The sequence below is a fragment of the Algoriphagus litoralis genome, from assembly GCF_003259255.1.
GTDB lineage: Bacteria > Bacteroidota > Bacteroidia > Cytophagales > Cyclobacteriaceae > Algoriphagus > Algoriphagus litoralis.
Window position 1 is genome coordinate 403,700 of the sequence record NZ_QGOL01000002.1, and the last position, 57,671, is coordinate 461,370.

A 57,671-nucleotide genomic window follows, 5' to 3' on the forward strand; every position below is an offset into this window, starting at 1 on the left:
TAGATTGGTGGCGTTTCGCTCAACATTTCGTCCGGCTAACGGATCATAGCCAATGATCACGGTCAGAAGCGTGTAACCAGGAATGTAGCTTGCAAATCGGGAAAGTCCCTCCCGTATGGCATAGCCTAAGCGCTGTACTTTTGGCTGGGTTTGGGAAACTTCCTCACTAGGAGATCTTTTCACCGCTGCTCCCTGCTGCACTGTATGAGTTAGCTCATGGGCAATCAGGTGTTTTCCTTGTGAGGATTCGGGTTGATATTTTCCTTCATTGAAGTAGATGTCATTCCCATGAGTGAAGGCCTGAGCACCTAGTGCCGAACTCATGGATGCAGCTTGCGGTCCGGTATGGACTCTCACTCCTGAGAAATCTGCCCCAAACTTTTGTCCCATGTCCTGCTGAATGGCTGGAGGTAAGGCAGCCCCCGAACCTGCACTTTGCTGGATTTGGGAAGTGAGCTGAGGAGAAACAGTCGCACCATCCCCTCCTAAGCATTGGATGTTCTCTTCTTCTCCACCTTTTAATTGTACTTCTTCCTCCTCCTCAGACAGTCTGATTAGGGATTTTTGCTCCGCAAAAAGTTGAACTTCCTCTTCCTCTGGATTCAATTGTACTTCTTCTTCCTCGCTTCTGCGGATCATTGATATCCCTGCTGACAGCGGTGCCATTTGAAGTTCTTCTTCTTCGGTAGCTTTCATTTGAAATCCACCCGGACTGGCCGACATCAATGGAGCAGCAGGTGCAGCAGGCATCATCATGACTTTGTCCGCCATCGATTCTGCCTCGTGCTCGTATTTGTCGTTTGGCTTGCCGACTTTCAAGGCAGGCTGAATCACACCCTTCCCAGCCCCGAGTGGTCGGGACTTTGGAAAAGGAATTTTTTCAGCGGCTGCTCCCATTTCTTTGAATTAAGATTTGATCGGATTCATCACTTCGCCGGGCTCCAAGGCTTTCATTCCATGGCGCTCCTGTTCTACTGGACTCATTTTTTCTGCCTTTTCGGGCTCCTTTGACTCCTTTTCTTTGTTTACCACCACCACGACAGGTTCTTTTTCATCTTCCTGTTCTGGCTTTTTTCTGACTTTTTTTCGCATCGCCTCAGGGATTAGATTGTTCTGCCAACTTTTTGGTATTCTCTTCTGATTCCTTCTTTGATATCCTCCAAGCGGATGATTTTGTCATCGTTTTCGAGCGCCATCAGCAGACTGTGTTGAATTACATTGATAATCCCCCCGCCACTGAGCTCAAAAGAATTGGATAGGGATTCCAGATCGACTTTGGATTCCAGTTTTGCCTGTTCCGGAAATCCTTTTTTCCAGAGCATCAACCGTTCCTCTGCATGAGGAATAGGGAAGAAGATGCTGGACTGAAACCGACGCATAAATGCATCATCCAGATTGTTCTTCAAGTTGGTGGCCAAAATCACCAAGCCATCGTAGTCCTCAATCCGCTGCAGCAAATAGGAAACCTCCTGATTGGCATAGCGGTCATGTGCATCGTTGACTGAAGTTCGCTTGCCAAAAAGCGCATCCGCTTCGTCGAAAAACAGAATCCAACCCTGCTTTTCTGCTCGGTCAAAAACTTTGGAAAGGTTCTTTTCGGTCTCTCCGATGTATTTCGATACCAATCTGGATAAATCAATACGATAGACATCGAGTCCCATTTTCTTTCCCAGCAAAGCTGCAGTAAGCGTCTTGCCTGTTCCAGGTGGTCCAAAAAACAAAGCCTTGTAGCCAGGTTTCAGAATACGGGACATGTTCCATTCCTGCATCAAAAAGTCCTTGTGCTTTAGCCAGACTTCCAATTCTCGAAGTTGGATCCAAGTCTCCTCAGGTAGGACCAGATCGCTCCAGTCCAAGGGAGTATGCAGCCGCTGAGCGGGAAAATCAGAACTGAAACCCGGTTTTTGAACTTTCCCGGTGGTGATCAGGTCAAGAATATCACGCGAAATGATCAAAGCTCCGTTCAGGAAGGATTCCTCTGTTTCGACTTCGCTCAGTCTCAGGATATTCTCTTTGAACAATACGCCACTTGAATCCAGCAGATTTTGGTATTGAAAGCGCTTTTTCAGCTCAATACCGGCGAGGATAAACATGACAGTTTCCCCAGTGGGAATGAAGCCATTGTGTGTCTTTCCTTTTCTTCCTCCAAACTCGGTGTAAATCTGCTGCGTAAGCTGGTTGCGGCTCATAAACATGTCCAAAAGTTGCGGGCGGATGTGGGGGACTGCTGCTAAAATGAGTAAGAATCGCTCTTCAGGACCCAAGTGAAATTTCCTGACCAGATCTGCATAGGAGGAGTCCATTCCCGCTAAATCTGGGGCAGGAATCTGGAGCAGGTCCGAGGGAGCGGATGAGGAATTGGAATTGATGGCAGACCGGGCTTTCAGGATCTGCTGCAGCCAATCCAGCTCAAGCTGAATCGTTTGGGCGTTATCGTGTGCTTTGCTTACCATTCGGTGTAAAGAGTTTCTTCCATCCAGGGGAGTTTGATGATGCTGATGGTCCAGGGAAGTCTGTTTAATAAAATATCGATCGAGATTCTCGGGATCTGGAGTTGGAAACCTTTGTCTACTCTGCGGAGGCTTCCTTCTCTGGGGAAAAATCCCTTAGCCATTGAGGCGCCAGAGGTACTTTTCAGCGCAGTCCAGCGAGTGACCATGGCATCGAGTAGGTTTTTGATTTCTTCTTTTTCGAGTTCGGAAGGAGAAAAATTCACTTGGATAGGTTCTGACGGACTCATCCCACAAAGGATTTTATTTAGTAACAAATCTGACTCTTGGTAGGAATAGGATTCATCCAAAAGTGCCTGAATCAGCAAAACTCCCCGGTTCTGAGCTTCCAACGAAACAAAAGCTTTATTCTCCACCAATCCCAAGCCTTTGAAAAAGTAGGGTAAAAAGGGTGCTGCGAGTACCAGACCCGAATTGGAAATCGGGAAAGTTTCGTCCAGTTCTAATTTTTCGGTAATACTCGTTTTTTCTTTTCGTGTTTTAGCCAATTTGGAAGCGGATAGGCTAGCTGCCGAGATATCTCCTAGGGAAGACTTAGGAAAGTTTGCTCTTGCTGTCTTCAAGAATTTTAGAAAAAGATCTTTTCCCGTTTCTTGGCCATTTTTTAGGATTTGGGGTCGGGGAGATGAATATTTGAAAATTGGAGTTTTAGTCCATTTTGACCAGATTTTTTCTAAGACTCCAATCCGAGATTTCTGAAAGAAATCAGCAGGAATTAATTCTATCAAAAGCTCCGCTAAGGCCTCCTGAGTAGGACGAAAAGCAGTTTTTGAATGGATCAGCCAAGTCTTTAGCCATTGTGTGACTGGATTTTCCAGTTGTTTTTCAGCCAGTAGAAAAGCTTCAGCCGTTCGAGCTTCCAAACCTCTCTCCAATTCATCTTTTAGATATAGTTCTGGAGAAAAGGTTGCTAGTAAGGACTTGATGAGAATTTGACTTTCTTTTCTTTTTTCCGGAAAAGCAAGGGATAGCATCTTTTGAATTTCATCTGTTTCGAGGTGATTTCTTAATCTTTCAAGCATCACTGGCGAAAAAGCCTCAGACTGCATCCAAGTCAAAAAACGTTTGTTTTTCTCCGAAACAAACATCTTAATCAAGTCCTTTATTCCCTCTTTTTTGGACTTGGATGCCCACCAGGGTTTCCTTCCATATTGGAGCAGGTAGATCAGGAGTTCGAGTGGCTTGGACTCATCTTGGGGCTGTCTATAATCCTGCGTTTTTTGCGGTTTATTTGCTTCGCTTAATTCTGGAATCTGTCTTAAAAGCTGAGTTTTGAGCATTTCTTTCAGCTTTTTATGGAAGATTTCAGGAGATTGATTTTCAAGGATTCTTCCCAAATCCAGCTCTACTTGTTCCAGTCTGAACCATTTTCCCTCTTGATCCAATTCGTCCAGTACTTCCTCGATCACAGGAAGCCAGTCTTTCTCATATCGCTCTCCCCATTGATCCATAGCAGCTTTTGCCCTGCGCTCGTCTGTATAGCGCAGATCCAAAATTTGCCGATGAATCAAGTGCCTGCTCATTGTCTCCCTAAGAGTTTATTGACTAGGACAGCTTTTGTATCTGTACTTCGGATTTCGATATTTTTGGATTCAGCGATTAGCTTTAGCGTATCGTTTTTCAGACTGGAGAGCTCTTCCGGTCTTAGGGTGATTTCTTCTTTTTCTTCTGTTGCGAGTTTGAGAAGTTCTTCTCTAGTAGGCGTAGTGTCGGCGGCAATAGTTTTCCCCTGAGCAGAAACAATTTCTGCCAAAACCGCCTCATTCAACCCAGAGGGTCGGACTCCCACTACGACAACTTCTTCAACTACCGCGGGAGTAAGGAAAATGTCTATCGTACTCTCAGAGCAAATAAATCGGGTCGCCTGCTGGAATCGCTCAGCCTGAATAAGCAAATTCGCTCCAGGCTTGGTCAATTTGAGTGAAAATTCACCCTTTTCATTAGTGCTCGTGCCATTATTTGTGCCCTGCTCTAAAATGAATGCTCCTACTACCGACCCTCCTGTAGGGCCCATCACTCTTCCTATAATTTCAGTAGTGGTACATTGATTAGTTGGTGGTTGCTGAGCACCACAGTTTGATTTTTGATAGTCCAGAATGAGTTGACCCAGCTGCTCATAGGATGCATTATCGAAGTTGATACCCAAGCAACTTAGGAGTTGTTTTCTTGCCTCTTCATCTTCTAGGAAAGAGGAGAAGATCTCATCTTCGGTGAAGCCCTTGGATTGTTGAAGACTAGAAAGTAAAGCCTCAACTCGCTGCTCAAAAGTCAATTCTCTATTAGGAATCTGCCTTTCTGCCAAAGCTGCGAGGATATTTTTCTCTCCCCAGCAGGATATAATTTCTGTGGTATAGCATGAATTTGCCTTAGGAGCTTTGACCCATATCGTAACTCTGCCTTCGTCTTGAAGTCCGGATTTCTCATCTTGAAGAATGTAAGTGAAGGCATCGTCTCCTGTGAAATCCTCTGCAGGAGTGTAAAAAAATGCTGGGCTGTTTCCGTCTTGGTTGACTTTTCCTCCTTTTTCGGATTTGTCTGTAGTCTGTTTGATCACATAGTTCCTTTCGATCGGAAGGCGATCATTCACCATCACCTCGATCCGGATCGGCGTGTTGATATTTGTGATTGCATAATCAGGTCGGGCAAAAGGAGGCAGAAGGTCCCATCTCTCTTCTCCGCAAGCATCGATGCAGTCACAGCAATCCGCTTTACCAGCCAGACTGAAGTCCCCAATCACCCTGCCCGTAGACTGGAGATAAAGCAGGTAAAATGTATCTCCTCGGTAAACACCAGCCTCGTGAGTCAGGCCAGGATTTTTTTTCAGGTATTCTGAAAATTTCCTTGAGTTTTGAAGCTGTGCGACTCTGTTGACATAGCTGAGGTAAAGCCGCTGGATTTTGGTGAAGTAAAACAGATCAAGAATCCGGTAGAGAATAGGCGAGACTCTTGCCAAAAGCCCGTTGTAGAGCTCCAGATTCTTTTCGGATTCTTTTTCGGGAAGGTCAATTTTGTCCAAAAACTTAAACTGGATCAAAAGCAAATCGAGCAAAGTCTGTAGGATTTTTTTGTAAGCCTCCTGAAACTTTTGCCAGTCCATATTTTCCAGACATTCCTCCAATGCTCCAGTCCAGCCTTCAAAAAGCTCGAAGTACTTCATGACTTGTTCTTCGACATCCTTGTCAAAAAGCTCGTCCTTTTCGCCATACTTCTTGTTCATGTCCCGGAGGAAGCTGAGAATGTCTTTCAGGTCACGCATCATGCCTACGAGCTGAAAGCGGTGCTGGGAATATTCTTCCTGCAGATCATGCCAGCCGCAGTTTTTATCCTCCAAAGCACCTCCTGCATCCAAATGCAGTGTTTCAAGATGAATGGGAAGATTGAACTGCTGAATCAATTTCTGGATAGTTTCTTTGGCTTTATCCAGTTCCTGATCCAAGTGACCTTCGATTCTCAGAAAAGGAAAATCCTCCAAATCATAATGCAATGGCGATTCCAAGAATGTCCCTTCCGGCTTTGGCGTGTCAGGTTGATTGTCATAGCTGAGTACCTCCTCACGATCTGCAGACCACAGATTTTTATTGCCTGGATCTGTCCAGCTTTTTTCAAGAGAAAACCAGCTTCCGAGTGAACCCTTGCTCTTCAAATTGAAATAGTATGGGATACTGCGCTGGCCCAAGAGCCCCATTTTTTCCTTGCTTGGGGTGATTTTGATGGGGAATTTTTCCGGAGACAGCTTTTGAATAAGCTCTAATTCGAATGTTTGGATCATCAGCAGAAGCCGTCTGTAGCGCTGAGCGACAGTTTCTTTGAGCAATTTTTGCTCATTGAAAATCGGCGGCTGGACAAAGCCATGGCGATAGGTATAGAATTCTTCGGCAGTGGCTGTTTTGGCTTTACCCAGCAAAAGATGTAGTGGAAAAAGCGAGGGATCTGTTGGGCAGGAGTACCAAAGCGAATGACCTGCTTCGAGGAATTCTTCCCAAGCCAATGCAAGTTCTTTGAAAAAATCCCAGAGATATTGGACGCCTTTAATTGAAGCCGGACCAGCTGTCAGACTGGTTTCCAGCTGGGAGATTTTGGTGGAAATGGCAGCCTGATCAAAGGGATTGGCAAAGCCAAAACTTTTGCCCAGAACGGGTTCAAAGACGGAATAGCCTTTTTTCAGCTGCTCCCAAAAGTCAGCCTTGGTCAATTCTATGATCACGGACTGATACTGTTTTACAAATTCCGGAAGTGAATTGGATTCTGGCTTACTGGGATCAAAAAGCGGCTTTTTCAACCGAAATGCCTTCAATCCGGATGCTCCTGAAAATGATCCCGAAACATTTGCCGATCGGGTCAAGATCAGATCCAGGTCGGTTTTTGATACGAGCAGTCTCCGCAAGGAAAAGATCCGGTCCTTTCCTTTGTCATCACAGGCATTTCCCAGGCAGGACTTGAGATCCCGATCAAAAATCTCAAGGAAAAGCAGGACAAATTTATCGTTCAGAAAATTTGCCGGGCTGTTGAGTTTTTTGACTTCTGTGTCATCCTCCGGCTTTTCGCTGAGCATTTCCCAGAGTTTCACGTCCTGTGCGGGAAAGCCAAATGGCTTGTAGGTCACCGTCTCGGGCAGGGTATAGGGGCGATAGTGTGTGCCTAAAAAGTCTGTTCCAATCTGTATCAGGAACCCCTCCGAGGTGATTCCAAGGCCTTTCGAGATTTTCACCTCTCCGGGAAGCGGCTGAACCTGAAGGCCACAGACTATCCCGATGCCAATCAACTTGGACCGGGTCAGCCTATTTTGCTGATCCAGATAGGCGCTGAGCTGGTTGAGCTGATCGCTGGTGAGGACTTGGCTGCCTTCGAAAATCGGATAAGTAGGAATGATCTGGCTCATAGAAATGTGGTTTTAAAATTCTCCCAATGATGAAAAATTGAGAATAATGGCATCGTCCAATGTGTCGTCTTCTGCACAGTCGTGAAGTGTGCCGGATGGGTAGACATTTCGGACTTTTTCCAAAATCTCAATCAGTTGGGAAAGTGCTGTTGAAAGTTTCTTGGGATGTTGTGGGTTTTTGAGCGATTCGAGCAGCCAGATTTTCCAGGCTTGCTCCAGCTCCTCCATGTGCTCCGGGCTGATCCAGCAAACTGTCAAAAAGACGTGAGCTGGCGCCTCAGTTTTTAATTTGTTTTCCAGAAATCTCCTGAAGTCCCTGCTGGTAAATCTTCCCGCCCAGAAAGGAAGCAAGACGTGCGCAATGCAGGTATAGGGATCGTCAAGTGTGCATTCGCACTCTTCCTGAAAATGTGGGTCAAGCAATCGATCCTGGATCAGTTCAGTGACTACGACATCGGAATCATTGACAAACTTGTATTTCTGGTTGTGGCGGGGTCTTAGAAGAATATGCTCGACTAGATGTGTCCCTTCGTGGCTGAAGAATTCTTTTTGGAAAAAGGATTGCAACTTTTCCAAAGTCTTGATCTCTTCACCTCCCGGTACCAAAAACTCTGCTCCATTCACAGATAGCACTTCAAAGCTTCGCGAAATCAGGATTTCGGCGCCCTCCAAATCCTGTCTTGGCCTGACTGAAGTGGTGATTACTGTGTTTCCGTCAACTAGTTCGAGCTTGAAAATGGGGTAATCGATGAACAAATCTTCCTCGTCCAGTACTTTTCGGATGGTAATTTCAGCTAGGCGAGAAAGCAGGGATACTTGACCACCCGCAACTGTGAGTTCCTGCTTTTCTACATCGACCGAAAGAATTTCCAAGGTTTTTTGAAAAACGATCAAGTCTCCTTTCGTAGGGGTTGGATCAGCAGTAAGCTTTATTTTCGATCCTTCTGCAACAGCAGTCGACAAAGTGATCGCAATAGGTTCAAAGCCAGTTTGAATCAACCAACTTTCTCCCCAAGATCCGTCCAAAAGTTGAGCGGCAAGCGGGGCATTGAAGTTGTTTGCGATACTTTTTGCCAATACTCCTCCTCGAATCGGATCGATGATAGAAAAATGGTAGGGAGAATCAGAATCTTCATCAAGCTGATAGCCACTTGGTCTGTATCCGGCAGCCAGCATATCCCAAATGTGTTCTTTGATTCTGCTTTCGGCCAGATTCTGAAGTTCTTCTTCATCAACTGCATCAGCCACTTCTTGGGTTATTTTGCCTGAAAGGATGGCTGTACCTGCACCAAAAGGGGCATCGAAAAACTCAAACTCAATGATATATTTTGGCGGTGCAGGAGCCATCGAAGTGGTAATGGTGAATTCATACCAATCCTCCAGACCCAAACTCAGATTCTTTCGATTGGCTCTTGGGTTTTGGATGAATTCGGAGAAAAACATCTCCTGAATTCCAGCTAAAGCCAGTTCTGCCTCAGCGGATGAAAAATCTTTTTTGACGCTTTCACCGAGGATTTCGTCTTTGAGGAACAATTCCAGAACAAGATTGCCATCCGTTCCAGCAATTCCCCAATTGCCCGGGTCAGCCGCGACCAAGAGAATCTTTTCCAAGCTCAGTTTGGCATTTTCCAAAGAGCTGAATGCTTCCAAAAGCTCAAAAAGTGGCTGATCCGTAGCGTCCAAGACCATGATAGTCCATGCACCGTTCATTTTTGAAAACTCAAATTTCGGACTGAAGATCAACCAATCTGCTGTTTTTTCTCGAATACCATAGAGACCAGCCACTCTGTTTTCCAGACCTGATAGATTGTCGATATGGTAATACTCCTCTGGAATCGCATAGTCAAAACCCTGAGCCCGTTCGGCACTGATTTGAGGATACTTATTGAGAAATTGAAGTTTATCCTCGATCAATCGTTCTTTGCCTTTTTCAGGGCTAAGCCTCACTGTCAGCAAACCATAATCTGTCAATTGCTCTGCAAAACGTCCCAAAAGGTGGTTCAAGAACTTGTTTCTGCGCTCTAGGTATTTTTCTTTTGGCTCGGTGAGGGTGTTTAATATATCCTGAAGTCCTGCCAAATCCTTCCAGAGGTCGGCAGTATCGGGCACTAGGTTTTCCAGATTTTGGGAGAAATAAGTCTGTGTGATTGCCGGATTTCCAAAAGCATCCTTATCCAAAGAAATGGAAAAAAGATCTTGGACATGAGCCAATTGGGCTAAGTAATTGGCTAGAATCTGGTCGAATACCAGCAAAAAGGCTTTAAGTTGCTTCACCTGATAGGCCTCTGGTCTACCCTCGCCTTGCGGCATCATTCCCTCTTCACCGACTCCATAGACTAGGGGGAAATCATTTTGGATCGAAAAGTAATCTCCTGAATCAGCGAATTCCCCGCGGATTTCATCAAAATCCATCTGCGGATAGCGGATCTTTTGAGGACGTTTGGCTCTCTGTATTTCATCCAAATGGTCTTCAACCTCCTCCCTATTTGCCTTGAAAGGGAGACCTTCTTTGTAATAAATCAACTTGCTGAGCTCTGAATTGAGCCTTGGCACATAATTCTGAGCTACGGCCAAATCCAGACACCATTTCACGCTTTTGGATGCTATTTTGCCATCCGGATCATCCTGAGGGATGTTCGCGATTTGGATACTTTTCACTGCCAAAACCCCCTCAATATCCATGATCAGGTGGATCAAATCCGAGATATGGATTTTCGATTTTCGGTCTGCCTTGACCAATTCATTGCTGTCAATAAATCCATGTTTTAGTAGCGGACCTTCAAAGATTTCTTCTGTAGGCATGCATTGACTTGCCTCCCAATCTCCAAAGTAAATGCGGTCATCTTCACGGATGAGTGGGCTCGAAAAATTAGGCGAAACGAGGATTTCAGCCAGTCCGGGTTCCTTTGGAGCTACCTTGACTTCAAGGATTTGATAGGTTCCTGCATTATTGCCTGAGCCAATAATGCTGAGAGTCGAGCCTGCTTTTGGAAAACTATCAGGATCAAGTTTCATCCAGATTTTTGCAGGATTTTGCAGGATTCTGGTGACGGGAAGTGTGCCCGATTTGCAGCGATGAAGCATCTCTTCCAGTCCATAGAAATTGATCTGAGGGGAAAGAAAATCTCCGATGGCAGAGAAAATTCTGGCTTCTGTCAGCGCCACATCTGCCTCGGGACTGAGTTCGATATCAGCACAAACCAATATTTCTTCCACCCGCAGTGCGTGAAAAGCCACAAAATCCTCACACAGGTTTCGATTGGCATTCAGTGTTTTTTGAACTTCAGCGAGTACTTCCCTGATTTTTTCAATTTTGATCAGGTAAAAAGCGAGGATTCCCTTCGGATCAGTGAATACAAAATTGTTCACCAAAGTATTGATCGCATCGATTCCTTCTACTTCCTCCAGTCCGCTTGGGGTTAATTCTGTGCCGCTGAGCTGGATATAGTTGGTTGGAGAAAGTTTGTAGCTCAGCTCGAAGCCGGATGGTACATTTTGAAATTGAATGAAAATGCCCTGAATGGCTTTTCTGATGGCTGTTTTGTCTTCCCAGTCAATGTCCTCGTCCCAGCGGGGAAACTCCACCTGAATATCGATTACCACTCCAGCCAAATCCGGATGAGCATCGATGGCGATCTCCATGCTGAGCTTGTTTTCATTCAGATCACCCAGTTCATCCGTGGTGTCAAACTCAAGCAAGACATCGTAAAGAATACCAAGTTGAAGTGCTTTTTCTGAAGCTGGGAAGGGTTTATAGGCCAGTTTTTTAGCCTTTCGATCCGGGAAAATTTTGATCTCATTGCTTTCTCTCAGCGTGAGCCATGCATTTTTTACACCTGCAAATCTTTTTTCTGGAATACCATCAATCTCAATCTCTTCAACTACCTCCACATCCATAATAAGCTTTCGGAAGTCTTCGATGGTGATTGCTTTTCCCGGAAGAATCTGAGATCCTTTGAAAAACTGGTCTGCCAGAGAGCCAGACTCATCAGCCAGCAGATCCTGAATCGGTTTATTTGCCCGGTAACTCAGGTCGGTGATGGCATAGCAAAGTACTTCCAGAATCGTGACACCAGGGTCATGGGTGTTGTAATCTGTCCAGATTTTGCCGGAAAGCCGTTGAATGTAAGCAATCGCCTCTTTGCGAAGCAGCTCAAAATCCATGGCCGGACTTGCCGGTTTTGCCTTCGATATCGTGATTGATTCCTGCATATCCTTAGGTGTCAAAAGCTTCTTCCATGTCCGAACTTTCCGTGGAGGTGATGTCAATGATCGCTGGTACTACATTATCTGCGCATTCGCAATCCTCCGTTTCCAAAATTGTGATCAAATGATCTCCATAGGTATCGATAGATCCTACAGACCCTAAGAGAGAAACCCCTGTGCTTCCTTTGGCTTCCTCGACTTGCTTCCGTGAAATGATCTCTCCGTTCACAGGATTCTTGATGATGTGGTACAGTTCAAAACAGGTCAAATAGTCCACATAGGGTAGTTTTTCTACAAAATGTAAGACCACTGAGCTGTGAATTTCTCCAGCGAAAGTGAATGCTTCCGGACTTTGGAAGGCCCATGGCGAAAGGAATGCTTTCAGATCGTCTTCGAGCTTTTTTGCAAAAAGGGAACGGTCCACTCCGGCCAAAAACCGCACATTTGCCTTGATCTGCAGCTCCTCATAGACCGGATTTACTACATGAAGATGGACCCCCGCAGAGCAGATTTCGGAAATGAATTCACGGACTTTTGCGATCAATGCCACACTTGCTTTTGGCCGCAGCGGATCGATGGCGTTTTTATTTTGGACATTGGCTACCAAGACTACGGTCACATGACGTGGAGCAAGGGCTCGGTAATTCTCCAAGTTGCCGTCGTACTCGGTGTGATTGAGCGCTTTGACCTGGTAGATTTCAGGGAAATACTCCAGTACCAAGTGCTCGTAATCCCAACGGGCCACGGCACGCTGCTTATGTCTCAGTCGCTCGGAAATCCGTGTGTAAAAATCTTCCAAAGCTTCTGCAGTCTTGCCTCCAAATGACGCGAAAGGCTGATCTATTTTGCTGATTTGGGCTTGGGAGTTCTTAAGTTTTGCAATGGTTTTGGCAGGAAGGGCTGTGGCTAGTCTGTTGGGATCATTTTCAAAATCCTCAAAAGTCACTCGAATAGCTTGTGCGATAATGTGCGTGAAATCTGGAATGGCATCACTGTTTTCTTTGACCGTTGCCCTAATCCAAGTCATGCCATCATCCAGGATTGTGTGGGATTGATCAGCGGACCGAGGCATGGTAAATCCGACTAGTCCCGTTTGGATTAGTCCGTTAGTTTCGTCCAAAACCACGTCCAGCTTATCAAAAATTTTCCACTCGTTACCGCTGAGGTAGCTCCAATAAACGGTAGGGACAGTTTTTTCAGGATTGGCACTTCCGTCTAGCACGTTGATTAGCAGTTGGATCGATTGACCCGGTAAATGAGTGGTGAGACCGATCAGTAGATACCCTTCCTCCCAGTAATCCGGTACTAAAAGACCTGGATTTTTATCCTGTTTTGCTTCCCCAAATGCTCCAATGTGAAAAAATGAATTCCAATCACTTTCTCCAATTTGAAAGGAATCTGAGGCGGTGTAGTCTAGTTTTACACTTTTTACTTCGGGCGTGTAAGGTTCGTTGGGAAGGGCAACGGTATTGGGGTTTTCTGCCTTGGTTTTGAGAATTGCTTTATTAGCGAAGAGTTTCGGGTATTCTTGATGTCCAAAATCTTCTCCGGTTAGACTCAACTTAAGAAAACCTCTCTTTGAGGATGGTGACCAACTGATGAATTGCTCCAATTCAGGCTCCGGCTCGATTCCGCCCAAATCACTAGAAGATATAGAATAGGATTGATTGGTATTCGGTGCTCCTGATCCACTGAAAAGGTTGAAGGTTTTTTTGGAATTTCCCCAGGATCGGTCATCTAGAAAATAGGCTTTGGCCTGGAAGGAAGAGTTGGTTTTTACTGGAGAATACTCAGCGTAATGATTAGAGAATCCTAAAGAAGGCAAGCCATGCCATTCCAAATGAAATGTCAAACTCTTCAGACTTTTACTAAAAGCTTCCCGACTACCGATGTAGAAATTAGAACCTAAAGCTGGCCTGAATCCAAAGGGATTGATATTTTTCCCAACTGGAAGAATCGTCTGATCATTCTGCAAAATCAGATTTTCCAGCCCGCTCACATCCACATCGATTTTTATTGAAGAAAGCTCGATTCCCTGCAAAATAGGGTAGGCGTAGCTTTGGGTGGTATCTTCAAGTTCTACTTTTAAAACCGGTTGGGCGGTTTTGAATTTTTGCAGTAGGACTGCCTCATTGTATCCGACTACAGCATCCTGGTCTGGAATCAAATGGCATTTGAGAAGAAGCTCAACACCTCTGGGACCCAAATCGCGGAGCTCATGTTTTTGGGTTTTAAAACTGAAAAGGAGGTCGGCAATTTTATCCTTGCCCATTCCCCTCACCTCATCGACCTGATCCAGAGAGGAAAACCTGTTGCCAGCCAAAGAAGCCCTTTTGCTCAGAATATTTTTGGCGGTGACTTCTCCGATGTCATAGCCACGGAATGGGCGATGAATTCCAAGCTCAGGATCATCGAAAACAGGGCCTGCTTGGGGTTCGAGGCCAGCGATATCCTGCCAGGTATTTGCTCCATTTAGAAATGCCAGTACATCGCCTTCTACGGACTCTTCACCCGTGGGAAAACCTACCGCAGCTTCAATCCAATCTTTTTCACCACTGAGGAGAAATCTAAAAGTGGAATTGAGGTGAAGACTCTTTAATTTTTCCAATAGCCCTTCTTGAGGTTGAAAGCTTAGGGTGAGCGTGATCTTTCGAAGTCCTTCTGCCAAAACTAATGTTGGGGAAGCGACAGCGAAACCTAGAATTGCAGATTGTCGGTCTGAAGAAGGGAAAAAACTTTTTGGCCGACCAAAAGGATTCCATCGACCATCTGCATTCAGGATTTCTGCTCCCAGTCCATCTGCCGAGTTGGCGATGGGGGATTTGTAAAACCTGCCATTTTCGTCTTTAAACAAGGCCTTGATTGATGCAACTTCAGCCTTGTTAATAGTTTCAGTTTGGTGGTTTTTGAAGATGATCTCTTTGCCGATATCATCCTTTCCAGCCTTGAATTCGGAATTTTTTGGCAAAAGATGCTCACCGACATGCTTGGCCAATTGGATGATGAGATAGGCTTGATCGGCCTCAGCCGCTTTTTCCTTTAATCGTAAAACATCCCGGTAGAAAAAGTCAAGGTGTTTTTTGGTCAGTCCATTCAGGTCAGCTTGTGCGAGTAGATAGTTTTGAAGAAAAGCAAGAAAGAGGGAATAGTGAGGATCGGTCTGCTGGTCGGGATCAATTTCCTTTCGGAAAAAGGAAGCCCAGTCCCCATCCCAATCCTCATCCTGGGTTCTAAACTTAAGTTGAGCGGCCAGACCAATTGCATAGGCTTTCAAGTCCTGGAGTTTTCGGCCATCCACTGCCACAAAGCTTGGCAGCAGACTTTCCAAAAGTCTGTTGCCACGGTTGGTTCCGCTTCCGGGTACTTGGGTGCTATGGCAGCTGTCAGTGCTCATTTGGGTACGTCAGTGGCTTCTATGAAAAGGTATGGATAGACTAGGTTTTGTCTGTTGTTTGTAGAGATGATGAAGTAGCTAATCAGAACTTCGATTCTGCCTTCGGCATAGTTTGGTCTCATGTCTATTTCCTCCACTTTCACCCGGGGCTCGTGGAAGAGAATTGCTCGTTTGATCCTGTTTGTAATCATAGTTGCTGTGGTCACATTCAGTGTCTCAAACAGGAGATCCTCCATGTTAGCCCCATACTCTGGGCGTAGGACTCGCTCTCCGATGGAGGTATTCAAGAGAATGATCAGACTCTGGCGAATGTCTTCTTCGTTTTCGACCATGCTGACATGGCTTGGACTTGGTTCTTCCTTTGACTTTCTAAGAAAAGTCACAGGGAAAGCCCATCCACGTCCTAGAAATGTGTTTTTCTCTGCCATATCATCCGATGATTACTGTGGGTTCGCCTACTACAGCCGCTGCTCCGCAGACACAGGTGTCACCGACCCGGACAGCGGGTTTTCCGCCAATCATTACTGTTGCACTCCCTTGAATAAAAGGACTCGCTGTGGGTTGGTGTGAATTTGGAGGAAGAGAACAGACGTGGTTGTCACCTAGTACTGCAGCCGGCATACCGCCGATCAACACCGTGGCGACTCCCGGCCCGATGACTGTTCCTCCGTGATTGGTAGTATCTGTGACTCTGACTGCTGCTGGCATCGTTTAATTGATTTGAACTAGTGAACCTTTGACTGCCGTGCTTCCTGAGGAGGATAGCTCTGCTCCCGCACCGCCTTCTGCTTTGAACTGTGCAGAAGCCTTGATTTCGATATTTGTTCCTTCGATTTTGACATCTCCGGATGCTTTCAGGATAATGTCTTTGGCTGATTCTAATGTGATTCCATCTGCACTCAAGGAAGCCTTATTCCCATTCTCGTCTTCCAGAAGAATACTACCTTCATCATCGCTGAGGATTATTTTATTCCCATTTGGGGTTTCTATGCTGATCGACTTTTTCTCATCGTCAAAAACCAGCTTTAATTCTGTCTTGGTGACAATTCCTTTTTGATAGTTATCGTCATTTTGATTCAAAGGAGCAGGACGGGCTGAGCTGTAGAGCTTGCCAAGAATAATGGCATCCCTCGGATTTTCATTGACAAAACCGACGATGACTTCATCTCCGATTTCCGGCATGAAAAAGATTCCTCTGTTATCCCCGGCATCAGGAGAGGCCATTCTTGCCCAAGTCCCTTCAGAGCCTGGATCGATGATGGGCAAAAAAATCTTGACCCGATTTTCACCCAAGGGATCTTCCAAAGAAGTCACTTTACCGACATGTAATCCCTGAATAGCTGGGACCAAACCTGCTGCAGGCACGTCCAATACGTCATCATATAGGCTGGAAATAAACCGGGAATCGAGTCCCAAACCCAGGTGGGTGTACCATTTCCTGTTTGGAGATATTTCATGGTAAACTGATGAAACGAAAGCTTTCCCGTTGAATCGGTCACCAAAGCCCGCCAAGGAAACCATGTCTCCCGGCTTGATCGTATTGTCCCCTAAAATTTTGATTTGCCCCTGAATCTTAGAAAGGCGACTTCGCATCAATTTGGCGTCAGCCCAAGATTGCAATTCCTGATCATCCAAGCCTCCGCTATGCTGAAGGCGAAAATCGCTCAGGCCGATCACATCGGCGAGTTGGGATCCGCTCAGATTGCTTTGAAAATCCATGCCAGGATCGCTCGCTTCAGTTTCTTTGAGTTCTTGATTGGCCAGATCCCAACTCATGCTTTTGCTGGCAGAGTACTGCGTTCGAGCGTCCATTTCTGCCTGAAACTCGACTACATTCGCACCAAACTGAAGCTCCAATTTGCCTTCTGCGCTGGTTTCTGGTTTCTGGATTTTGATTTTCCCGTCCTCGACAATGGCTATTTTTCCATTGACTTCGGCACGGGTTAGGATGAAATCCCAATCTGTGACATAGTATTGGACCATTTCAGGGTGGGACAATGAAGTGTCTTCGACCTCAGCGCTTATTCCACTGTAGGTGCCGATGATTTCCTCGATGATATCTGAATCTTTAGATTCAAAAAAATATTTGTTTTTGCGGCCCACAGTCATTTTGATGGTAGGATCTTTAAGCTCGATCGTGAGTTTAGAGGCCTTTTCTGAGACTTCAAGCCCATGTCGGATGATGATTCCTTTGAAAATGGTTTGTTCGATGGCATTGTATCCTGCCTTGATTTCAATTTCATTTCCGGGAACAAAAAGTTCGCCTCCACTTAATTCAAAATCCCCCTCAGAAACATCTCCATCATAGAGCACCAGCCGTGCTGATGGAATTTTATTGATTGCCTTTTGGACTGAAATCATGGCTACACCTACTGACGCGGGCAATTCGCTTCCATCAGAAAAAATCTTGTAGGTAGCTAGGCTTGGGTTAGTTTCGGTGCTGACAGGTACTAAAGGCATGGATTTAGGATTTGGCTAAGGGTGGAAAAAAGACTTCCTGACCTACTTCGAGTCTGCGGAAGTTTCTGAGTTTATTTGCTTTGGCCACCTCCAAATAGTATTCGGAAGTCCCATAGATTCTCTGGCACATAATGGGAAGTGTATCGCCCGATTTCACCACACGAATGTGCGTGAGATCAGGAGAGGTTCGGCCGGCTTCTGCAGCTTGCTCCTGTCGGGAGATGCTTTGCTTAAAGCTAGCGGCGACGGTTGCTCGGATGGGAAGTCCCGCAGCATTGAATAACTTGTAATTGATGGTGGCTTTTTCCAATACTCCACGAAATTGAAAAGCACCCCAATTGATCTGGAGGAAGTTTGGTTTGTGAGTAGAAGATTGAATTTTTTGGGTGATTTCAAGAAATTTTTGAATCGCCCTATCGACATGTTTATCCTCTTTGATCAGGTCAAAAGCAGAGACTTTATTTCCGCTGATCCGATCCAGATTGGGTTTATTGTCGCCTAAGTAGGAGAGATTCACATCGCCGGGAACGTCTTTTCCCGGAGGTGAGGTAGCTGTAGCGTCGAAGAAAAACTCAAAGGAAACCCCTTCAGACTGATTGGATTTGAACTGGTTTTGTGCACCGTCTGTGAGCCCCTCTTCTGGAATCCACTTGTTGGTGATTTCCTGACTGAAGGCTGTAGGATTGTACATCACCACATAGGTCTCTGAGGAGGTATTGTACTGATCATCAGAGAAAGCCGTTATCTTTAGCTTTTCCAGTCCTCCCAATGGAGAAAAAATATCTTTAAGAGCCATAGCTTCAAGATTAGCGTTCGTTTTTTTCCTTGATTAAGCGAGTGAGTTCCTGTATCCCAACAAGCACAGATTCTGTTCCCGGTTGGGGCTTGGATGATCCTGTTGGCTTTTCTTCCGCAGTATCCACAGTTGTGCGGATGATGAGTTCTTTGATTTCAATGGGCATAATCAGAATGGTAAAACATCTCCGGGTGAAATCCTTCGATAGTATTGGTAGGCAAATTCAATGGATTCGATCATCAGCGAATTTTCCATGGCATTGAGTCCTTCTATACTCCATTTGACCGGCCAGGCGTTGATGAAATTCCAAGCCTGTAAGGGCAAATGGTCTTCATTAAGTAAAATGACCGTGATGTCATGGGATTCAAATTGGAAACCCTCCACTGAATCTTTAAACCACTTTACCGCTTGAGTACCGCTGAGCATACCACGTTTCATTGTGAGATTGGGATAGGCAATCGGTCCGGGCATGCGGTGTTTGAATCTGTTTTCTCCTCCCTCGGCATATTCCTCAACTCCAATTTCCACACTCAGACCTCCCACTTCCTGAAATCCTATATCAGGTAGTCCGGGATATTTGAGCAGCAATCCTTCCAGTCGGACCAGAAAGTGAAAACCGGTAGGCGGATGGAAAATGGTCATGGATTAGGGTGTTTCGATTGCCAATCCTTCGTGGCAGAGCTCGATGGTCTCTATGGCCACTTCATTTCCAGTTGAGTTAAGCGTCGGCCCTTCTACTTTGCATGGCCAAGCTTCTTTTACTTTCCAAACCATGACGGGCTCATGCTCCTCATTGAGCAAGCTGATAGTGAGATCTCTTCGCTCAATTTTGTTCATTTTCACCGTATTGAGCCATTGGAAAAACTCATTGTCAGCACGGAATGCGCCACGCTTCAGGACGATGTTGCTGAATTGAGGAATGCCCGGCATCTTGGTGACATGGTACTCCAGGGAGCTTCCTTCTCGGTAGTCGATGGACTGAAGCTCGATGGTAAGTCCTGAAACCTCCGTGAAGCCGATGCGGGTGCCGCCCCATTCTACCTGAAAATGAAAGACGGATAATGGATATGCTACTGCCATGATCTATTGGTTTTAAAAGTTTTGATGAGTAAAGTGATTAGGATTCCTGAAGCTTGTGCGAGAATTTCAGGATGATAAATTCAGCGGGACGAACAGCTGCCAAGCCGATCTCCACATTCATTCGGCCCCCTAGGATGTCCTGAGCAGTCATGGTGATTCCCAGTCCAATTCGTACAAAGAATGCTTCCTCGGGTTTGGCGCCAGCAAGTGCCCCGTCTCTCCAAAGCTTCGCAAGAAAATTCTCAATCATAGTTTTGACACGAAGCCATGTGTTGGCATCATTTGGTTCAAAAACCACAAATTCAGTTGCTTTTTTTACCGATTCTTCGATGAAGATGAACAGTCTTCGCACAGGTACATATCGCCATTCGTTATCGTTGCCTGCTAGTGTTCTGGCTCCCCAGACCAATGTGCCTTTGCCTGTGAATGAGCGGATCACATTGATAGATTTACCAGAGGAAGCATCCACATTCAGAGAGGCTTGTTGCTCGTTAGATACTTTGATTTCTGGACCGATAATGGAACGGATATCTACATTTGCCGGAGCTTTCCAGACGCCTCGTTGACTGTCTACTCGGGCATAAACTCCCGCTATAGCACCTGAGGGAGGGACAGTCATATAGAGTTTATTTAATTCCGAGAGGATAGCCCGATGAAGGCTAGGGTCAGCGGTGGCTATGGCGTCCAAGTTGGAGCCATTTGCAGAGTTGGTAATAGCTGGATTAGGCGTGCCTGCACCAATGTAGGTGTGGGATTGGCTGATACTCACGGTGGAGGAGCTGTAGCCGAGATTTAGCGCGCTTTTGAGATTTGGATAGTATGCAGCACCATATTTCAAATCTCCACTTCCTATTCCTGAATTTCTGAAATTGTCCGCATCTGCGATTGGATCGGCCGTATTGACTTTCACATCCAAAATAACAAATCGGTCTTTGAGCAATTCGCACTGTGCCAATGCTGCTTCATACACTGATTTGGCATTTGCTAAAGTCAGATCATCCGGAAATACGATCAGGGTAGGCTCATCCACTTTTTCCAAGGCTGTTAATCCTCCCAATAGACTGGTCGGTGTGGTACTGTCTCCCACACTTGGAGGAGCGGAGAAGTCATTGACCGAGATGATGTAGCAGGGACCTCCGCCATTATCAAAGAATAGCCTTAGGCTGTAGTACATTTTAAATGCACTGGTCGTGGGGGGTGGGCTGGCCTTGATGGTTCTGGCACTGAGTTTTGCCGGCTGACTATTTTCCCCGGTATACGTGTCAGTGATGGTAACTGTGATAATCTCAGGCTGCGCAAATCCGAAAATTGATTCATATTCCAGCATCGAAGTAATCCGCGTGGGAATACCTCTGACGGATTCACCATTCTTTGAAGCTAGGTCTGTATGCCCGATAAAAGCCGGAATAGCTGTCTCTACTGCTGCTATCGAGGCTGGAAAGGTTGAGATTTCTTTGATGTATACACCTGGGGTAGCGTAGTTTGACATGAGTTTTGCGTTTTGGGGTTAAAAGGGATTAGGATTCTTGAAGTTTGTGCGAAAACTTCAGGATGATAAATTCTGCCGGTCTTACTGCCGCCAGTCCGATTTCTACAATCATTCTGCCTTCCAGAATGTCCAAGGCTGTCATCGTCTGACCCAAGCCTACTCTCACAAAAAATGCTTGCTCTGCTTTAGCTCCTGCAAGCGCTCCTTCCCTCCAGAGATTGGTGAGGAAGTTTTCGATCATTGTTTTTACGCGAAGCCAAGTATTGGCATCATTCGGTTCAAAGACCACAAATTCAGTGGCTTTTTTCACTGATTCTTCTATGAAAATATAGAGTCTACGAACGGGTATGTAGCGCCATTCATTATCATTGCCTGCAAGTGTCCGCGCACCCCATACCAGATTTCCTTTTCCTTGGAAAAAGCGAATGACGTTGATTGATTTTCCCGAGGTTGCATCTACATTTAATCCCGCCTGCTCATCAGCGCTTACCGAAACAGTCGGACTCAATACCGATCTCAAGTCCACATTGGCGGGTGCTTTCCACACGCCACGCTGGCTATCTACCCTTGAGTAGACACCTGCCATACTAGCGGCAGGATATAATTCCATCAGCTTACTTTGTAGACTACCAATGATTAGATTATACAAGGTCTTATCAGGGCCAATCCAGGTGAAGGTACCTGTACCTGATATCGTTGCGCCGGGAGTAGCGGCAGGGATATAAGTGAAACCGAGTTTTCCAGCTTCACCGATTGATTTTGCAGTAAGAGTCAGCGTGGCTGAGGTTCGTGTCACAGTAAAGGGAAGACCTGGTTGTAAGGCATCCAAGGCAGTTTTCATTGCAGTTGCCGTGGCTATCTCTGTTCCTGCCTTGGTGAACTGTGTGCCTTCTTTGAATTGGATACCTCCGATCACAAATTCTTCTGTATCAATTTCATCATTGTCGGTGATGGTAATTTCCGCTTTCGCCAGGTTTTCACCATTCCCGATTTCTGCTAGGGTTTTTTGGTGAAAAGGGCCCAAACCATTTCCGCCGCGGTTATCCACCACGGTCAGGGAGTTTTGATCAAAATTTCTAAAAAGGATGGTCTTCAACCCGGGATAGTAAGCTGCGCCATATTTGAGGTCAGAGCTGCCAACTTCAGCGCGAAAGTCTTCCCCGTCTTCGACTACAGTTTGACCAGAATAATGGAGCGCATCCATGAGGGCAAATCGATCCTGAAGCTTGGCACATTGTGCCAGCATCTGATCATGGAGGGTTTTTCGATTGATAGCAGTAAGATTTGCAGCTTCTGGCACTACGAGGAGTGTGGGCTCATCTTCTTCTTCCAGCACTTTTAATCCAGCCAATAGATCGGCGATATCGATATCGTCTCCGGTAGGGCTGGCTACAAAGTCCCCTACTGAAACAACCCAGCATGGACCACCTCCATTGGAGAAGTACATGTAAACCTGATAAGTCATCAGGTATTGAGAAAAATTTGCGGGATCGGTAATGGCTACATTTGGTCCATCACTGATGGTGATCGTGTAGTTTTCAAAAAATGACTCTCCGAAAATTTCTTTGTACTCCAGATAGGAGGTCACCCTGACGGGAATATTAGGATCGAAAGAATCCCCATTTCGGATACGCTGTCTAGTATAACCAATAAAAGCTGGGATGGCAGTAGCCACCGGTACAATCGATGCGGGTAGGGTGGAGATTTCCTGGATGTACACCCCGGGTGTTTTGAATTCTGCCATATCAGTTAGGATTAAATGAATACATAGATTTCTGAGATTTCTTCACCAGGGCTAACTTTGATAGCACCTGATCTTGAAGGGTTGGGTAGGTTTGCAAACAATACTCGATTTCCGGGTTTTCGGCGGAGTTCAAGATTCAATTTTGGATTTTCAAAAAAAGGAATTGGGTCTTGAGACTTGAAAATGACCGTCTCCGAATTATTGACCTTGAAATCAGCATTAGGCGCATCTCCTATCTGCTGAAAATTGTAAGTAGCATAGGGAGAATCAGGTGGATTTCCTTTGTCCCGAATAGAAAGTTGCGCAGAACCCAAGTCGATTTTTTTGTTTTGGCTCACTATAATATAGGTCCACTTGGTCGCTTTTCTTTTGAAGTCAAGTGCGTAATTTTCTCTAGGGCCATACAAATGGTCCGGACCAGAAATGTAGTTGATTTTCAAAACGCCGATTGCTGCATTGATCCCATTGTCTTGGGTCAGGAAGTAATCTCTTTTCCAGAGGTCTTCTGTGTCGGATTCATTTCTAAGTATCAGGCTATACTGGCCTTCTTTTTTACCTTTCAGATCGATCTTCAGAAGAACCTCTCCCTTGTCATCCGGAGTCAATTCCAAATCCAAAGGCAGCAAGGTGCCGCTAGCGTCAAGACCTGAGGGAATCTTTTCTCCTGAGGAATTCTTCACCTGAAAAATCACCTTGGAGGGAATTGGATCGAGTTTTATCCTGCTGCTAAAAGTTTTGGATCGAACTCCATCCCAAATTTCCAATTCAATTTTTTCGGGGTTTTGTGGATCAGATGAAGCGGCGGCGGGAGAATTGGCAAATGCCAAAAAATCCCCGGCTTGGTAAGTTCTCAATCCTTTGGATAGTCGGGTGACTGCAAAAAACTGAGTAGGATTAGTACTTTGGATAAAAAAGTTGAATTCAATCGGAGGATTTAAAAGCACCTCTGGAGAGGCAAGATCCATTTTTGCACGATAGAGCACTACGATCCCACTGGGTGTCTCCCGGAGTAGCATTCGCCCCTTTTTGAGTAGCTCCATGGTTTCCAGAGTGGGAGATAATCTAACCTCACGTGCTATTCCTTCTCTGAAATAATCATGAAGGACACTCACTTCGAAAAGCCTGCTGTAGATGATATTCATGACTTGTGAAGTGAAGTGAGAAAAATTTGCTCGATTGGCTCACCGCTTTCCTGAATCGCATTTTCCTGAATGGTCAGCGTCTTTATCTTGTATAAAACACTTGGGAGATATTTGGCACCGACCACAGACCAAAAGTTATACAGCTGCTCAAATGAATAGCTGTAAAGCTCTACGACAATTTTTTTCAGCGATTCGTCGAAGCCTGACAGGGCAGGGCTATTTTCAGGGGTGAAGACATTTTTGCTCTGAAAGAATGCAATAGCATAACTGAGCTGCTTCAGCCCTTCGACATAATCATCAGAAGTATTATTAGCCTGTTTGTTTTGGAAATTGGCTGTGATCAGCACATAGAGGTTGAGCTGGATCTCCGGATTTCGTTTTTCTACTTTTCCCACCGAATTGACAAAGCGGCTTTGCTGCTCCTTATTGGTACGCTCCTCTTCTATGTTGATAAGGGAAAGACCCAGAGACTGATCCGGAATAGCGATTCCAGCTTCGTTGGTCACGCCGGACAAAAATATCCTTGTAGTGAGCGGATCTCCCACTTTGAGCTTGAGGAATGAGTTGAGCTCTTGTGTCAAAAATTCCAAAACGGAATGAATCATTTTCTAAAAATTTAGCTGGGGCAAAAGCGAATTCAAGGATTAAAAGTTATCTAACCTTGGTCTGCCAAGACAGGAAAAAAAATACAAACTTGACGTGTCTGGATAGACTGATCAAATCATAAATAATTGAATTATAGATGATTAATCTATTATTAAATATTGTTTTCTAACCCGAAGTAGAAAAATTAAGTAGCTATAAATGGTACTTGAAAAGGTTCAGGCTGTTGATTCTAGACTATTGATAGTACAGGATGGTTTATTTTTTCCGAAATCCACCGGTCATATCGGACTAGCTCAAAGCCAATAGGCAGCCAGGCATACTTTTCTTTGCCTTCTTCCAGCATTCTAAAGTTTGAATTATGGATGAGTGGAATAGCGGATATTCCAGGCAATTGGCGATGGAGATCCATGAAAAGTGAAAAGGAGGTCTCAATCCTTGCACTCAATTTTCCTTTCCAACGACAAACTAATTTTCTTAGACTATCTATCTTATAATCTAACCAGTCCTGATCGTTTTGTTCAAAGAGGATCATGAGTTCCAGCATTTTTGAGCCAAGATAGTAGTTTGGGAAATTTTTCAATTCGCCTTGGCATTCGTGAGCGAGGAGTAGAGCTTTCTTCAGGTTCTTTTGTCGGAAATGAATTACAGCTTCCAAATACTTCCACATGCCGGATTCATTTGGAAAGGTGGGAAACAGTTGCTTTTTCAGAATCTGTAGCGCCTCGTCGAGTTGATTGAGATGAAATCGGGCATACCATTCCAATTTGGATATTTCACAGAGGTATTCATGAGAAAAACAGAACTTAATCTTCAGATCCGTGCAGTTTTGTATGGCTTTGCCAAACTGCTGGGTATATAAGAGTACCTGAATTTTGACGAGACTAAATTCCTCAAAGGCCTCTTTTTGACCTGTACAATCCGCAAAATTAGACTCAGAGTTTTGGATAAGGATGGCTGCTTTTTCGAAGTTGTGCTTAGAAATGGACTGACGGATATCCGCTAGACGTCCCCAGTTTTTCCGATCATAGTTTAGTTGCCGGAGCAAGTGACTCAGGGGCGTGTTTTTTTCATTTTTCTTGAAGGATTTCTCCTGAGCATAATATTGATTGACCAGAATCTGTAAGTGGCTCTTGATGACTAATTCCAACTCGGGAAGGTCTTTTTTACTTAATACTTCTTCCAGTTTGAAGCGCTGGGAAATATCAAAAATCGATAAAGTTAGATCTGCAAAATCCTCTCTGATTGCCTTTTTCAAGCATTTTTCCAGGAGTTTGGCACCTTCATGTCGAAGACCTCTGGCCAATAATACCTGACTGCGAAGTAGAAGCTCGCTGCATTCAATGCGGTTTCTCATCTCATCTGTCTGAGCGTGGTGTTTGAGGAGCAGAATCAACTCCTCGAGTTCTTCTTTTAGTCTTTTTTTCAGTTGCGGATAAGCAGAAGAATCAGGATCTCGATAGATAATTTTTGAATAGTCACTGTCCGAAAGCCCCGGTCTGGTCAGGAATAGATTTAGTAATCGGACTTTTTTAGAATCCGGGGCATGCCGAACCCTACAAAATTGTAAAAGTTGATCTTTTTCAGCACAGGTACAAGACTCCAATAACTGCAATACAGTACACATAAAAATTGTGATTAAATGAGAAAAAACGTAAATAAAACAACAATAATAGACTAAAAATAAGGGCTATCTAGTTGTTAACCAAACTAATAAAAAATTTATTTCAACCGAAAGATTCCGGGCTGTGATTCGGCATAGAGATTTTTGAGTGCAGGCAGTTCTTCTATCAGTTTTTTGAAAATACCTTCAGGATCAATCACTACTTCCGGTTTTTGATTGCCTAGATTTTGGAAGATTTTGGCTTTTTGCTCTAGGGTTTTTTCTGAGGCCAGGTAGGCCTTGGTCAGCTTGAAATTCAGAAAAGGGCCGCCAAGGGAATTTTGCAAATAGAAACTGGAGTCATCTGACAAGACCATGATTTTCTCCCCTGAAATCTCCGATATCGCTGGATTTGGCTTAACAAAATAACCTGAGTTTGAATTTAATTCATTTTGGTAATACCACCAGCCGCTGACGGGAAGTCCAAAAAGGAGGATCAAGAAGGCCAGTTTGCCAATGATCCCTTTTCCAAAATTCAAAAAGAACTGCGTGATGAAAAAGGTAAGTGCCGGAATAAAAATCGTCAGGTGATAAGTGGCCTGTCTCTTGAGCAACAGGATTTCGACTACCGAAAATAATAGCCAAAGTATGATAATCTGACGCTGTTTTTGTTGATTGATAGTGGAACCTCTCAACACTGCACCATAAAAGTACCCTACCAAGGCCAATACTAATGGGAATATCCCCAAGAGAATCCAAGAAATCATCGATTGGTACTGGTACTTCTCATAAAAAATAAGCATTGGCAGGATCTGGAGCGTTTCCTCTAATCCATTGTTCCAAAAGAAAAAGACGAGCATGAATAGAAGTGGGAGGAAAAAACCCATCAGTGACAGCAATAGCTGACGAAAAGAAAACCCACTGATGGCGATTCCTGTGAAAATCATAAACGGAAGGAAAATCCAGTAATTCAGGTAAAATCCCGTGGCTATTCCCCCATAGATTCCGATCAAAAGTGTGGATTCACTTGTTTCTTTCTGGAGTACAGTCTGTGAAAAAAGCTGCCCGATGGCCAAAAGTAGAAAGGTACTGCCCAAGAGAGCCGGAGATAGATCCACCAAATCGAAAGTTAGGTGAAACAAAGCTGCCATAACGATGGCTGGTAGGTAGGTGTTTTCATCAAATACCCGATAGCGTAACAAAATGGAGTTCCAATAAATAATCTGAAACAGCACCAATAATCGTCCGATAAGCTCAAAAGCAAACTTGCTCCGACCAAAAAGCAGATCTATAAACGTGAAAAAACCTGCCGAAAGCGGCCCCGTATCGTCAATGATGTCCTGGTATATGAAAAATCCATCACCAAGGCGCTCTCCCAAAACCATCCAAATCAGCTGGGGTTCCGTGATCGGAAATGAAAAAAACGCCAACATTAAAATGGCCAGCAAAATCAGGTAGACTGCTACTCCAATAAGTCTAAATGGGTCGTTTACTTTGAAAAAACTTAACAAGGTGTTGGCTTTGGTATGGTTGGATTGGGTCGAAATTAAAGCTTGCCCAAGTATTTCGCTAAATTTGTACCACAAATACTTCACATGGAAAGCAAAAGACAACAAAAACACGCCAAGTTGATCCAAAAGGAACTTGGGGATATTTTTCAAAAGGAAGCAAAACATCTGATTGGCAAGGCCATGATCACGATAACCCGGGTGATGGTCAGCCCTGATTTAGGTTTTGCAAAAGTTTATGTCAGTTTTCTTCTGGCGGATCCCAAGTCTACCTATGAATTGATCAATGACCATAAAAAGGAAATCCGTCTTCACCTTTCGAAAAGAATAGGCAAATCTGTACGTGTGATTCCTGAGATTGCCTTCTTTCCGGATGATTCGGCGACCTACGCCCAATACATGGACAAAGTGATCTCGGATCTTAATATTCCTCCGGCTCCACCAGAGGAAGATGAAGAGGATGAAGAAGATGAAGCTTAATCCCTAAGTGTTGAATCCCAGTTCCTTCATAGCCGGCAGGTATTTTCGCAGTAAGAAAAAGCGAAATTTCATCACAGTCCTATCTATCATTTCTATGGTGGGTGTGGCAGTGGGCACTATTGCTTTGGTGGTGGTGATGTCGGTCTTCAATGGGCTGGAGGATTTGATCAGAAGCTTGTTTGCCAGCTTCGATGCCGAACTTAAAGTCGAGCCAGCAGCAGGCAAGAGTTTTTTGGCACCAAAAGAATGGCTTAGCCAAATTGAAAAAATTGAGGGAGTTGCGATTCTGACAGAAGTAATCGAAGACAATGCCCTCTTTGAGCACGATGGAAATCAGATGGTTGCTAAGATCAAGGGAGTCTCAGACAATTTTTTGGACCAGGAGCGATTTTCAAGAGGGTACTATTGGGGTGATACCTCATTGGGAACTGACATCCGGCCAGGAGCGATCTTGGGTAGAGGCGTGGGTTTCTTCCTTTCGGTAAATCTCGAGGAAGTTAATTCCACGTTGAAAGTCTTCTATCCCAAAGCGCCCAGATCTGCAGCCAGCATAGATCCAAGCCAGATGTATGCCTCAGCGCAACTCGAGCCCCGTGGTTTTTTCAGTATCGAGCAGCAATTTGACGATGGATATGTCTTGGTACCGCTGAATTTTACCAGGGATTTGCTCAACTACGGAGAAAAACGAACTTCGCTGGAAATCAAAATCCAAGAGGGGTACGACATCCAAGAGGTACAGAAAGCCTTGAAAAGTCACCTTGGACCTGATTTTATTGTCAAAAATGCGGATGAGCAGCATGCTGGTCTTATTCGTACGGTGAAGTTGGAAAAACTCTTTGTTTTCCTTACCCTCACCTTCATTTTGGCCATAGCTTCCTTTAATATTTTTTTCTCCCTGAGCATGCTGGCTATCGAAAAGAAAAAGGACATCGCCGTCCTGAAAGCTATGGGTGCAAAAGATCGGCTGATCCGGGGTATTTTCCTTAAGCAGGGGGCTTTAATTGCTTTCAGTGGAGCATTGATTGGTCTGGTGTTGGGCTACCTTATTGTATTGGCACAAGATACTTTTGGCTTGGTTTCGCTGGGGATTTCTTCTGCGGTAGTAGATGCTTATCCTGTGCGTATCGTACTTTCCGACTTTATCTACATTAGCATAGCAGTGATTTCGATTACTTTATTAGCTTCTTGGAGGCCTGCAATCATTGCTTCTCGGGTGGATACCGTCAGGGAGCTTTGACTTATTTGCATACTTTTTCCCAAGCAACTTTTGCCTCCTCCATTCCCAGATTGATTGCTTTCAATAGGTCCGAGCAGGCCTCTTGGATTTTTCCCAGCCGCTGTAGTGCGATCCCTCTATGGTAAAATCCTGAGGCAAACTCCGGATCCAATGAAACGAGTACCGTAAAATCTGCCACTGAAGCGTCCAGGTTTTGACTGACATAGCGGGATTGACCCCTTGCCAGATAGTAGTCGGGATTTTCAGGCTCAAGGTTGATGGCCTCCGAATAGTCACTCTCTGCCAGCTTCCAGTTTTTCAATCGATAGTGGGTTTTTCCCCGATAAAAAAAAGACTCCGAATCCTCAGCATCTAGCGCAATGGCTGCTGTAAAATCAGCTATGGCACCATTGAAATCGTCATGATTCATTCGATAGAATCCCCGCTGCTTGTAAGTCTGTGAATTTGCTGCAGAGTCAGCGATCACTTGATCCAGTTGCTCTTGAAGCACTTCATCTCCTCCCGTTTTCACGAGTGCGATACCCTGTTTGGCGGGCAGATGATCCGGGTCCAATTGAAGTGCGATCTCATAAGCTTCGATAGCAGGGATGTTGTCTCCCAGTCTGGCAAGTGCCCGCCCTTTTTCTGCATGAAAATCAGCAATTTTAGCATTCAGCTGGATAGCTTCCTCCAGGTAGAGCAGTGCAAAATCATATTCCTCCAGTTCAATACTGCAAAGCCCAAGATGGTAGTAAGCTTGTTCCTTACTGGCTGTTTGGACAGTTGTAATCCCGGAAATAGCATTGTCGCCTGGGCTTATTTTGTACAGAATCCGGGTCGTTTCTCCAGATGGTGTTTTGATGAAGTTTTCAAAATCAGTTATCGCCTCTTGATAGTGTTTCAGGAGATATCGGACTCTTCCCCGCTCAAAAAGCGCCTCTGCGTGAAGGGGATTCAATGTCAACAGGGCATTGAAGTCACTCAAAGCTCGATCCAGATTTCCCTGGTTTTCATAGGCCAAACCTCTGAGCCAAAGTGCTTCTTGATCTGTTGGGTGAGATTGGATCCATTGGTCAAAAAGAACCTGAGCCTCTACCCATTTCTGGTTTTCAAAGGCAAGTTGACCAGCGAGGAATTCATTTTGATTTTGGGCCGATACCCCATTTCCAAACAGTAGAAACAGCAGGCTTAGGTAGATTATTTTCAAGAATAGTGGAGTTAATAGAAGGGGATAAAACTTCAGGTGAATTTATCAAATTAGTTGAAAATCAAACAAATTTTTGGGAATTGAAACTAAAAATTCATCCAGCTTACCCCTCTTTTTTGAATCCTTTCAACCCGGCAAATCCCTGATTGAGGAATGAATACAACGTCCCCATTATCCCCAATCCTCCGGTAAGGTATGCATAGGCTTCATTGAAAAAAGTCTTGTCAAAGAGTCCTACCAGCGCCACGCAGATTAAAACAAAACTAATCACTGCTGTCTGGATGGTGCGTACGTTGCCGTATTTCTTCTCATAGGCACCAAAGCTGGCCTCCTCTTCCTCTGTGAAATGTTTCAAAATATAGAGTCGAAATACAGAGCTGAAAAGTCTCCATTCTATCCAGCCATCCGTCGATTCAGCATAAGACCTAGGTACAATGATTCCCTTTTGGGCAAGATCAGACATGGTGTCTTTGCGCGCAGGATTAAAGAAGCCTTCCTTGGCATAGGAAGCACAGACTAATTTTTCTTCAAAACTCAAATCCGACCAAATATTGGCATAGAATCCCTTGTTTCTCTTCAGTCGAGCAAGCACTTCTTCCTCATTTTTCAGAGGGCCCTTTTCAATATCCTCAATTTCGATGACGCTGAATTTGAAGTCGGCAAAAGCCTCCGAAAAAACGCTTTTCTCCCGATCTGATTTCAGCTGAGCAAAGAAGCTTTTCCAGAGCGTTCCCGAGTAGATCGTCAATGATTTGCCAACTTTTCTGAGCTGTGTGATGGTCTGAATCAGATCATATGGATTTTCTGCGCAGTGGAAGTTGATAAACCTATAGTGCTTCAGCGGACTGATGTATTCCTCAGAAAACTTCTGAAACTTAAAATCAATTTCCACGGTGTTAGGATCAGCTGGAGGAATCTGAGTGGAATTGATACAGCAAATAAATCGCGCATGATTTTCCGGGTCTGGACTGATTTTAGCGCTGGGTTTAAGATTGAAAAAAATGCTGTTTTGAATCCACCTGATGATGATGAAAGTGATCAAGACCAGAAAGCCAAACGCAAAATACCAAACAGGATTGCTGCTAAAACCCGTGGAGGTACCTTCCCATGCTTTTTGAATTACATGCTGATCTGCAGAAATGAAATTTTGGATTTTTGGATCAAAAGGATCACTTATCGCAGCCATCATATTTCTACGAGTCAACTCGTATTTCCCAACTACAGGTCCGATTTCGTGAGCCGAAGCCTCTGTATGCTTCCAAATCGCACTTTCAAATTGCTGTGTCTTTGATTGTATCAGATAGCCGGGTAAAAAACCGATCAGAAAAAACCAAAGCACCAAGTATGCACTAAGTGTGGACCTGGGTGACTTTAGCAGATTCAGAATCGCAAAAGAAGATTTCCTAGGCTGAAGGAAGGCCCAGCCCAACACGATCAACAGGCTGCTCACGAAAAGAATAATCATCCCTGGAATCAGATGAGTAAAAACAGAAAGCACCACCACCAATACGACTAAGTAAATACCTGCCAAGACAATAAGTTCTACGGATACTTTACGAGTCAGCCGTATCTCCGCCAGCTGTGCACTTGCCAGATTCACCAGTGAAATATTCAGTGAGGTAAAAATCAAGAGGGCGAGGGTGGAGATTGGATTTAAATTTTCACTGATCAAAATCCAACATAACACTGCAAAAATCAGCAGATACCCCAGCATGAGGTAGTTAAGTCGGGGACGATTTTTTTCATTGGGTACCAGCCATTCAAAGAGAAAAGATTTAAAACCCTTGCTGCTCGATCCGGATCGGGTAGACCATTGCGCAAAAAGGGTAAACAGGAAAAAGAAAAAATAAAAGCTCAGGAAAATTATCCCTTCCAAGGTCGTCAGCGCTGAAAAGGCGTGGAAAAGGTTGGTGTTGACCAGGAAAACTTGCCAGAGGATTTGGTCATAGTCGGAAGTCTCGATGCGGCGAAAGATGGCGTCATATTGGTGTCCATTGAGATAGAGCGGCACATGGAGAATAGTAGATTCAGGTATTTCTCTGTTGTTTTTGATCAAGCTTGAGACCTCTTTCCATTTATTCGGATTGATAGACTCGCTCAAATTAGAAACCAAGGACTCTACTTTTTTGCTTTTGAAGATCACTTTACCATCTTCCTTAATCAGAAGGATGCGATGATCCTGATCCAATTTTGGGTCAATCTTCAGTGAAAAGGTCACTGCATTGATATCTCTAACCGGAGCCTGGAGGTCCTGATAAGCAATGACAGATTCAAGTTCACCTGTTCCTCTGCTATAGTGAGAGTCTAAAAAAGTGGATTTTTTTTCCCTTTGAACGTAGTATTTAAAATAGTCCCTTTCGCTCAGGTAAATGAATGAGGGATTGTCCTGAAACTGGATGTAAATGGGGTCAGATCCATTCTTTAGATGGAAAGACATCTTCTTCACAAATCCTGTAGCATAGTCGATTTGAATCAACTCGTTGGTGTAGGCCGGAATCCTGATCCCAAAGGGGTCATACCAGAATTTAGACAGGGATTCAAATTGGTTCAGGTTGGATTTTAGACTTTGCGCAGAGTTTTGGATTTCATTTTTGAGAATTTTTTCAGGAATTGGTCGATTCTTAGAAAAAGAAAGCATGAAACCCATCATGACTGCTATAGTCATCAGTGACAGTCCTACATGAATGATCCTGGATTGGGTCATCTGATCTCCTCGCCCCATTTTGACTACTGCCAATATGGGCACTGAAGCGATCAATAGAATAAGCGTAAAGAGTAGCGTACTCAGCAAGTTGAAATTGATCCGCAATCCTACCGTCTGAAAATAGTCGGTGTCATACAAACCCACGAAGTAAAGTCGGTTTGGCCCGAGGTAAATTGGATTCGCATAGGCTTTGAATTCTCGCCCGTCTAGAAAAATCTTTGAGATAGTAATGCCTGAATGGCTTATCCCAGTCGTATCTCGGCTGAGGGGCTTCGGTTCAAAAAGTAAATTACCTACCGATTCTTTGGGAAAAATTATGGTTCCTTTGGAGTTGGTCAGGTAGAATTTTTCGAAAGTAAAATCATTGGCGATCAACTTGCCAAAAAGCTCGCTGATCGGAATGTCAAGATCCATCAATACCACGGAGCTTTGGGTGGGACGACCTGAATAGCGGGGGTTGTTTAATACTGCTTGCCAGAAATCATCCCTGTAAAGTGCCGGAATCTCGACAGGTTGATTTTTTACTTTGACTTGGGTACTGTCAAGGATAAACTCCAAATCAGGGAGATTCTCAGCTTCTAAAATTCTGAGATTGGAGACTTTAGGCCTGAATCCAGCCAAAATTCCTTGGACTTTTTTGGCATTTTCCGATACGATTGGGTTGGGAGAGCGGAGGAATGCCTCTCGGAGGAGATATCCTTCCACACGCTTTAGGTAATCCGGCAGGGCGGTCTGGATATCTTTGCTCAGGCTGGATATGCTACGGATGTGCTGTAGCTCCAGTTCCTTCTGATTGTTGGTAGACTGGACAAAAAGTAAAATGCCGATGATTCCAACTATTGGTAGGAGGAAAAGCCAGATTTTAAAAGCTTTTAGTTTCATAGCTCAAAAAAGACAGAAATAAATATACTATTAATCAATTGATAATCAATAGTAAAAACCCTGAGTCAAGATTTTTCGATTTGCCGTTGAATTTGCTTTATTTGACAATTAAGGCATGTTTATTGTTAAATCGAGGAAAATCTTACTCATCCTTAATCTACCCCCTTAAGATGATCAAATCGGTATACTTACACTTAGCACTCTTTCTTTTAGGCATTTCTGCCGCTTTTGCACAAGATTCTACCGCCACCCAAAACTCCCTCCGCTCCGGCACCATCACCAGTCAGTTTGATTACATCTATCGCGTTTCGAATAATTTTCAGGAGTATGAAGTGGTAAAAAAATCGAATCTGGAACAGCTCAAAGCCAATGTCTTGGATTCCATCCGGACGATGTCCAAGGAAGTATCCGATCTTAAAATCCACATGTCAACCCTAGATGATTCTGTGGTTATCGTGAAGGACTTACTCGCTGCGGAGATCGAACAAAAAAATCAGGCCATCGCCGACCGGGACAATTTTTCATTCCTCGGTATGGGAATTCAGAAAACCGCCTATTCCTCCATAATGTGGGTAATTGTGTTGATTCTTGCAGCAGCTTTATCCTTTTTTGCCATGCAATATTTCAGAAGCTCGAGCAAAATCTCCAAGGCACAGAAAGATCTGATAGATGTGCAGGAGGAATTTGATCAGCACAGGAAAAATACGCTAGAGCGGGAAAGAAAACTCAAACGAGAGCTCATCGATGCTCAAATGGGAAAAAGTTAACCCACTGCCGAAGATTTTCTTCGGCTATTTTTTTGACTGAATTATCTTGCAGGTATGACAGAGCAAAGAGTTAATTACGATGTGGCAGTCATTGGACTCGGGGCTGTAGGCAGTGCGGCTCTTTATCATCTGAGTAAATCAGGCAAGCGAATAGTTGGCTTGGACCGTTTTGAGCCGCCACACACTTTAGGATCGAGCCATGGAGAAAGCCGGATCACTCGGTTGGCTGTAGGAGAAGGAGAAGACTATGTGGCACTAGCTAAGCGATCTCATGAAATCTGGCAGGAGATAGAAGCACTGACTGGCCAAAAAATCATGACTAAAACATCGGGAATCTTGATGGACTCCGGGCTTCAGCCTTGGGCAAAGTATGGTTCGGAGGGATTCTGGGACAGGACCGTAGCCATAGCCAATCGACAAGGTATCCCGCATGAAACCCTGGATTCAGATCAATTGAAAAAACGATTTCCCGCCTTCCTCCATAGCGACTCTGGAAAAGCATATCTGGAGTTTGAAGCAGGGTATCTACGACCTGAAACCGCCATTCAGGTTCAGTTGGATCTGGCTAAAAAAAACGGTGCGAAATGTCTCTTTAATTCACCCGTTGAGGAAATTACTTCTAGCGAGAAATCTATTTTGATCAGAACTGAGAATCTGGAAATCCACGCAGAACGGGTAGTGTTGTGTGCTGGAGGATGGATCAAGGACTTTTTGCCACAGGCGGAGAAAACCTCCTTCAAAATCTGCCGGCAGGTGCTCCATTGGCTGAAGATCGAACCCGAAACGATCGACTGGAAAAACTATCCGGTGTGGATGTGGGGCTTTGGTCCCCAGCCCGAGGATTTTATCTATGGGTTTCCATCTTTGGATGGTACTTCTGTCAAAATGGCCTCGGAATCATTCACTGACTCTCTACATCCGGATCGACTGGACCGGACAGTGAGCCGGGAGGAGCAGGAGCTTTTCTGGAAGGAAAAAGTCGAAGGCAAAATCTTTGGATTGAGACATGAGTTTGTGAAGTCAGTAGTCTGCTTCTATACCGTGACCGAAGATGCCCGCTTTGTCATCAAAACACTTCCTGGAATGGAAAATGTTTTAATCGCATCTGCCTGTTCGGGACATGGTTTTAAGCATTCCACTGCATTGGGTGAGCGACTTGCCCACACCCTGCTCGACTTGTAGTGGCTGTGGCTATCATTTTTCTGTCATTTATCTTACTAAAGCCCTACTTTTGCGCTCTGAACACCACAAACTAGAATGGCCAAAAATCGAGGAACTGCGCTGGAGCCTGAGGAGAAACGAAAACTGAATAAGCAGAATCTAAGTAAACTAGGGGGTATTTTTAGGTTTTTGATGCCCTATAAGTTGGCATTTATCTCAGGATTGGTTTTCCTGCTTTTTTCTTCCCTTACCTTGTTAACCTTCCCTTTTGTAGCGGGTAAGCTGATCGATACGGCACAGGGTAGTACTTGGATTGTAAATGATGTCAACTCCATCGCACTGATCCTGATCGCCATATTGGCCGTTCAGAGCATTTTCTCTTTTTTCAGGGTTTGGCTTTTTGCTTTGGTCTCCGAGCGATCCATGCGTGATATCCGTCAGCAACTTTACAGCAGGCTGGTGCGGCTTCCGATGACTTTTTTTGATAAAAGAAGAACAGGAGAATTGATCAGTAGAATCACAGCCGATGTGAGTCAATTGCAGGATACCTTTTCGACTACCCTTGCCGAATTGTTTCGGCAGGTCGTCACGCTCATAGCAGGCATTGGTTTTTTGCTTTTCAATACGCCCAAGTTGACGGTATTTATGCTGGGGACTTTTCCGGTTCTGATTTTGATTGCCATGTTTTTTGGCCGCTTTATCCGCAAGCTTTCCAAAAAGACACAAGACGAGTTGGCCGCAGCTAATGTGATCGTAGAAGAAACGCTGCAATCCATCAGCACAGTGAAGTCTTTTGTAGGGGAAGCATATGAGTCTGCCAGATATGGAAAAGGGCTCAATGCCGTGGTAGGAGTGGCATTGACCACCGCTAAATACCGGGGTGCATTTATTTCTTTTATCATTTTCGCCCTATTCGGAGGAATCGTGGCCGTGATGTGGTACGGAGCCAGTCTGGTGGCAGAAGGTCAGATGAGCGTGGGTGAATTGGTTTCTTTCGTGCTCTACACCACATTTATCGGAGGATCCATCGCCGGACTGGGAGATATCTACAGTCAACTTCAGAAAGCAATCGGTAGCTCAGAGCGAGTACTCGAGATCATGGACGAAGAGCCGGAGTCTGAAAGTGGGGATTTATCCACTCATTTTGAAGGGAAAATAGAGTTTGCAGAGGTGGGATTCAGGTATCCTACCCGACCAGAAGTGGAGGTGCTGAAAAACGTCTCCTTTCAGGTCGAATCCGGAGAAAAAGTTGCCTTGGCGGGGCATTCTGGTGCAGGGAAGTCGACCATAATACAGCTTTTGCTTCGTTTCTATGAAACAGAAAAAGGCTCAGTTAGGATTGATGGCCGGGATGTGAAGGATTGGGATCTGAAAGCTTTGCGAAGCAAAATCGGAATTGTACCGCAGGAGGTCTTGCTCTTCGGAGGATCGATTCGAGAAAATATAGCTTATGCCAAACCCGGTGCCACAGAAGAGGAAATCATTCTGGCAGCCAAAAAGGCAAACGCTTGGCAGTTTATTTCTCAATTTCCAGATGGACTGGGGACCTTAGTAGGTGAGCGGGGAGTGAAACTCTCAGGGGGACAGCGACAGCGTGTGGCCATTGCCCGTGCTATTCTTAAGGATCCTGCGATCCTCATCTTGGATGAAGCGACCTCATCCTTGGACGCTGAATCAGAATCCTTGGTCCAGCAGGCCTTGGATGAACTGATGAAAGGAAGGACTACCCTTATCATTGCCCATCGACTGACTACCATCCGCAAAGTGGATCGAATCTATGCGCTAAGCGAAGGCCGAATCGTGGAGCAAGGCAGTCACAAAGAGCTGCTGGCGAATGATGGTGGTTTTTATGCCAATTTGGTCCGCCTTCAATTCGCGGATTAGCGGAGATTGTGTGCTGTCAGCGATTTGGTCATTCCCATTACTTTTTCTTTTAGGAGCTTGGATTTTGGGAAAAGCTGAGCCATTTCTGTTTGGTTGAGCAATCTGATTTCGTCTAGATATTGCTGGGCAGCACTGGTCTCCCACCGCTGGAACCGACTCAGCTTTGTTTTGGTCAGGAGGAATAAGAGAAGACTTTTAGGCATGTACTGGGCAAAGGGAATGGCATAGTGGGCTTCTATAGGAAAATACTTGTTTGGGGTCTGGATGAAATATTTTCTACCCACCCGTTGAATCTCACGGGCCATTTTTTGCTGATTTTCTATAGTGTAGAGATGCTCTATCACTGAATTGGAGAAGACCAGATCAAATTGTTGATCCTCAAAATCCCTCATGTCCGTAGCATCTCCGATCATGGAAATGATGTTCGGGTGAGTGGTTTTTTCGAGGTGAAGGTTGAGCAGGGTGATTTCTACTCCAGGGATATTCGGGATTTGGCTGGTTTTCCAGAAATAATCCGTACCTCCGACATCCAGAATCGAAATAGGCTTTTCGGGATTAAAATTTTTGAAGAAAAGTTTTTCAAATTTTTTGGTTCGCTTGGCCCGGAATTTGGCTCCCAAAGATTTGGGGTGGTCCGAGGAGGCAAAAAGATCGTTTATTATACTCATTGAGAAGAAGTCTTCATTTGGCTGGCACAAATAAATTCAAAAGTAAGCAGCTGACAGAATTTCTTTCTTAATTTTAGGTCGCAAAACTTTAAGTTTAATCTAAAGTATCGTCTGGTTTTTACTTTCTATAGACAGATCTAGTTTGAAAATATTTTTATGAAGAGAAGATTCGACACTTATTTTCCCTGGCTTTTTACTGTCAGTGATTTTCTGGGATCTCTTTTGGCTTTGCTGATAGCCAATGTTTTACTTCAACTTGCCGGAGTATTTGATGGTGCAGGGCTTTCCGCATTTCTTCCTTTATCTGTTCTTTGGCTTTTGATCTCTTCCTTGAGAAAGGACTACAAAATTGGCAGAACTGATGAGTATGAGCATACGCTGAAAAATCTTTTGGCTACGCTTGTTTGGTTTCTAGGAGCTACGGCTATTTTATGGACACCACTTCAAAATGGGAATTTCCGCTGGATTCAGTTGGCTGGTTTAGGGCTAACAATGCTGTTTTTGATGGGAAGTTTTCGGGTGATGGTTCATATGCTTCTGCGTGAGTATCGCGCCAAAGGCAACAACTATCGGAATGCCGTGATTGTGGGAAAAGGAAGCACTAGCCCCAAGCTGGCTGATGTTTTCAGGATCAGAAAGGATTTTGGGATCAACTTTTTAGGTTATTTTGATGATCAGGCGGACTGTAATCAGACCCGTGGAGGAATCAAGGACTTTTTTGGACAGGCGCCAAATCTTGATCTTGATTTGATTTACATTCAGGAGCAGCTGGAGCCGGCACTTGTCAAGCGAGTCATAGACTTCGCTGACGAGAATTACATTAAAGTCAAGATGATTCCAGGAGGAAGTTTACAGCTTGAGAAGAATCTGTCGTTTTCGAAATATGGAGATTTCTTTGTCATCAATGTCAATGAAATTCCGTTGGATAATCCACTAAACAGCATTGCCAAGCGGACCTTTGATGTTTTTTTCGCTGGATTGGTGACCATTTTTATTCTTTCGTGGCTGATTCCTTTGGTGGGAATTCTGATCAAACTGGAGTCAAAAGGCCCTGTTTTTTTCATTCAAAAGCGGAATGGTGTCAACAACAAGGTGTTCAATTGCCTCAAGTTCAGATCCATGACACCGAATGATTACGCGGATACCCAGCAGGCCACCAAAAATGACCCCAGGGTCACGCGAATCGGTTCGTTTCTGAGAAACTCTTCCCTGGATGAAATGCCTCAATTTTTGAATGTCTTGACTGGTGATATGTCCATCGTCGGTCCTAGACCTCATACGATTCCGATGAATCAGACCTTTAAGACTCAAATCGAACGCTACAATTCCAGACATAAAATCAGACCAGGAATCACCGGATTAGCTCAAGTGAGAGGATATAGGGGTGAAATAGAAAACTCACACCAAATCAGATCACGCGTCAGATTGGATTATTTTTACATCAACAACTGGTCATTTTTTCTGGATATGGGAATCATGATCAAGACGATTCACGAACTGGTTTTCAATCGGGAGAATGCCTATTAATTCCCAGACAGCATGTAAGTTTTGTGGAAGTTCTGAGCTGAATTCGTTCCATGCCAGTGAACGCATGCTGGGTTTGGGTGGTGATTTTACCTATGCAGACTGTTTTTCCTGTGGATCTATTCAGCTTCTGACCATTCCAGAGGATTTGTCCCCGTATTATCCTTCCGGGTATTATTCATTCACCCAGTTGCAACTTTCCAGTTTCAAAACTCGATTACTCAAATCGCTTCGGATGCGGGCATTTCTTGATTTTGGGATCGCTTGGAAAGCTCCGATGTACGGATATTGGCTTAAGAAACTAAGACCGAGACTTGCAGACCGCATTGCGGATGTAGGCTGCGGCAATGGACAGCTTCTCTACGAACTGTATGCGGGTGGATTTTCTGATTTGCACGGGTATGATCCCTTCATAGCAGAAGAAAAGCAGCTTGCACCTGGGCTGAAACTCTGGAAAAAGCGACTGGAAGAAGCAGATAGTAAATTTGACGTGATTATGATGCATCATGCTTTCGAGCACATGGAGCATCCCGATGAGATATTAAAGGCCTGCTTTGAAAAGCTTAATTCAGGAGGACAGCTTTTGATCCGCTGTCCGGTGGCAGACAGTGTGGTCTGGAAAGAAAGCAGAGAACTCTGGGTGCAGTTGGATGCTCCAAGACATCTCATTATCCCCTCTGTAAATGGCCTAAAGCTGAAGGCTGAGCAAATTGGGTTTAGCTTGCAGGAGGTGGAATTTGATTCTTCTGATTTTCAATTTTGGGGTACTGAGCTATACAGAAAAGGAGAAATACTCGATGTAGGTAAAGTCTCTAAATATTTTTCTACTGAGGAAAGACTTGCCATGCAAAAGAAAGCCCTCCAATTGAATCAGGAGGGCAAAGGGGATCAGGCCTGTTTTTATTTCCGGAAACCAATCAAAGCTTAAACAGCGCATCGAAAAATCCCATAGTTTCGCCTTTTTTCTTGAAAATGAGCATGGGAAGCATCTTATTGGCTGAAATGAGTTTCTCGGCCGTGCTCCCCAGAAGAATCGCCGCAGAGCTGGTTCGACCTCTAGATCCAAGCAAAATCAGATCGGCATGGACTTCATGTGCAAATTCTAGAATCAAGGCTCCCGGATTTTTGCCTTCGTTCAGGATCAACTCACATTCGAGATCAGGGTGATTGTGTTTGGAGACAAATTTTTTGAAATCTGCTTTGGCATTTTCCTTCATTATTTCTGCAAATTCTTCGAAGGATTTGCCTGTTTTGGAATAGCCCTGAGGAACCTCATAAAGGTGAACAGGAACCAACTCAGCATGCAATTCATCAGAAATCAACTCTGCAAATTCATAAATTGGGTGGTTGTGCGAAGAAAAATCCGTGGCGATAAGGATTTTCTTAGGAAACTTGATCGGTCGTTTTTCTTGCACCAATAAAACTGAGCACGGTGCTTTTTTTGCAACTCCGTCGGCCAAGACGCCATTGCCGGGCATGGTGTCTTTTCTGCCCATGATGACCAGATCCACATCTTTGATCTTAGCCCATCTGAGGAAAGTATCTAGGGGATGGTTTCCCTCTTCTACAAAAACCTCCGTTTCGATTTCCTTTGGGAAATTAAATTCCTTCAATTTATTCTCCACCATTGCTTCGATCGACTCGTCTGTAGGAGCGACTAGATCTGGATATTTTTCGAGGATTTCCGAAGGGATTTCAAGATTTTTTCCGACATGCACGAAATAGCATTTTTCTATACCTAAAAATTTTACAAATACTGCCGTCTTTTTGATCAGGATATCATCCATCTCTGTCAGATCCAGCCCAATCATGGCTTTAGAAAAGAATTTCATAGGTTTATACGTTGTTTATTAAAGGTCCTTCTGACAAAATTAGCTAGCATATGGTTCCTCGTTGGAATGAAGATCCTGCCAACTCTAGATCCTATCAAATACTGGGTTAATTATCCTCAAGTTAAAATATAGATTCAGAAAATCGAATAGATTTTTTTAATTGAGGCAGTATGGGTGTTTCGAGGTTAATTTTAAGTGATGAACTACGGCTTAAATGTTTTGATCAATGAGCCGATATCCTGTCGATGAAGTTTACTGTCTCTGCAAAAAGAAAACCTGCATATGAAAATCATCCAAAAGTACTTTCTGGCTTTGATACCTCCGCCGGAAGTTTTTCAACAGGTACATCACATCAAGCTTTTGATTCAGGAACAATTTGGGATCAAATACGCGCTTAAATCTCCACCCCATGTGACCTTGAAGATGCCATTCAACTACAATGAGGCCAAAGAATCGGTCTTGGAGACAAAACTTACGGGATTTCTGAAGGACAAAAAATCACTGAACCTTACCATCAATGGGGCTGACACTTTCGGAAAACGCGTCATTTTTTTGGCAATTACACCGACTCCGGAGCTTATGGACTTGCAGTCTTCCATGAAGATTTTTTGTAAAAGAGAACTGAATCTTGTGGATGAACTGAGTGACCGCAATTACCATCCTCATATGACAGTTGCCTTCAAAGACCTCAAGGCTGCTCGGTTTGATGAAATATTGGATTTGGTCAAAAGAGAAAGTTTCCAAACCAGCTTTTGTGTGGATAGTGTATCTATTCTCAAGAGATCGGCACAAAAATGGAATTTGCATAAAAATCTAGCCTTTCTTGGGTGATTTTTTGACTAAGTGGTGATTTTTAGCCCCGATTGTGGAAAAAATTGCTGGAATTATCAAAAAAAATCAGAATGTAGAAAATTTGGAGTTTTTTAGAATGACTTTGCTAAGATTTTGAGAATCTAGATTTTGATTTTTCGATTTTCAAAATAAAAATGGGTTTTTGCGATAATTGCCAAATATTATCCAATTATTAAGGTTTTGTTATCTCAAAAAGTTTGAATTATTTAATTGAATATTTCCAAGAAACAGACTTTTGGCGTGAAAAAATATTTAATTAAAGAATTTTATATCGAATAGTATCTGTAGGACTATAGTTTAATTACGCCTTGAGGACTTTACTTAAGTAAAAGTAGTTTTAATTTTTTCAAAAGCCTAAAAAGCCAAATAAAATAGCGTTTAGAACGAGTATGAGGCACTTTTTAAGATTTGTTTCCTTGCATCATATCCCCTCATATTAGCTTCCTGAATGTTAAAAAAACTAAATCAATTACCTATGAAGAAAGTTTTATTAGGCTTTGCATTGAGTTTTCTGACCATCGTGTCGGTACTCGCGCAATCCAAAACGATCACTGGTAGGGTAACTTCGGCTGAAGAGCCAGAGGGCATACCAGGCGCCAGCGTGGTGGTGAAAGGCACCACTCAAGGAACAATCACGGATCTGGACGGATCCTATTCCATCACTGTTCCAGATAACGCATCTACCCTTGTTTTCAGCTTTGTTGGCTACCTTACCAAGGAAATGTCAATTGGCTCCAGTTCCGTGATCAACGTGACAATGGACACCGATGTCAAAGTCCTCAATGAAGTAGTAGTAACAGGCTACGGTACTCAGGAGCGAAGAGAAATTACTGGTTCTGTGACTTCAATCAGTAGTGAAGACATCGAAAACTTGGTTACTCCATCTTTCGAATCTCAACTAGCTGGTAGAGCGCCTGGTGTTCAGGTAACTACCCCAAGTGGAATTTTGGGTGCAAGACCAATTATCCGAATTAGAGGTGTAAACTCTTTGACTGCCAGTGCTAGCCCATTGATTATAATCGATGGAGTGCCAGTGGTGGATGATGATAGATCATCTGTAAACTCTTCAAATCCTTTGGCGAATATCAATCCTGCGGACATTCAGTCCTATGAGGTTTTGAAGGATGGATCTGCAACTGCGATCTATGGTTCAAGAGCGGCTAATGGTGTGATTCTCATCACTACCAAAAGAGGTTCTACTGGAAAAGCTAAGGTAAGTTACAGTACCTCTATGGGAATCAATGAAGAAGTTAGCCGTTTTGAATTGTTAAACGGAGATCAGTTCGTGGAAATTGCTAATGAGAAAATAACCAATGTTAACCCAAATGCAACTACAAATGCAAGAGAAGGTGTAAATACAGATTGGCAAGATCTAATTTTCAGAAAAGGCTTTACGCAACAGCACAACCTTTCAATTTCAGGTGGTTCTGAAGCTACGAAATATTTCTTTTCACTAGGTTTCACGGATCAAGAGTCTCCTATTGTAGCAAATGATTTGAAGAGATATTCTTTTAGAGCAAATATCGATCATAGTATTTCGAAAGCTGTAAGAATTGGAACATCACTTTCTTATTCATTGACTGAAATTAATGGTCTTAATAATGGTTCAAACTCACTTTCAGGAGCGATATACAATGCAACTAGAGCTTTACCAAACGTTCCAATCTATGATCCAGAAAACACCGCATTTGATGGCTACAATGTAACTGCTGATGGGGCGACAACTGGATTTGGCAATAACCTAGCAGGTCCAGATAACAATATTCCTAATATTGGATTTGTACTAGATAATAACATTTACAGAAGCCGAGCACATAGATTACTTGGTTCCGCTTATGGTGAGGTTGATATTGCGACTGGTTTGACCGCTAGAACACAAATTGGTATTGATTTGACTCTTGCGGATGATTTCCAATCACTTGATCCGAGACACGGTGATGGTCGTAGTACCAATGGATCTGTATTTATGGCGTATAATCCAGTTTTCAGATGGAATTGGCAGAATACGTTGAATTACCAAACCGTAATCGCAGACGATCACAATTTGAATGTTACTGCTGGTTTGGAATATCAATTTACCAACTACTATAATTTCTCAGCACAAGGAACTGACCTATCTGACAACTTCTATCGACTTCAAAACCTTATCTCTGGTTCATATAACAACCAGTTCTCAGGTGGAGGATACTCTGAGCAAGGATTTGACTCATACTTTGGTAGATTTAATTACAGCTACAAAGGAAAATATCTGGCGTCATTTACAGTAAGAAATGATGGTATCTCTGACTTGATTGGAGACAATAAGCGTGGCACCTTCTTCGGGGGTTCAGTAGGATGGAGAGTCTCTGATGAGGAGTTTTTTAACTCCGAACTGATCTCTGATTTAAAATTCAGAGCATCATATGCTGAGGTTGGTAATACAGGTATTGATGCATTTGCAGCCTTTGGTGGTTATTCTCCAGTTTTAGGTGGTGCTGGTGCTGGTATTGGTTATGCACGAGTGGCCAACGGTGCCCTACAGTGGGAAACTTCTAAGAAGTTTAACGTAGGTCTTGATATGACCATCGGTAAAGTGACCATTTCTGCTGATTATTTCACGAACGATGTGGATGGTTTGATCTTGGCAGCACCTACTGCTCCTTCATTGGGTATTCCTAATAACGAAATTAATCAGAACGTAGGGGCAATGGTGAATTCAGGATTTGAATTGAGAGCTTTTGCCAATGTGATCAACAAAGGTAATTTCTCTTGGAACACTGATTTCAATATCACTTTCATTGAAAACGAAGTAACTAATTTGGTTCAGCCATTGACTAACACCTACAACAGAACAGAAGTTGGTGGTCCTATTGCCCAGCTTTATGGATTCACTTGGGCTGGTGTAAACCCAGCAAACGGTAACGTGATGTACTTAAGCGGTGAAAATATCGTGCAGTTAGTGGGCGCGAATACCTGGAGAGCTTATGATCCAAATGATCCTTCAAATACCACGACACCGGGTTCTGCACCGACACAATCATTCTTGGGCAATACACTTCCTAAATGGCAAGGAGGATGGAGTAATACGTTCAAATTTGGAAATTTCGATGCTGAAATATTTACTCGATTCTCAGGCGGGAATTACATCATGAATGAGTCAGTAAGAGGATTATTAGGACTTGGTTTCTCAAACAATCATGCCTCTATCTTAAACAGGTGGACTGAAAGTGGACAGGTTACGGATATTCCAAGACTATATTCTGGAAGAGATGCAAATACTTGGCAAAATTCTGCCTCTAACAGCAGATTTGTTGAGAAAGGTGATTTTGTCAGAATCCAAAATATCGTAATTGGATATACTGTTCCTGCTGCTGCATTACAATCTGCCTTTAATGGAGCTGTGACTAATGCAAGGTTTTTTGCTCAAGTTCAGAACCCATTCACTTTCACCGGATATTCTGGATTGGATCCTGAGTCTAACCAATTCTCTGGTCAAAGACAGTTCGGTGTTGACTGGAACGTAGCTCCAGTAATTAGAACGTATACCTTGGGTCTAAACGTTGGATTCTAATTTTATAATCCTAAACGAAGAATTAAAATGAAAAAGTTTTCTATAAAAAATTTCAAACTTATCCTAGCCGGAGCGGCTATGATTGGTGTGGTCAGTTCTTGTGAAGTAACTGAATTAATTCCAGCTAACCTGATTCCTGATTCTGAAGCTTTTGGTACAGCTGCAAGAATTGAATCAGCTGTGCTAGGTGTATATGAATCAGCACAGAGAGGATTTTATAACGGCTCCGTTGTTAATGGTCGTGGATACCCATTTGGAGCAGCCAATGTGGAGCAAGGCGACATGAGAGGTGAGGATATGTATAATGACCAAGCCTTTTATGAAATTACCTACACAAATGGCTACAATCCACAAACAGCCAATAACAATGGGATGTGGATATCGCTCTATCGAATGATTAACCGGGTCAACATTGTTTTGGAAAATCTGGATCCTGCAGTAGAAAATGGGGTCCTTACATCTGAACAAGCCAATTCTTACCGAGGAGAAATGCTGTTTTTAAGAGCTCTTGCTCATCATGAACTATTAGTTCATTTTGCAAGACCTTATTCTGATGATCCTTCTTCAGCAGGTGTTCCTTACCGAACTTTTGCGATCAATGACGTGCCAAAAGTCCCTGAAGGTGAGGCTGTTGGTAGAGGTACTGTTGGCGAGGATTATACACAATTACTTGCTGATCTGGATGCCGCTGCAGTAGCGTTTGGTTCAGGTGCCGGTGATGTATCTCGAGCAAGTTATGGTTCTGTAATTGCATTGAAGACTAGAGTACTTTTGCACATGGAAAGATGGGCTGATGTGGTCGCTGAATTTGATAAGATCAAAGGTCTTTATTCTGTGACAGCAAACCCAGCACTTCCTTTCAGGGGTGGAAGCAGTTCTGATAACATTTTCTCTTTCATAAATTCCGAAGGTTCCAACGGAACAGTAAATGGTGCTTTACCAGCTATGTATGGTAATCCTGCTGATGGTGGACGTGGGCTTGTTAAAGTATCTCCAATTATCTGGAGAGCAGATTTCTGGCATCCTGAAGATTCTCGAAGAACTGAGCTGACGAGCAGGAATGCAACTGGAATTTATACTGCAAAATACATTGATCCTGTTACTCGTACTGATCCGAATGTTATTTTGAGATTCTCTGAAGTAGTGTTGAATGCAGCTGAAGCAAATGCTCAATTGGGTAACCTTGATGCGGCAGTGGCATTATTGAATTCTGTAAGAGATAGGGCTTTACCCGAATCCGTTCCTAGCTATACAGCAACTGGTTTGGGTGGACAGTCTGGTCTTTTAACTGCTATTTACAATGAAAGAAGAATTGAGTTTTTAGCTGAAGGAAGAAGATGGCCAGATATCCACCGGCTTTCAGGTGCGGGTATTATGGATGGAATTCCACCAAAAGCTGCCTCTAGGTCAATCAATAACATTGATTTCTACACCACTGACAGAGCGATCACATTTGATCATTCATTGGAATACAGTAGTAATCTATTTGTTTGGCCTATTCCATTAGTCGAAATTCAGACAAATTCTTCTGCTCCTATTGAGCAGAATCCAGGGTATTAATTTCTCATAAGGTCTAAGTTTAAATGTCCGGTTCCACTTCGGTGGGATCGGACTTTTTTTGTTTGTATCCGATAAAATTGAGAAGGCCCGGAGTTCAGTCTGACTCAAATATCTATCTTGCCTTTCAGACTTTAGGTGTAAAAGACTGGAATTAAATCCCAAAAAAGAACAAACTCCTAGCTCTCCTTTTGGTTAATAGCAAACAATTAGCAATGAATAAAAAAGCCCTAGTCATCGGTTCCGGTATTGCCGGCATAGCAGCCTCCATCCGATTGGCTATCAAGGGATACCACGTGGAGGTTTTTGAAGCCAATGCTTATCCCGGTGGAAAACTTTCGGAAATAGTATTAAACGGCTACCGCTTTGATGCCGGACCCTCGCTTTTTACTTTGCCGGATCAGGTAGAAGAGCTTTTCAGATTGGCGGGAAAACGTCCCGAGGAGCATTTTGAATACCTGAAATTGGATGTGGCTTGCCATTACTTTTGGGAAGATGGTAAACGGCTGAAGGCTTGGTCCGATATCAACCGTTTTGCTGAAGAAGTAGAATCCAAACTTGGCGAACCTGCATCCCATATCCGTGAGGCCTTAAAGCGATCAGCGTTTATTTACAATCATTTGGCGCCGCTATTCATGCATCGCTCCTTACACAAGTTTGGCACTTGGACCAATCCTCAGGCACTCAAATCCTATTTGAGAATGGGTAAGCTCGGGATTTTTTCAACCATGAATAAAGCAAACGAAAGGCAGTTCAGTTCACCCAAATTGGTTCAGCTGTTCAATCGATACGCGACCTACAACGGCTCAAATCCCTACGAGACGCCAGCCACGCTGAATATCATTCCGCATTTGGAGTTTAACATTGGGGCTTTTTTTCCTAAAAAAGGAATGCATGACATCACCATGAGCCTTTACCACCTAGCCCTTTCACTCGGAGTGACTTATCATTTCGACAGTCCTGTTGAGGAGATTTTGGTGGGAAATGGAAAGGCCACTGGAGTTTTGGTAAAAGGGAAAGAAATCCCAGCAGACATTGTGGTCAACAACATGGACATGGTCAACGCCTACAAGACCATTTTGCGGAAGCAAAAACAGCCTAAGCTCCTATTGGAACAGCCCAAATCAAGTTCAGCTCTGATTTTTTATTGGGGGATAAAGCACGTTTTCCCGGAATTAGACCTTCATAACATTCTGTTCAGTGAGGATTACCAAACCGAGTTTGATCACATTTTCAAAAAAGGAACAATTTATCAGGACCCATCAGTCTACATCAATATTACTTCGGTCTATAAAAAAGACGACGCTCCAGCAGGCTGTATGAACTGGTTTACGATGATCAATGTGCCCAACAATCAAGGTCAGGATTGGGATGTACTCATCGCTGAAGCTCGTAAAAACATCATTTCTAAAATCAATCGAGTTCTGAAATCTGATATTGAGCCGCTGATAGAGGTGGAAGAAATCCTTGACCCAAGGTCCATCGAATCCAAGACATCTTCCGCCCAAGGCGCATTGTATGGCAATAGCTCCAATAATAAATTTGCGGCATTCCTGCGGCACTCTAATTTTTCCTCAGAAATCAAAAATCTCTACTTCTGTGGGGGTTCTGTGCATCCCGGTGGAGGAATTCCGCTTTCGCTGCTTTCTGCTAAGATTATGTCGGAAATGATATAGTCAACGGTCCACAGACTACGGTCCACAGCAGTTTAAGGTATAGTCATTGGTTTAGAGAAGGCTCTCGGGTTTTAGATTTTTCTTTTTTAAATTCAAGAATAACTTTTTCACTATGGCTTTTAAATTTGAAGAATTACGGGTTTGGGAACTGTCCATCAATTTGGCAACTGAAATTAATCGGTTGGTCAAAACCTTTCCTTCGGAAGAAAGATTTGTTCTGGCTTCTCAAATTCAACGCGCAGCAGATTCAGTGGCATTAAATATTGCAGAAGGTTCTACCGGACAATCCAACGCAGAATTTAAAAAATTCCTTGGGTATTCAAATCGATCTGCAATTGAGGTGGTCTGTTGTCTTCATCTCGGTTGGAGAAGAAACATAATTTCGGATGAATCTTTCTCTAATCTATATTCTTCCTATGAGGTATTGATAGTTAAAATTCAAGCCTTAAGAAATTCAATAAACTAGGAAAAATTGATGAATCATGACTTAAAGGTCAATAGTCCTTTTAACATGCTGTCGACTGTGGACCGTGGACTGTTGACTACTTAACCTTTCTGCAAACTAACCACAGCTTCCTGTACCAAATCCTGCTCATAGCCTCGGCTCATGAGGTATTGGATCACTTTATACCGCTTTTTGAAATGGTCTTTTTCTAAAGTCTTTTCCCATTTTTTTTCAGCTTGAGTCAGCAGCGAATCGTAATATTCATCAGGGTCAATCTCCGAAAGCCCATATTGAATGCATCTGGGGCTGATGTCCCGCATCTTCAGCTCTTGGATTATCCGATTTCGTCCCCATCGTTTGATTCGGAATTTGCCGCGGGCAAAAGCTCTTGCATAGCGCTCTTCGTTGAGAAAGTCATCGGAAATCATTTCCGAGATCAGTTCTTCTGCAGCGTTTCCTTTTATCCCTTTCTCATACAGTTTGCGGCGCACTTCCCACTGACTTCGCTCCTGGTAGGCACAGTAAGTCTCTAGTTTTCCTTTAGCTTCCTCGAGTGACCAATACTTTTTTGGAGCTTGATCTGGGTTATATTTTCCCCAACCGGACATTTTTGGTAATTTTAAGCCAAAGTACCCTTCCTTATTCTTTTTTCAAACCTCTCTAAATTTTAAACCTATCATGCGTAAAAAAATCGTTGCCGGCAACTGGAAGATGAATTTGACCTTTGACGAAGGCCAAAAACTGACTTCCGAAATCGTGAATATGTACAAAGATGAAGCAGTGAAAGATGTCATCGCTGTCTTGAATCCTCCTTTCCCACATATTTTTCCGGTAAAAAAACTAATTGGTGATACCCCGGGAATCGCCTTGGGTTCTCAAAACTGTTCCGAGAAAGAAGCCGGTGCTTTTACGGGTGAAGTGTCAGCCAAAATTCTCGCATCCTTTGGGGTGAACTATGTGATCCTAGGCCACTCTGAGCGAAGAGAATATTTCAAGGAAGACAATGATTTGCTTGCCGAAAAAGTGAAGCAAGCGCTTTCAAACGGCTTGACGCCCATTTTTTGCTGTGGTGAATCTTTGGAAATTCGTGAGGCAGGAACCCATGAATCCAATGTGAAATTCCAATTGACAGCAAGTCTTTTTGATTTGAGCCCAGAAGAAATGGCCAAAGTCGTGATCGCATACGAACCTATCTGGGCAATCGGTACAGGCAAAACTGCCACAGCGGATCAAGCACAAGAGATGCACGCAGCGCTGAGAAGACATATTGCTTCAAAATACGGGAAAGATTTGGCTGATAGCATCTCCATCTTGTATGGTGGAAGTGCAAATCCGGGAAATGCGAAGGAGCTTTTCTCAAAGCCAGACGTAGATGGCGGCCTGATTGGCGGTGCATCGCTTAAGTCCAGAGATTTCCTGGAAATCATCAAATCATTCTGATCACTACATGGATTACCTGGAGTTTAAAATCAAGTGCCTGGATGAATTTCAGGAAATCCTCATAGCCGAATTGGCAGAGATCGGCTTCGATTCTTTCCTCGAAAATGAGGATGGAATCGATGCCTACATTCTCGAATCAGAATTTGATCGGGGAAAATTCACCGCGGTGATTTCAGACTATCAAGAGGCAGGGCAAATCACCTTCAGTGAAGGCCTCATGCCCAAAGTCAACTGGAATGAGGAGTGGGAAAAAAACTATGATCCGATAGCAGTAGAAGACCTGGTCTATGTGCGGGCGTCTTTTCATGAGCCTAAGTCGGGTTTCAAGCACGAGATCGTCATCAATCCAAAGATGTCCTTTGGGACAGGTCACCACGCCACCACTTTTCAAATGCTTCGTCATCAGGGAGCACTGGACCACAGAGGCAAAAGAGTGCTCGATGTGGGCTCCGGTACAGGAATATTGGCGATCATGGCTCATCTGCTTGGAGCAAGGGAGGTAGAGGCTTTTGACATCGATGACTGGTGTGTGGACAACGGAAATGAAAACTTCGACCTAAATGGTCTGACTACCCGGATGGGTTTGGGTACGATCCGACAGGTTAACCCAGTAGGACCTTATGAGATCATCCTCGCTAATATCAATAAAAACGTCCTGCTGGATGAACTGGGCATTTATGCTGCTCTTTTGACTCCCGGGGGACATTTGCTCTTGAGTGGTTTTTACACGGAAGACAGTGAAGATTTGCTGGAAGTGGCCTCACCGCTGGGACTTTCATTACTCGACAAATCCTCCAAGGATAACTGGGCTTCCTTGATTTTGCAGAAAAACTAAAAAGTGATAAGGTTTCCTTGGGATTGATTCCAATAAAGCGGAAGTTTTCATCCTAAGTTATTCCTGTCCCAACTAGAAAAATGAACGAACTGATTCTTTACGCACTTATTTTTCTCTTCCTGATCGGCCATTGCCTTTTGGCGGGAAAGATGTATCGTGCTGTCCATCAGGACCCCGGCTTGAGTTTCAGGGAAAAAAATGACTGGAAACTAAAAGCGTTGATTTTTCCAGGCTATTTCTGGTTTCAGTACTTGAAACAAAAACAGGCCTAATTCTGCCAATAAGGAAACTTTTTGACCTATTTATCCGCTAAAAAGAGATTACCCAAACCAATCTGCAAGCGGCATTCATCCCGTTTACTTTTGTAATTTAGCCACATGGAGTACGTCTGGAAACAAAAACCCAAAGCTTCGCAAGAAGCAATCGAAAAACTCGGCAAAGAAATCAACGTGAATCCCACTTTGGCCAATATGCTGATCAATCGGGGCGTAGAGAGTTTTGATCAGGCAAAAGACTACTTCCGACCTAGCCTCAGCCAGCTACATGATCCATTTCTGATGCAAGACATGGAGGCAGCAGTTCATCGAATCCATCATGCAGTCCTAAATCAGGAGAAAATTCTCGTGTATGGGGACTATGATGTGGATGGTACCACCGCGGTAGCGCTGATGTACAGTTTTTTGAAGACGTTTTATCCGAATGTCGATTTTTACATTCCCGACCGATACAAAGAGGGCTATGGAATCTCCGAGCGAGGAGTAAGAGTGGCTTCTGAAAATGGGTTTTCATTGATCATAGCACTTGATTGTGGGATCAAAGCCATTGACAAAGTTCGGCTTGCATCAGAACTCGGTGTGGATTTCATCATCTGCGACCACCATACTCCGGGAGATGAGCTTCCAGCTGCCGTAGCAGTCTTGGATGCCAAAAGAAAAGACTGTCGCTATCCATACAAGGAGCTGAGCGGATGTGGAGTAGGCTTCAAGCTAATCCAAGCCTACGCCAAATTCGCCGGAATTGAAGAGTCCAGTCTGTACAATTACCTCGATCTATTGGTTGTGAGCATTGCGGCGGATATCGTACCGATTTCAGGAGAAAATCGGATTTTGGCTTACTACGGACTAGACCGGATCAACAATATTCCCCGGCCAGGACTGAAAGCACTTATTCTTCAGGCCAAAGTAGAGAAGGAAATTCAGATCTCAGACATTGTCTTCAAAATTGGACCACGAATCAACGCTTCCGGAAGACTTGAGCATGCGAAAGCTTCCGTGGAACTTCTCATTGCCCCAAACCTCGACGAAGCCATCGAGCGCGCCAAGCTCGTCGATGAAGTGAACTCCACCCGTAGAAACTTCGATGAAAACATCACCAAGGAGGCTTTTGAGATGCTAGCCATTCGGGAGGAAACTGCGCAGTGGAACTCCACAGTGCTGTTCAAGCAGGATTGGCACAAGGGCGTCATTGGTATTGTGGCGAGTAGATGCATTGAGAAGTATTACCGCCCTACCATTATCCTTACAGAGTCCAATAACAAAGCAACAGGAAGTGCTCGCTCGGTCGTCGATTTCGACATCTATGAGGCGATTGCAGAATGTGCAGAGCTTTTGGATCAGTTTGGAGGACACAAATATGCCGCAGGTCTGACCCTTTCGGTGGAAAATGTCCCTGCATTTCAGGAGAAATTTGAGCAGGTAGTTCGGAGTAGAATAGAAGAAATCCACCTCAAACCGGTCATTGAAGTGGATGATATATTGCTTTTGGATCAGATCAATTACAAGTTTTATAATATTCTGAAGCAAATGGCCCCATTTGGCCCTGGAAATACAGAGCCTGTTTTCCGTATTTCCAATGTTTTTGCCGATGAAGTGACCGTCTTAAAGGACAAACATCTACGTTTTAAAATCATTCAGGACGGACAGGTGACTACCCCTGTCTGCTTGGGATTTGGGATGGCAGATCGGGCAAAAGACCCTGATTTGACTACTGTAAATATGCTTCGAGGGAAAATGCGCTGCGACCTGGTGGTAGAAATGCGGGAGAATTTCTTCCGGGACAAAAGCAGCTTGCAACTCTATGTGAAAGACATCAAATTTGACTGATATGATGCTACGAGCCGAACACCTCGTCAAAATATACAAAGGCCGCCGCGTGGTCAACGACATCTCCGTTCAGGTAGAGCAGGGAGAAATAGTCGGTTTGCTGGGTCCAAATGGGGCAGGAAAGACGACATCCTTCTACATGATCGTAGGGCTGATCCAGCCCAATGAAGGAAAGATTTTTCTCGAAAATGATGAAATCACCAGTCTGCCGATGTACAAGCGGGCCAAACTGGGAATCGGCTATCTCGCTCAGGAGGCTTCGGTATTCAGAAAGCTGTCTGTGGAAGAGAATATCCTGGCGGTCTTGGAAATGACCAAAATGCCAAAAGTCCAGCAAAAAGAAAAAATGGAAAGTCTTCTGGAGGAGTTTAGCCTCACCCATGTACGTAAAAATCTCGGTATGGTACTTTCCGGTGGAGAAAGAAGAAGAACCGAAATTGCCCGTGCCTTGGCCGTGGATCCAAAATTTGTGCTTTTGGATGAACCATTTGCCGGTGTAGATCCCATAGCTGTGGAAGAAATCCAAACTATCGTAGCCAAACTTAAAACCAAAAATATTGGCATCCTGATCACAGATCACAATGTCAATGAAACACTCTCCATCACAGACAGAGCTTACCTGATGTTTGAAGGCAGGCTGCTCAAAGCAGGTACGGCAGAAGAACTTGCAGCTGATGAGCAGGTACGCAAGGTGTATTTGGGTAGTCAGTTTGAGCTGAAACGCAAAATTTTTAACTAATGGAAGTGATCAACAGCTTCATGACCTGGATTTTTAAAAACCGGATAGGTCAAATTGAGAATTTCAAACAAAACCCGATTCAAGTTCAGGAGGCTACATTCCAGGAGCTGTTAGAATCAGGAAAACGGACCGAATTCGGAAAGCTATATGGTTTGGAACAGGTGAAGTCCTATTCGGATTTCGCCAAAAATGTCCCAGTTTTTGATTACGAATCCTTTAAACCTTTCATCGAAAAAACGATGCAGGGCAAACAGAACGTCATTTGGAATTCAGACATAGAATGGTTTGCAAAGTCATCGGGGACCACTGGTAGCCGGAGCAAATACATCCCCGTATCAGAAGAAAGCCTGGAGGAATGCCACTACAAAGGAGGCAAGGACATGGTTTCCCTGTATGTCTCAAACTATCCTGACTCCAAACTTTTTACCGGAAAAAGCTTGACCATCGGAGGGACTTTGGAGAAAAATCCTTTGAATCCTCAGGGCACCGCCAAAGCCGGCGATGTTTCCGCAGTCATCATGCAGAATCTTCCGATTTGGGCTCAATTTGCCAGAACTCCATCCCTGGAAACTGCCCTGATGGGTGAATGGGAAGCCAAAATCGAAAAGATGGCTCAGGAGACCATGAACGAAAATGTCACCTGTATCGCAGGCGTTCCTACTTGGACCATCGTGCTGCTGCGTCGGATTCTGGAGCTGAAAAAAGCAAAAAACATCCTTGAGGTCTGGCCTAATCTTGAAATTTTCTTTCACGGTGCCGTAGCCTTTGGGCCTTACCGAAGTCTTTTCAAGGAATTGATTCCTTCGGAAAAGATGCATTACATGGAGACCTACAATGCCTCCGAGGGATTTTTTGGAATTCAGGATCAACCCAATTCCGATGAATTGCTGCTTCTGCTGGATTATGGGATATTCTATGAGTTTATTCCTATGGAAGAGTGGGAAAAAGAAAACCCAAATGTTGTCTCGCTGAAAGATGTGGAAGTAGGGCAAAACTACGCCATGATTATTACGACTAATGGAGGACTTTGGCGGTACAAAATCGGTGATACCCTGAAATTTACCTCCATCTCACCCTATCGTTTTCGGATTTCTGGTAGAACCAAACATTTTATCAATGCCTTTGGCGAAGAAGTAATCGTGGAAAACGCCGAAGCAGCCATCCAGTTTGCGGCGGAAAGTACAAACTCGACCATTGCCAATTTCACTGCAGCACCGGTGTATTTTGAGGGAAATGGCTCAAATGGTGCCCATGAATGGATTGTAGAGTTCAGAACTCCCCCTTCCGATTTAAGCCAATTCACAGAGTTGCTTGATCAGCAACTCCGTCAAGTCAACTCAGACTACGATGCCAAGCGGTACAAAAATTTGGCTTTGAAGATGCCGATTGTGCACCAAGCACCGGAAGGGCTCTTTGAGTCCTGGCTAAGAAAAAAAGGAAAGCTGGGTGGTCAGCACAAAGTGCCGAGACTTTCCAATTCAAGAGAGTATTTGGAGGAAATATTGGAGATGGTGAAATGAATAAAATAAAGCTGACTCTGCTCTTGTTTATGATTTCCCTAGGATCTTCCTGGGCCTGTGAGTGTATTATTCCTTCAGACTATAGTTTGAAGGATGCTGTTGATGGGCATCCAGTTATTTTTTTAGCCGAAGTAGTTTCGATAGAAGACCCCAAAGACCCTAATTTTGAGTGGGTAGGTGATTTAGTTTTCGATTCCCTTTACTATAAAAAGAGAGGCTACGAACCTCAATTCCGAATAATTGAAGTGCTGAAAGGTAAAGTTGGTAAAGAGCGAAAAGGAGATCGTTTATTCTTTCAATCTGATTTTTCTACTTGTTCAGTTTCTTTCCAGTTAGGGAAAACGTATTTGGTCTTTGCCTATCGAGAAGAGAGTGGTACCCTTGGAACTAGCTCTTGTTCCCTAAGATTTCAATTTGAAAATCAGGAAGCATCTAAAGCCAAACGAAAAGAAATAAAAAAAGCGCTTCGTCAAAAAGTGAGTTGATCCTTGAAAGACGGTCTTTTTATACTAAATAAATGATCCTTTGGATATGCTGATCTCACAACTGGCCCGGCATGCAATTTCTGAGTCTTGACTGAGGAAAAAAGGAAAGCTGGGCGGTCAGAAAAAAGTGATGAGACTTTCCAATTCAGGAGAGTAGTTGGAGGAAATTTTAGAACTAATCTAAAAACCAGCTTTTTAGGATTTGAAAATAATTGGAGGAGATTACTTCAAGTTGTAAATTCCTTACAACTTCCAGCTTCTATGAAATGCCCACGAGAAAAGGTTCTCAGACAGGAGAATCCTTATTTAGGGCATTCCATCTGGCAGAAATAAATCAAATTATAAACACATGAAAAACCTCCTCATCCTCCTCTTGGTATTTGGGGTAGCATATCCAACTTTAGCGCAGCGATCAGCTACTTCCACTTCCACCGCCAGAAAGCCAGTCAGCGTCAGACAGGCTACCAGTAACCTGAAGCTTCAATATAAAGACCTGGTAATTGATAATCAGGATTCTGTGGCCTTGGAAGTCAATACAGGCAATGTGCCAGCGGCACTTTCGCTCACAGTCAATTCCCCTTCCCTGATCATACCGGTTTGTAAGGCGTGTTTCTCTAGTTCATCTGGACCCAAGTTTCCTGTTACCGTTAAAAACTCAGGAGGCACCGACTCCGAATCCAGCTTTATTTTGGTCCAATTGTATTACAAAAAGGACGGCAAGAGCATCCTCA

Annotated in this window: 45 protein-coding genes (2 of these 45 running past the window's edge); 20 read left to right on the forward strand and 25 right to left on the reverse strand. The window is 43.9% G+C overall.

What is annotated here, in order from left to right; translation table 11 throughout:
• The 20 genes from DK188_RS01665 to DK188_RS01755 form a co-directional block, all read right to left on the reverse strand.
• Positions 1-897, reverse strand: the 5' portion of a protein-coding gene (locus tag DK188_RS01665) for an eCIS core domain-containing protein (protein WP_111669040.1). Its footprint begins 2,937 nt before the window's first position; only the first 897 of its 3,834 coding nucleotides appear in the window; it begins with the start codon at positions 895-897; the stop codon falls past the left edge of the window.
• A 9-nt stretch (positions 898-906) separates the two neighbouring features.
• Positions 907-1,092 (reverse strand): hypothetical protein, encoded by a 186-nt coding sequence (locus DK188_RS01670; protein WP_111669041.1) that lies wholly within the window; start codon positions 1,090-1,092, stop codon positions 907-909.
• Between the two features lie 11 nt (positions 1,093-1,103).
• On the reverse strand, positions 1,104-2,453 hold the full coding sequence (locus DK188_RS01675; RefSeq protein ID WP_111669042.1) for an ATP-binding protein: 1,350 nt from the start codon (positions 2,451-2,453) through the stop codon (positions 1,104-1,106).
• Positions 2,447-4,033 (reverse strand): contractile injection system tape measure protein, encoded by a 1,587-nt coding sequence (locus DK188_RS01680; protein ID WP_111669043.1) that lies wholly within the window; start codon positions 4,031-4,033, stop codon positions 2,447-2,449. The genes DK188_RS01675 and DK188_RS01680 overlap by 7 nt, the downstream gene beginning before the upstream one ends.
• The gene (locus tag DK188_RS01685) at positions 4,030-7,389 is read right to left on the reverse strand and encodes an Ig-like domain-containing protein (protein ID WP_111669044.1); all 3,360 of its coding nucleotides are present in this window, start codon (positions 7,387-7,389) and stop codon (positions 4,030-4,032) included. Before DK188_RS01685 ends, DK188_RS01680 begins: the two co-directional genes overlap by 4 nt.
• Positions 7,390-7,401: 12 nt before the next feature.
• Positions 7,402-11,601, reverse strand: a complete 4,200-nt coding sequence (locus tag DK188_RS01690; RefSeq protein ID WP_111669045.1) for a hypothetical protein — start codon at positions 11,599-11,601, stop codon at positions 7,402-7,404.
• 4 nt (positions 11,602-11,605) lie between these two features.
• Positions 11,606-14,989: a baseplate J/gp47 family protein gene (locus tag DK188_RS01695; RefSeq protein WP_111669046.1), complete on the reverse strand. Its 3,384-nt coding sequence runs from the start codon at positions 14,987-14,989 to the stop codon at positions 11,606-11,608.
• Positions 14,986-15,417, reverse strand: coding sequence for a GPW/gp25 family protein (locus DK188_RS01700; protein ID WP_111669047.1), 432 nt, complete (start codon positions 15,415-15,417; stop codon positions 14,986-14,988). The genes DK188_RS01695 and DK188_RS01700 overlap by 4 nt, the downstream gene beginning before the upstream one ends.
• Position 15,418: 1 nt before the next feature.
• Complete coding sequence (locus DK188_RS01705) at positions 15,419-15,697, reverse strand: PAAR domain-containing protein (RefSeq protein WP_111669048.1); 279 nt, start codon at positions 15,695-15,697, stop codon at positions 15,419-15,421.
• Between the two features lie 3 nt (positions 15,698-15,700).
• Positions 15,701-17,449, reverse strand: coding sequence for a type VI secretion system tip protein VgrG (gene vgrG / locus DK188_RS01710; RefSeq protein WP_111669049.1), 1,749 nt, complete (start codon positions 17,447-17,449; stop codon positions 15,701-15,703).
• A 4-nt stretch (positions 17,450-17,453) separates the two neighbouring features.
• A complete protein-coding gene (locus DK188_RS01715) occupies positions 17,454-18,245 on the reverse strand; it encodes a CIS tube protein (protein WP_111669050.1) in 792 nt (263 codons plus the stop codon).
• Between the two features lie 10 nt (positions 18,246-18,255).
• A complete protein-coding gene (locus DK188_RS21415; protein ID WP_157963141.1) occupies positions 18,256-18,411 on the reverse strand; it encodes a DUF5908 family protein in 156 nt (51 codons plus the stop codon).
• Between the two features lie 2 nt (positions 18,412-18,413).
• Positions 18,414-18,887: a phage tail protein gene (locus tag DK188_RS01720; protein WP_111669051.1), complete on the reverse strand. Its 474-nt coding sequence runs from the start codon at positions 18,885-18,887 to the stop codon at positions 18,414-18,416.
• 3 nt (positions 18,888-18,890) lie between these two features.
• Positions 18,891-19,325: a phage tail protein gene (locus tag DK188_RS01725; protein WP_111669052.1), complete on the reverse strand. Its 435-nt coding sequence runs from the start codon at positions 19,323-19,325 to the stop codon at positions 18,891-18,893.
• Positions 19,326-19,362: 37 nt separating this feature from the next.
• The gene (locus DK188_RS01730) at positions 19,363-20,814 is read right to left on the reverse strand and encodes a phage tail sheath family protein (RefSeq protein WP_111669053.1); all 1,452 of its coding nucleotides are present in this window, start codon (positions 20,812-20,814) and stop codon (positions 19,363-19,365) included.
• Positions 20,815-20,842: 28 nt separating this feature from the next.
• The gene (locus DK188_RS01735; RefSeq protein ID WP_111669054.1) at positions 20,843-22,558 is read right to left on the reverse strand and encodes a phage tail sheath family protein; all 1,716 of its coding nucleotides are present in this window, start codon (positions 22,556-22,558) and stop codon (positions 20,843-20,845) included.
• Positions 22,559-22,569: 11 nt separating this feature from the next.
• Entirely contained in the window at positions 22,570-23,700 is a 1,131-nt protein-coding gene (locus DK188_RS01740) for a hypothetical protein (RefSeq protein WP_111669055.1), read from the reverse strand.
• Entirely contained in the window at positions 23,697-24,305 is a 609-nt protein-coding gene (locus DK188_RS01745; RefSeq protein ID WP_111669056.1) for a DUF4255 domain-containing protein, read from the reverse strand. The genes DK188_RS01740 and DK188_RS01745 overlap by 4 nt, the downstream gene beginning before the upstream one ends.
• Positions 24,306-24,535: 230 nt before the next feature.
• Positions 24,536-25,930 carry a hypothetical protein gene (locus DK188_RS01750; RefSeq protein WP_111669057.1) on the reverse strand — a complete coding sequence of 465 codons (1,395 nt, stop codon included), beginning with the start codon at positions 25,928-25,930 and terminating at the stop codon, positions 24,536-24,538.
• A gap of 95 nt (positions 25,931-26,025) precedes the next feature.
• Positions 26,026-27,417: a hypothetical protein gene (locus DK188_RS01755; RefSeq protein ID WP_157963142.1), complete on the reverse strand. Its 1,392-nt coding sequence runs from the start codon at positions 27,415-27,417 to the stop codon at positions 26,026-26,028.
• An 84-nt stretch (positions 27,418-27,501) separates the two neighbouring features.
• Here DK188_RS01755 and rbfA point away from each other — a divergent pair, with 84 nt between their 5' ends.
• Together rbfA and DK188_RS01765 are read left to right on the forward strand one after the other, a co-directional pair.
• Positions 27,502-27,894, forward strand: coding sequence for a 30S ribosome-binding factor RbfA (rbfA, locus tag DK188_RS01760; RefSeq protein ID WP_111669059.1), 393 nt, complete (start codon positions 27,502-27,504; stop codon positions 27,892-27,894).
• A gap of 10 nt (positions 27,895-27,904) precedes the next feature.
• Positions 27,905-29,131: an FtsX-like permease family protein gene (locus DK188_RS01765; protein WP_232825635.1), complete on the forward strand. Its 1,227-nt coding sequence runs from the start codon at positions 27,905-27,907 to the stop codon at positions 29,129-29,131.
• A gap of 1 nt (position 29,132) precedes the next feature.
• On the opposite strand, the gene DK188_RS01770 is transcribed toward DK188_RS01765, so the two are convergent.
• Positions 29,133-30,317 carry a tetratricopeptide repeat protein gene (locus tag DK188_RS01770; RefSeq protein ID WP_111669061.1) on the reverse strand — a complete coding sequence of 395 codons (1,185 nt, stop codon included), beginning with the start codon at positions 30,315-30,317 and terminating at the stop codon, positions 29,133-29,135.
• Positions 30,318-30,420: 103 nt separating this feature from the next.
• Positions 30,421-33,903, reverse strand: a complete 3,483-nt coding sequence (locus DK188_RS01775; protein ID WP_111669062.1) for a hypothetical protein — start codon at positions 33,901-33,903, stop codon at positions 30,421-30,423.
• A 170-nt stretch (positions 33,904-34,073) separates the two neighbouring features.
• On the opposite strand from DK188_RS01775, the gene DK188_RS01780 reads away from it, so the two are divergent.
• The 3 genes from DK188_RS01780 to DK188_RS01790 all read left to right on the forward strand — a co-directional run bounded on the left by DK188_RS01780 (position 34,074) and on the right by DK188_RS01790 (position 37,715).
• Positions 34,074-34,670: a hypothetical protein gene (locus DK188_RS01780; RefSeq protein ID WP_111669063.1), complete on the forward strand. Its 597-nt coding sequence runs from the start codon at positions 34,074-34,076 to the stop codon at positions 34,668-34,670.
• Between the two features lie 54 nt (positions 34,671-34,724).
• The gene (gene solA, locus DK188_RS01785; RefSeq protein WP_111669064.1) at positions 34,725-35,852 is read left to right on the forward strand and encodes an N-methyl-L-tryptophan oxidase; all 1,128 of its coding nucleotides are present in this window, start codon (positions 34,725-34,727) and stop codon (positions 35,850-35,852) included.
• A 75-nt stretch (positions 35,853-35,927) separates the two neighbouring features.
• Positions 35,928-37,715: an ABC transporter ATP-binding protein gene (locus DK188_RS01790; protein ID WP_111669065.1), complete on the forward strand. Its 1,788-nt coding sequence runs from the start codon at positions 35,928-35,930 to the stop codon at positions 37,713-37,715.
• Here DK188_RS01790 and DK188_RS01795 read toward each other — a convergent pair.
• Positions 37,712-38,383 (reverse strand): methyltransferase domain-containing protein, encoded by a 672-nt coding sequence (locus DK188_RS01795; RefSeq protein ID WP_111669066.1) that lies wholly within the window; start codon positions 38,381-38,383, stop codon positions 37,712-37,714. The two genes, DK188_RS01790 and DK188_RS01795, sit on opposite strands and share 4 nt — an antisense overlap.
• Before the next feature lie 156 nt (positions 38,384-38,539).
• On the opposite strand from DK188_RS01795, the gene DK188_RS01800 reads away from it, so the two are divergent.
• Both DK188_RS01800 and DK188_RS01805 read left to right on the forward strand, forming a co-directional pair.
• Positions 38,540-39,910, forward strand: a complete 1,371-nt coding sequence (locus DK188_RS01800; RefSeq protein ID WP_111669067.1) for an exopolysaccharide biosynthesis polyprenyl glycosylphosphotransferase — start codon at positions 38,540-38,542, stop codon at positions 39,908-39,910.
• The gene (locus tag DK188_RS01805) at positions 39,900-40,835 is read left to right on the forward strand and encodes a class I SAM-dependent methyltransferase (protein WP_111669068.1); all 936 of its coding nucleotides are present in this window, start codon (positions 39,900-39,902) and stop codon (positions 40,833-40,835) included. Before DK188_RS01800 ends, DK188_RS01805 begins: the two co-directional genes overlap by 11 nt.
• On the opposite strand, the gene DK188_RS01810 is transcribed toward DK188_RS01805, so the two are convergent.
• Positions 40,825-41,739 carry a universal stress protein gene (locus DK188_RS01810; RefSeq protein ID WP_111669069.1) on the reverse strand — a complete coding sequence of 305 codons (915 nt, stop codon included), beginning with the start codon at positions 41,737-41,739 and terminating at the stop codon, positions 40,825-40,827. The genes DK188_RS01805 and DK188_RS01810 overlap by 11 nt on opposite strands.
• 282 nt (positions 41,740-42,021) lie before the next feature.
• On the opposite strand from DK188_RS01810, the gene DK188_RS01815 reads away from it, so the two are divergent.
• The 5 genes from DK188_RS01815 to DK188_RS01835 all read left to right on the forward strand — a co-directional run bounded on the left by DK188_RS01815 (position 42,022) and on the right by DK188_RS01835 (position 49,840).
• Positions 42,022-42,570, forward strand: coding sequence for a 2'-5' RNA ligase family protein (locus DK188_RS01815; RefSeq protein WP_111669070.1), 549 nt, complete (start codon positions 42,022-42,024; stop codon positions 42,568-42,570).
• A 496-nt stretch (positions 42,571-43,066) separates the two neighbouring features.
• The gene (locus DK188_RS01820) at positions 43,067-46,141 is read left to right on the forward strand and encodes a SusC/RagA family TonB-linked outer membrane protein (RefSeq protein ID WP_111669373.1); all 3,075 of its coding nucleotides are present in this window, start codon (positions 43,067-43,069) and stop codon (positions 46,139-46,141) included.
• Positions 46,142-46,168: 27 nt separating this feature from the next.
• Positions 46,169-47,701 (forward strand): RagB/SusD family nutrient uptake outer membrane protein, encoded by a 1,533-nt coding sequence (locus tag DK188_RS01825; protein WP_111669071.1) that lies wholly within the window; start codon positions 46,169-46,171, stop codon positions 47,699-47,701.
• A 212-nt stretch (positions 47,702-47,913) separates the two neighbouring features.
• Complete coding sequence (gene crtD, locus DK188_RS01830; RefSeq protein ID WP_111669072.1) at positions 47,914-49,374, forward strand: 1-hydroxycarotenoid 3,4-desaturase CrtD; 1,461 nt, start codon at positions 47,914-47,916, stop codon at positions 49,372-49,374.
• A 112-nt stretch (positions 49,375-49,486) separates the two neighbouring features.
• A complete protein-coding gene (locus tag DK188_RS01835) occupies positions 49,487-49,840 on the forward strand; it encodes a four helix bundle protein (protein WP_111669073.1) in 354 nt (117 codons plus the stop codon).
• A gap of 80 nt (positions 49,841-49,920) precedes the next feature.
• On the opposite strand, the gene DK188_RS01840 is transcribed toward DK188_RS01835, so the two are convergent.
• Entirely contained in the window at positions 49,921-50,427 is a 507-nt protein-coding gene (locus DK188_RS01840; protein WP_111669074.1) for a regulatory protein RecX, read from the reverse strand.
• Between the two features lie 70 nt (positions 50,428-50,497).
• Here DK188_RS01840 and tpiA point away from each other — a divergent pair, with 70 nt between their 5' ends.
• From tpiA to DK188_RS01880, 8 genes are all read left to right on the forward strand, one after another.
• On the forward strand, positions 50,498-51,259 hold the full coding sequence (gene tpiA / locus DK188_RS01845; RefSeq protein WP_111669075.1) for a triose-phosphate isomerase: 762 nt from the start codon (positions 50,498-50,500) through the stop codon (positions 51,257-51,259).
• 7 nt (positions 51,260-51,266) lie between these two features.
• Positions 51,267-52,094, forward strand: a complete 828-nt coding sequence (gene prmA / locus DK188_RS01850; RefSeq protein WP_111669076.1) for a 50S ribosomal protein L11 methyltransferase — start codon at positions 51,267-51,269, stop codon at positions 52,092-52,094.
• An 80-nt stretch (positions 52,095-52,174) separates the two neighbouring features.
• A complete protein-coding gene (locus tag DK188_RS01855; protein WP_111669077.1) occupies positions 52,175-52,366 on the forward strand; it encodes a hypothetical protein in 192 nt (63 codons plus the stop codon).
• A 105-nt stretch (positions 52,367-52,471) separates the two neighbouring features.
• Positions 52,472-54,196 (forward strand): single-stranded-DNA-specific exonuclease RecJ, encoded by a 1,725-nt coding sequence (recJ, locus tag DK188_RS01860; protein WP_111669078.1) that lies wholly within the window; start codon positions 52,472-52,474, stop codon positions 54,194-54,196.
• 1 nt (position 54,197) lies between these two features.
• Positions 54,198-54,935: an LPS export ABC transporter ATP-binding protein gene (gene lptB, locus DK188_RS01865; protein ID WP_111669079.1), complete on the forward strand. Its 738-nt coding sequence runs from the start codon at positions 54,198-54,200 to the stop codon at positions 54,933-54,935.
• Entirely contained in the window at positions 54,935-56,455 is a 1,521-nt protein-coding gene (locus tag DK188_RS01870; protein ID WP_111669080.1) for a GH3 auxin-responsive promoter family protein, read from the forward strand. Before lptB ends, DK188_RS01870 begins: the two co-directional genes overlap by 1 nt.
• Complete coding sequence (locus tag DK188_RS01875) at positions 56,452-56,940, forward strand: hypothetical protein (protein ID WP_111669081.1); 489 nt, start codon at positions 56,452-56,454, stop codon at positions 56,938-56,940. Before DK188_RS01870 ends, DK188_RS01875 begins: the two co-directional genes overlap by 4 nt.
• Before the next feature lie 349 nt (positions 56,941-57,289).
• Positions 57,290-57,671, forward strand: the 5' portion of a protein-coding gene (locus DK188_RS01880) for a hypothetical protein (protein WP_111669082.1). The gene runs 185 nt beyond the window's last position; the window shows 382 of its 567 coding nt (coding positions 1-382); it begins with the start codon at positions 57,290-57,292; its stop codon lies beyond the right edge, outside the window.

Coding starts and splice junctions, on each gene's coding strand:
- solA (WP_111669064.1), top strand. CDS start 34,725: ATGACAGAGCAAAGAGTTAATTACGATGTGGCAGTCATTGGACTCGGG.
- DK188_RS01735 (WP_111669054.1), bottom strand. CDS start 22,558: ATGGCAGAATTCAAAACACCCGGGGTGTACATCCAGGAAATCTCCACC.
- DK188_RS01835 (WP_111669073.1), top strand. CDS start 49,487: ATGGCTTTTAAATTTGAAGAATTACGGGTTTGGGAACTGTCCATCAAT.
- DK188_RS01815 (WP_111669070.1), top strand. CDS start 42,022: ATGAAAATCATCCAAAAGTACTTTCTGGCTTTGATACCTCCGCCGGAA.
- DK188_RS01745 (WP_111669056.1), bottom strand. CDS start 24,305: ATGATTCATTCCGTTTTGGAATTTTTGACACAAGAGCTCAACTCATTC.
- tpiA (WP_111669075.1), top strand. CDS start 50,498: ATGCGTAAAAAAATCGTTGCCGGCAACTGGAAGATGAATTTGACCTTT.
- DK188_RS01715 (WP_111669050.1), bottom strand. CDS start 18,245: ATGGCTCTTAAAGATATTTTTTCTCCATTGGGAGGACTGGAAAAGCTA.
- DK188_RS01870 (WP_111669080.1), top strand. CDS start 54,935: ATGGAAGTGATCAACAGCTTCATGACCTGGATTTTTAAAAACCGGATA.
- crtD (WP_111669072.1), top strand. CDS start 47,914: ATGAATAAAAAAGCCCTAGTCATCGGTTCCGGTATTGCCGGCATAGCA.
- DK188_RS01685 (WP_111669044.1), bottom strand. CDS start 7,389: ATGAGCCAGATCATTCCTACTTATCCGATTTTCGAAGGCAGCCAAGTC.
- DK188_RS01730 (WP_111669053.1), bottom strand. CDS start 20,814: ATGTCAAACTACGCTACCCCAGGTGTATACATCAAAGAAATCTCAACC.
- vgrG (WP_111669049.1), bottom strand. CDS start 17,449: ATGCCTTTAGTACCTGTCAGCACCGAAACTAACCCAAGCCTAGCTACC.
- recJ (WP_111669078.1), top strand. CDS start 52,472: ATGGAGTACGTCTGGAAACAAAAACCCAAAGCTTCGCAAGAAGCAATC.
- DK188_RS01750 (WP_111669057.1), bottom strand. CDS start 25,930: ATGTGTACTGTATTGCAGTTATTGGAGTCTTGTACCTGTGCTGAAAAA.
- DK188_RS01720 (WP_111669051.1), bottom strand. CDS start 18,887: ATGACCATTTTCCATCCGCCTACCGGTTTTCACTTTCTGGTCCGACTG.
- DK188_RS01790 (WP_111669065.1), top strand. CDS start 35,928: ATGGCCAAAAATCGAGGAACTGCGCTGGAGCCTGAGGAGAAACGAAAA.
- DK188_RS01670 (WP_111669041.1), bottom strand. CDS start 1,092: ATGCGAAAAAAAGTCAGAAAAAAGCCAGAACAGGAAGATGAAAAAGAA.
- DK188_RS01775 (WP_111669062.1), bottom strand. CDS start 33,903: ATGAAACTAAAAGCTTTTAAAATCTGGCTTTTCCTCCTACCAATAGTT.
- prmA (WP_111669076.1), top strand. CDS start 51,267: ATGGATTACCTGGAGTTTAAAATCAAGTGCCTGGATGAATTTCAGGAA.
- DK188_RS21415 (WP_157963141.1), bottom strand. CDS start 18,411: ATGCCCATTGAAATCAAAGAACTCATCATCCGCACAACTGTGGATACT.
- DK188_RS01825 (WP_111669071.1), top strand. CDS start 46,169: ATGAAAAAGTTTTCTATAAAAAATTTCAAACTTATCCTAGCCGGAGCG.
- DK188_RS01700 (WP_111669047.1), bottom strand. CDS start 15,417: ATGGCAGAGAAAAACACATTTCTAGGACGTGGATGGGCTTTCCCTGTG.
- DK188_RS01855 (WP_111669077.1), top strand. CDS start 52,175: ATGAACGAACTGATTCTTTACGCACTTATTTTTCTCTTCCTGATCGGC.
- DK188_RS01690 (WP_111669045.1), bottom strand. CDS start 11,601: ATGCAGGAATCAATCACGATATCGAAGGCAAAACCGGCAAGTCCGGCC.
- DK188_RS01780 (WP_111669063.1), top strand. CDS start 34,074: ATGATCAAATCGGTATACTTACACTTAGCACTCTTTCTTTTAGGCATT.
- DK188_RS01705 (WP_111669048.1), bottom strand. CDS start 15,697: ATGCCAGCAGCAGTCAGAGTCACAGATACTACCAATCACGGAGGAACA.
- DK188_RS01805 (WP_111669068.1), top strand. CDS start 39,900: ATGCCTATTAATTCCCAGACAGCATGTAAGTTTTGTGGAAGTTCTGAG.
- DK188_RS01740 (WP_111669055.1), bottom strand. CDS start 23,700: ATGAATATCATCTACAGCAGGCTTTTCGAAGTGAGTGTCCTTCATGAT.
- DK188_RS01840 (WP_111669074.1), bottom strand. CDS start 50,427: ATGTCCGGTTGGGGAAAATATAACCCAGATCAAGCTCCAAAAAAGTAT.
- DK188_RS01725 (WP_111669052.1), bottom strand. CDS start 19,325: ATGGCAGTAGCATATCCATTATCCGTCTTTCATTTTCAGGTAGAATGG.
- DK188_RS01810 (WP_111669069.1), bottom strand. CDS start 41,739: ATGAAATTCTTTTCTAAAGCCATGATTGGGCTGGATCTGACAGAGATG.
- DK188_RS01820 (WP_111669373.1), top strand. CDS start 43,067: ATGAAGAAAGTTTTATTAGGCTTTGCATTGAGTTTTCTGACCATCGTG.
- DK188_RS01680 (WP_111669043.1), bottom strand. CDS start 4,033: ATGAGCAGGCACTTGATTCATCGGCAAATTTTGGATCTGCGCTATACA.
- lptB (WP_111669079.1), top strand. CDS start 54,198: ATGATGCTACGAGCCGAACACCTCGTCAAAATATACAAAGGCCGCCGC.
- DK188_RS01875 (WP_111669081.1), top strand. CDS start 56,452: ATGAATAAAATAAAGCTGACTCTGCTCTTGTTTATGATTTCCCTAGGA.
- DK188_RS01675 (WP_111669042.1), bottom strand. CDS start 2,453: ATGGTAAGCAAAGCACACGATAACGCCCAAACGATTCAGCTTGAGCTG.
- DK188_RS01795 (WP_111669066.1), bottom strand. CDS start 38,383: ATGAGTATAATAAACGATCTTTTTGCCTCCTCGGACCACCCCAAATCT.
- DK188_RS01695 (WP_111669046.1), bottom strand. CDS start 14,989: ATGAGCACTGACAGCTGCCATAGCACCCAAGTACCCGGAAGCGGAACC.
- DK188_RS01800 (WP_111669067.1), top strand. CDS start 38,540: ATGAAGAGAAGATTCGACACTTATTTTCCCTGGCTTTTTACTGTCAGT.
- rbfA (WP_111669059.1), top strand. CDS start 27,502: ATGGAAAGCAAAAGACAACAAAAACACGCCAAGTTGATCCAAAAGGAA.